General features: G+C 72.8%; 51 protein-coding genes (1 of these 51 cut by a window edge). 30 read left to right on the top strand and 21 right to left on the bottom strand.

The features are described 5' to 3' along the window. The 4 genes from ACIQ9P_RS15350 to sucD all read left to right on the top strand — a co-directional run. Positions 1-523 carry the 3' end of a DUF5682 family protein gene (locus ACIQ9P_RS15350; RefSeq protein ID WP_402355184.1) on the top strand. Its footprint begins 1,820 nt before the window's first position, so 523 of the gene's 2,343 nt are visible here — the last part of the coding sequence; its start codon lies beyond the left edge, outside the window; the stop codon is at positions 521-523. 81 nt (positions 524-604) lie between these two features. Beyond that, a complete protein-coding gene (locus tag ACIQ9P_RS15345; protein ID WP_402355182.1) occupies positions 605-1,795 on the top strand; it encodes a VWA domain-containing protein in 1,191 nt (396 codons plus the stop codon). A gap of 404 nt (positions 1,796-2,199) precedes the next feature. Next, the gene (gene sucC, locus ACIQ9P_RS15340; protein ID WP_402355180.1) at positions 2,200-3,372 is read left to right on the top strand and encodes an ADP-forming succinate--CoA ligase subunit beta; all 1,173 of its coding nucleotides are present in this window, start codon (positions 2,200-2,202) and stop codon (positions 3,370-3,372) included. 19 nt (positions 3,373-3,391) lie between these two features. Next, positions 3,392-4,276 carry a succinate--CoA ligase subunit alpha gene (sucD, locus tag ACIQ9P_RS15335; protein ID WP_402355178.1) on the top strand — a complete coding sequence of 295 codons (885 nt, stop codon included), beginning with the start codon at positions 3,392-3,394 and terminating at the stop codon, positions 4,274-4,276. An 83-nt stretch (positions 4,277-4,359) separates the two neighbouring features. On the opposite strand, the gene ACIQ9P_RS15330 is transcribed toward sucD, so the two are convergent. Beyond that, positions 4,360-6,474 carry a LuxR C-terminal-related transcriptional regulator gene (locus ACIQ9P_RS15330; RefSeq protein ID WP_402355176.1) on the bottom strand — a complete coding sequence of 705 codons (2,115 nt, stop codon included), beginning with the start codon at positions 6,472-6,474 and terminating at the stop codon, positions 4,360-4,362. A 135-nt stretch (positions 6,475-6,609) separates the two neighbouring features. Here ACIQ9P_RS15330 and ACIQ9P_RS15325 point away from each other — a divergent pair, with 135 nt between their 5' ends. After that, positions 6,610-8,052, top strand: coding sequence for a DUF6350 family protein (locus ACIQ9P_RS15325; RefSeq protein ID WP_402355174.1), 1,443 nt, complete (start codon positions 6,610-6,612; stop codon positions 8,050-8,052). Positions 8,053-8,058: 6 nt separating this feature from the next. On the opposite strand, the gene ACIQ9P_RS15320 is transcribed toward ACIQ9P_RS15325, so the two are convergent. Further along, positions 8,059-8,709 carry a hypothetical protein gene (locus tag ACIQ9P_RS15320; RefSeq protein WP_402355172.1) on the bottom strand — a complete coding sequence of 217 codons (651 nt, stop codon included), beginning with the start codon at positions 8,707-8,709 and terminating at the stop codon, positions 8,059-8,061. Positions 8,710-9,074: 365 nt separating this feature from the next. Between ACIQ9P_RS15320 and purN the strand changes: the two genes are divergently transcribed. Together purN and purH are read left to right on the top strand one after the other, a co-directional pair. After that, positions 9,075-9,740, top strand: a complete 666-nt coding sequence (purN, locus tag ACIQ9P_RS15315) for a phosphoribosylglycinamide formyltransferase (protein WP_402355170.1) — start codon at positions 9,075-9,077, stop codon at positions 9,738-9,740. A gap of 69 nt (positions 9,741-9,809) precedes the next feature. After that, on the top strand, positions 9,810-11,390 hold the full coding sequence (purH, locus tag ACIQ9P_RS15310) for a bifunctional phosphoribosylaminoimidazolecarboxamide formyltransferase/IMP cyclohydrolase (RefSeq protein WP_402355168.1): 1,581 nt from the start codon (positions 9,810-9,812) through the stop codon (positions 11,388-11,390). 105 nt (positions 11,391-11,495) lie between these two features. On the opposite strand, the gene ACIQ9P_RS15305 is transcribed toward purH, so the two are convergent. After that, entirely contained in the window at positions 11,496-12,245 is a 750-nt protein-coding gene (locus tag ACIQ9P_RS15305; protein ID WP_402355166.1) for an RDD family protein, read from the bottom strand. 609 nt (positions 12,246-12,854) lie between these two features. On the opposite strand from ACIQ9P_RS15305, the gene ACIQ9P_RS15300 reads away from it, so the two are divergent. From ACIQ9P_RS15300 to ACIQ9P_RS15275, 6 genes are all read left to right on the top strand, one after another. Then, entirely contained in the window at positions 12,855-13,709 is an 855-nt protein-coding gene (locus ACIQ9P_RS15300; RefSeq protein ID WP_402355165.1) for a bifunctional methylenetetrahydrofolate dehydrogenase/methenyltetrahydrofolate cyclohydrolase, read from the top strand. A 107-nt stretch (positions 13,710-13,816) separates the two neighbouring features. Beyond that, complete coding sequence (locus tag ACIQ9P_RS15295) at positions 13,817-14,236, top strand: DUF3017 domain-containing protein (RefSeq protein ID WP_402355163.1); 420 nt, start codon at positions 13,817-13,819, stop codon at positions 14,234-14,236. A gap of 202 nt (positions 14,237-14,438) precedes the next feature. Continuing rightward, the gene (locus ACIQ9P_RS15290; protein WP_402355161.1) at positions 14,439-15,431 is read left to right on the top strand and encodes a malate dehydrogenase; all 993 of its coding nucleotides are present in this window, start codon (positions 14,439-14,441) and stop codon (positions 15,429-15,431) included. A 78-nt stretch (positions 15,432-15,509) separates the two neighbouring features. After that, positions 15,510-16,835 (top strand): hemolysin family protein, encoded by a 1,326-nt coding sequence (locus ACIQ9P_RS15285; protein WP_402355159.1) that lies wholly within the window; start codon positions 15,510-15,512, stop codon positions 16,833-16,835. Positions 16,836-16,865: 30 nt separating this feature from the next. Beyond that, positions 16,866-17,906, top strand: coding sequence for a tryptophan--tRNA ligase (trpS, locus tag ACIQ9P_RS15280; RefSeq protein ID WP_402355157.1), 1,041 nt, complete (start codon positions 16,866-16,868; stop codon positions 17,904-17,906). Beyond that, on the top strand, positions 17,903-18,457 hold the full coding sequence (locus ACIQ9P_RS15275; protein WP_402355155.1) for a 2'-5' RNA ligase family protein: 555 nt from the start codon (positions 17,903-17,905) through the stop codon (positions 18,455-18,457). Before trpS ends, ACIQ9P_RS15275 begins: the two co-directional genes overlap by 4 nt. 39 nt (positions 18,458-18,496) lie before the next feature. On the opposite strand, the gene ACIQ9P_RS15270 is transcribed toward ACIQ9P_RS15275, so the two are convergent. Together ACIQ9P_RS15270 and ACIQ9P_RS15265 are read right to left on the bottom strand one after the other, a co-directional pair. Continuing rightward, complete coding sequence (locus ACIQ9P_RS15270) at positions 18,497-21,031, bottom strand: CDP-glycerol glycerophosphotransferase family protein (RefSeq protein WP_402355153.1); 2,535 nt, start codon at positions 21,029-21,031, stop codon at positions 18,497-18,499. A gap of 186 nt (positions 21,032-21,217) precedes the next feature. Further along, the gene (locus tag ACIQ9P_RS15265; RefSeq protein WP_402355151.1) at positions 21,218-24,793 is read right to left on the bottom strand and encodes a CDP-glycerol glycerophosphotransferase family protein; all 3,576 of its coding nucleotides are present in this window, start codon (positions 24,791-24,793) and stop codon (positions 21,218-21,220) included. A 170-nt stretch (positions 24,794-24,963) separates the two neighbouring features. Between ACIQ9P_RS15265 and ACIQ9P_RS15260 the strand changes: the two genes are divergently transcribed. Then, positions 24,964-25,962: a glycosyltransferase family 2 protein gene (locus tag ACIQ9P_RS15260; protein WP_402355149.1), complete on the top strand. Its 999-nt coding sequence runs from the start codon at positions 24,964-24,966 to the stop codon at positions 25,960-25,962. A gap of 133 nt (positions 25,963-26,095) precedes the next feature. Next, a complete protein-coding gene (locus ACIQ9P_RS15255) occupies positions 26,096-27,148 on the top strand; it encodes a YihY/virulence factor BrkB family protein (RefSeq protein ID WP_402355147.1) in 1,053 nt (350 codons plus the stop codon). Positions 27,149-27,161: 13 nt separating this feature from the next. Here ACIQ9P_RS15255 and ACIQ9P_RS15250 read toward each other — a convergent pair whose 3' ends face one another. Next, positions 27,162-28,382: a D-alanyl-D-alanine carboxypeptidase family protein gene (locus ACIQ9P_RS15250; RefSeq protein ID WP_402355145.1), complete on the bottom strand. Its 1,221-nt coding sequence runs from the start codon at positions 28,380-28,382 to the stop codon at positions 27,162-27,164. A 147-nt stretch (positions 28,383-28,529) separates the two neighbouring features. Here ACIQ9P_RS15250 and ACIQ9P_RS15245 point away from each other — a divergent pair, with 147 nt between their 5' ends. Continuing rightward, positions 28,530-28,787, top strand: coding sequence for an SCO4848 family membrane protein (locus tag ACIQ9P_RS15245; RefSeq protein ID WP_402355143.1), 258 nt, complete (start codon positions 28,530-28,532; stop codon positions 28,785-28,787). Positions 28,788-28,862: 75 nt separating this feature from the next. Here ACIQ9P_RS15245 and ACIQ9P_RS15240 read toward each other — a convergent pair whose 3' ends face one another. The 4 genes from ACIQ9P_RS15240 to sdhC are packed head-to-tail and all read right to left on the bottom strand — an operon-like array spanning position 28,863 to position 32,313. Next, positions 28,863-29,636 (bottom strand): succinate dehydrogenase iron-sulfur subunit, encoded by a 774-nt coding sequence (locus tag ACIQ9P_RS15240; protein WP_402355141.1) that lies wholly within the window; start codon positions 29,634-29,636, stop codon positions 28,863-28,865. Continuing rightward, positions 29,636-31,378: a succinate dehydrogenase flavoprotein subunit gene (gene sdhA, locus ACIQ9P_RS15235; RefSeq protein ID WP_402355139.1), complete on the bottom strand. Its 1,743-nt coding sequence runs from the start codon at positions 31,376-31,378 to the stop codon at positions 29,636-29,638. Before sdhA ends, ACIQ9P_RS15240 begins: the two co-directional genes overlap by 1 nt. Before the next feature lie 54 nt (positions 31,379-31,432). After that, the gene (locus tag ACIQ9P_RS15230) at positions 31,433-31,924 is read right to left on the bottom strand and encodes a succinate dehydrogenase hydrophobic membrane anchor subunit (protein WP_045937728.1); all 492 of its coding nucleotides are present in this window, start codon (positions 31,922-31,924) and stop codon (positions 31,433-31,435) included. Positions 31,925-31,932: 8 nt separating this feature from the next. Further along, on the bottom strand, positions 31,933-32,313 hold the full coding sequence (gene sdhC / locus ACIQ9P_RS15225; protein ID WP_037779669.1) for a succinate dehydrogenase, cytochrome b556 subunit: 381 nt from the start codon (positions 32,311-32,313) through the stop codon (positions 31,933-31,935). A 264-nt stretch (positions 32,314-32,577) separates the two neighbouring features. Here sdhC and ACIQ9P_RS15220 point away from each other — a divergent pair, with 264 nt between their 5' ends. Continuing rightward, on the top strand, positions 32,578-33,459 hold the full coding sequence (locus ACIQ9P_RS15220) for a hypothetical protein (protein WP_402355137.1): 882 nt from the start codon (positions 32,578-32,580) through the stop codon (positions 33,457-33,459). Positions 33,460-33,528: 69 nt separating this feature from the next. Here ACIQ9P_RS15220 and ACIQ9P_RS15215 read toward each other — a convergent pair whose 3' ends face one another. Further along, positions 33,529-34,074, bottom strand: a complete 546-nt coding sequence (locus tag ACIQ9P_RS15215) for a 2-oxo-4-hydroxy-4-carboxy-5-ureidoimidazoline decarboxylase (RefSeq protein ID WP_045937742.1) — start codon at positions 34,072-34,074, stop codon at positions 33,529-33,531. Positions 34,075-34,393: 319 nt separating this feature from the next. After that, on the bottom strand, positions 34,394-35,137 hold the full coding sequence (locus tag ACIQ9P_RS15210) for an SDR family oxidoreductase (protein WP_402355135.1): 744 nt from the start codon (positions 35,135-35,137) through the stop codon (positions 34,394-34,396). 360 nt (positions 35,138-35,497) lie between these two features. Between ACIQ9P_RS15210 and ACIQ9P_RS15205 the strand changes: the two genes are divergently transcribed. From ACIQ9P_RS15205 to ACIQ9P_RS15175, 7 genes are all read left to right on the top strand, one after another. Then, the gene (locus ACIQ9P_RS15205) at positions 35,498-36,751 is read left to right on the top strand and encodes an amidohydrolase (RefSeq protein ID WP_402355133.1); all 1,254 of its coding nucleotides are present in this window, start codon (positions 35,498-35,500) and stop codon (positions 36,749-36,751) included. A 368-nt stretch (positions 36,752-37,119) separates the two neighbouring features. Further along, complete coding sequence (locus ACIQ9P_RS15200; RefSeq protein ID WP_402355131.1) at positions 37,120-38,181, top strand: BMP family protein; 1,062 nt, start codon at positions 37,120-37,122, stop codon at positions 38,179-38,181. 361 nt (positions 38,182-38,542) lie between these two features. Beyond that, entirely contained in the window at positions 38,543-40,105 is a 1,563-nt protein-coding gene (locus tag ACIQ9P_RS15195; protein ID WP_402355824.1) for an ABC transporter ATP-binding protein, read from the top strand. Positions 40,106-40,109: 4 nt separating this feature from the next. Further along, positions 40,110-41,267, top strand: coding sequence for an ABC transporter permease (locus ACIQ9P_RS15190; RefSeq protein WP_402355129.1), 1,158 nt, complete (start codon positions 40,110-40,112; stop codon positions 41,265-41,267). After that, positions 41,264-42,529, top strand: a complete 1,266-nt coding sequence (locus ACIQ9P_RS15185) for an ABC transporter permease (RefSeq protein WP_402355127.1) — start codon at positions 41,264-41,266, stop codon at positions 42,527-42,529. The genes ACIQ9P_RS15190 and ACIQ9P_RS15185 overlap by 4 nt, the downstream gene beginning before the upstream one ends. Then, positions 42,526-42,942, top strand: coding sequence for a cytidine deaminase (locus ACIQ9P_RS15180; RefSeq protein ID WP_402355125.1), 417 nt, complete (start codon positions 42,526-42,528; stop codon positions 42,940-42,942). Before ACIQ9P_RS15185 ends, ACIQ9P_RS15180 begins: the two co-directional genes overlap by 4 nt. A 172-nt stretch (positions 42,943-43,114) precedes the next feature. Continuing rightward, positions 43,115-44,392, top strand: coding sequence for a thymidine phosphorylase (locus ACIQ9P_RS15175; RefSeq protein WP_402355124.1), 1,278 nt, complete (start codon positions 43,115-43,117; stop codon positions 44,390-44,392). Positions 44,393-44,427: 35 nt separating this feature from the next. Here ACIQ9P_RS15175 and ACIQ9P_RS15170 read toward each other — a convergent pair whose 3' ends face one another. The 3 genes from ACIQ9P_RS15170 to ACIQ9P_RS15160 form a co-directional block, all read right to left on the bottom strand. Continuing rightward, entirely contained in the window at positions 44,428-44,982 is a 555-nt protein-coding gene (locus ACIQ9P_RS15170) for a Uma2 family endonuclease (protein WP_402355122.1), read from the bottom strand. Between the two features lie 39 nt (positions 44,983-45,021). Then, positions 45,022-45,699: an alpha/beta fold hydrolase gene (locus ACIQ9P_RS15165; protein ID WP_402355120.1), complete on the bottom strand. Its 678-nt coding sequence runs from the start codon at positions 45,697-45,699 to the stop codon at positions 45,022-45,024. 212 nt (positions 45,700-45,911) lie between these two features. Continuing rightward, entirely contained in the window at positions 45,912-47,276 is a 1,365-nt protein-coding gene (locus tag ACIQ9P_RS15160) for an MFS transporter (protein ID WP_402355118.1), read from the bottom strand. A gap of 107 nt (positions 47,277-47,383) precedes the next feature. Here ACIQ9P_RS15160 and ACIQ9P_RS15155 point away from each other — a divergent pair, with 107 nt between their 5' ends. The 3 genes from ACIQ9P_RS15155 to ACIQ9P_RS15145 all read left to right on the top strand — a co-directional run bounded on the left by ACIQ9P_RS15155 (position 47,384) and on the right by ACIQ9P_RS15145 (position 50,268). After that, positions 47,384-48,337 carry a LysR family transcriptional regulator gene (locus ACIQ9P_RS15155; protein WP_402355116.1) on the top strand — a complete coding sequence of 318 codons (954 nt, stop codon included), beginning with the start codon at positions 47,384-47,386 and terminating at the stop codon, positions 48,335-48,337. 229 nt (positions 48,338-48,566) lie between these two features. Beyond that, positions 48,567-49,715 (top strand): adenosine deaminase, encoded by a 1,149-nt coding sequence (locus tag ACIQ9P_RS15150; RefSeq protein WP_402355114.1) that lies wholly within the window; start codon positions 48,567-48,569, stop codon positions 49,713-49,715. A 211-nt stretch (positions 49,716-49,926) separates the two neighbouring features. After that, complete coding sequence (locus ACIQ9P_RS15145) at positions 49,927-50,268, top strand: ATP-binding protein (protein ID WP_402355112.1); 342 nt, start codon at positions 49,927-49,929, stop codon at positions 50,266-50,268. Positions 50,269-50,398: 130 nt separating this feature from the next. On the opposite strand, the gene ACIQ9P_RS15140 is transcribed toward ACIQ9P_RS15145, so the two are convergent. The 3 genes from ACIQ9P_RS15140 to ACIQ9P_RS15130 form a co-directional block, all read right to left on the bottom strand. Then, the gene (locus ACIQ9P_RS15140) at positions 50,399-50,581 is read right to left on the bottom strand and encodes a PspC domain-containing protein (protein ID WP_030393399.1); all 183 of its coding nucleotides are present in this window, start codon (positions 50,579-50,581) and stop codon (positions 50,399-50,401) included. Between the two features lie 379 nt (positions 50,582-50,960). After that, entirely contained in the window at positions 50,961-51,392 is a 432-nt protein-coding gene (locus ACIQ9P_RS15135; protein ID WP_402355110.1) for a nucleoside deaminase, read from the bottom strand. Next, positions 51,389-52,255, bottom strand: a complete 867-nt coding sequence (locus tag ACIQ9P_RS15130) for an LLM class flavin-dependent oxidoreductase (RefSeq protein WP_402355108.1) — start codon at positions 52,253-52,255, stop codon at positions 51,389-51,391. The genes ACIQ9P_RS15135 and ACIQ9P_RS15130 overlap by 4 nt, the downstream gene beginning before the upstream one ends. 94 nt (positions 52,256-52,349) lie before the next feature. Here ACIQ9P_RS15130 and ACIQ9P_RS15125 point away from each other — a divergent pair, with 94 nt between their 5' ends. Beyond that, positions 52,350-52,823, top strand: a complete 474-nt coding sequence (locus ACIQ9P_RS15125) for an Lrp/AsnC family transcriptional regulator (protein WP_402355106.1) — start codon at positions 52,350-52,352, stop codon at positions 52,821-52,823. Positions 52,824-52,847: 24 nt separating this feature from the next. Here the strand turns inward: ACIQ9P_RS15125 and ACIQ9P_RS15120 are convergent, their stop codons facing one another. The 3 genes from ACIQ9P_RS15120 to ACIQ9P_RS15110 are packed head-to-tail and all read right to left on the bottom strand — an operon-like array spanning position 52,848 to position 53,568. Next, a complete protein-coding gene (locus ACIQ9P_RS15120; protein WP_402355104.1) occupies positions 52,848-52,973 on the bottom strand; it encodes a hypothetical protein in 126 nt (41 codons plus the stop codon). Next, a complete protein-coding gene (locus ACIQ9P_RS15115; RefSeq protein WP_402355102.1) occupies positions 52,970-53,206 on the bottom strand; it encodes a hypothetical protein in 237 nt (78 codons plus the stop codon). The genes ACIQ9P_RS15120 and ACIQ9P_RS15115 overlap by 4 nt, the downstream gene beginning before the upstream one ends. Continuing rightward, the gene (locus tag ACIQ9P_RS15110) at positions 53,203-53,568 is read right to left on the bottom strand and encodes an ATP-binding protein (protein WP_402355100.1); all 366 of its coding nucleotides are present in this window, start codon (positions 53,566-53,568) and stop codon (positions 53,203-53,205) included. Before ACIQ9P_RS15110 ends, ACIQ9P_RS15115 begins: the two co-directional genes overlap by 4 nt. A 221-nt stretch (positions 53,569-53,789) precedes the next feature. Between ACIQ9P_RS15110 and ACIQ9P_RS15105 the strand changes: the two genes are divergently transcribed. Continuing rightward, positions 53,790-54,683 (top strand): helix-turn-helix domain-containing protein, encoded by an 894-nt coding sequence (locus ACIQ9P_RS15105; protein WP_402355098.1) that lies wholly within the window; start codon positions 53,790-53,792, stop codon positions 54,681-54,683. Between the two features lie 10 nt (positions 54,684-54,693). After that, positions 54,694-54,900, top strand: a complete 207-nt coding sequence (locus ACIQ9P_RS15100) for a DUF397 domain-containing protein (protein WP_402355096.1) — start codon at positions 54,694-54,696, stop codon at positions 54,898-54,900. The last annotated feature ends 171 nt before the right edge of the window (positions 54,901-55,071 follow it).

Below are 55,071 nucleotides of genomic sequence, written 5' to 3'. Positions count from 1 at the left end.
GCCCACCGGCGGACCGGCCACCGGCGTGCCCGGACTGCTGCGCGGGCGGGCCGTCCGGCTGCTGCTGGACGACGGCCGACTGGACGCGGCGGACGCCGGGCGGCGGCTCGGCCTGGTGCTGTCCACCGCCAACAGCCCGGTGGACGCCGCCGGGTGGATCGAGGGTTTCCTGAGCGGCGGGGGCACGCTGCTGCTGCACGACCCCCGGCTGCTGGATCTGCTCGACGCCTGGCTGACCGCCGTGCCCGCGGCCGCCTTCACCGATCTGCTGCCGCTGCTGCGCCGCACCTTCGCGACCCTGGAGGCCGGGGTCCGGCACACCGTCGGCGGCCGGGTGGCGGCCGGTCCGCTCGACGGGGACGGCACCGAACCGTCGGCGGTGGCCGTCGAGCTGGACCTCGCCCGGGCCGGCGCCGCGCTGCCGGTGGTCGCCCTGCTGCTCGGCCTGCCGGTCGGCGCCGCGGCCGCCCCCGGCGCCGACCGCCCGAGGATCCCCCGGCAGGCCGGGGGCCGCGACACCTGACGGTCACCCGCCGATCGCCCACCGCGCACCGCGCACCGGCCACCCCGCCCGTCCCACTGACCGCACCCAGAGGAGCCCCCGATGGCCGCCGGCACCCCGCTGACCCCCACCACCCCGGACGACGAGCGACTGCGCCGCTGGCGGCTGGTCCTCGGCGGCGAGGCCGACGGCACCGGCCGCGCCCTGCACGGCCGGGACGCCGCGATGGACGGCGCGCTCGCCGCGCTCTACCGGGGCGCGCCCGAGGAGGGGCGGGCCGGGCAGCAGCGCTCCGGCCGCCGCGGCGCCGGCCTGGGCGGCTCGGCCCCGCAGGTGGCGCGCTGGCTGGGCGACATCCGCGAGTACTTCCCGGCCACCGTGGTCCAGGTGATGCAGCGGGACGCGATCACCCGGCTCGGGCTGGAGCAGCTGCTGCTGGAACCGGAGATGCTGGCGGCCGTCGAGCCGGACGTCCACCTGGTCGCCACCCTGCTCTCGCTCAAGCACGCGCTGCCCGAGACCACCCGGGAGACCGCCCGCGCGGTCGTCGGCACGGTGGTCGCCGAACTGGAACGCCGGCTGGCCGACCGGACCAGGGCCACCCTGGGCGGCGCGCTGGACCGCGGCGCCCGGGTCGGGCGCCCGCGCCACCGGGACATCGACTGGGACCGGACGGTCCGCGCCAATCTGCGCAACTACCTGCCCGAGCACGGCACCGTCGTCCCCGAGCGGCTGGTCGGCTGGGCCCGGGCCCGGCGCGCGGTGAAGAAGGACGTCGTGCTCTGCGTCGACCAGTCCGGCTCGATGGCCCCGTCCGTCGTGCACGCGGCGGTGTTCGGCGCCGTGCTCGCCTCGATGAAGAGCCTGGACACCCGGCTGGTGGTCTTCGACACCTCGGTGGTCGACCTCACCGAGCAACTCGCCGACCCGGTCGACGTGCTCTTCGCGACCCAGCTCGGCGGCGGCACCGACATCAACCGGGCGCTCGCCTACTGCCAGTCCCGGATCACCCGCCCGGCCGAGACGGTCGTCGTGCTGATCAGCGACCTCTACGAGGGCGGCGTCCGGGACGGGATGCTCAAGCGGGTGGCCGCGATGACGGCCGCGGGTGTCCAGGTCGTCGTCCTGCTGGCGCTCTCCGACGAGGGCGCGCCCGCCTACGACCACGCGCACGCCGCCGCGCTGGCCGCCCTCGGCGTCCCGGCCTTCGCCTGCACCCCCGACGCCTTCCCGGAGGTGATGGCGGCGGCGATCGCCAGGCGCCCGATCCCGGTCCCGGTCCACGGCGTGTGAGCGGGCGGCCCGCCCGGCGCCGGTGGGAGCGGACCCGAACGGCCGCCCGTCCGGCGGCCGCGCACGGCGCTCCGGGCCCGGCGCGCGCCGGTCTCACCCGTACGGGGGAACATGGAGCGTGGGCGAGCGAACCCGCTGGTCCGAGCGCCCGGCGCACGCTGTTCGGGCCTTCTGTGACGGTTCTCACCAAAGACGGGCAGGCCCCGGGCGAAACACGCCCGTCCGGCGGGGATAACCTGCCAGACGGACGTGACGCGCGTGTGAATTGACGTGTGCGCCCGTGGCTGTGTGGGCCGCAAGGCCGTACCTCTGCGTACCCGCACCGCCCCGACGACCCGCAGCGAAGATCCTGCCGTGGCACGCTCGTAGAGACACAATCCGCGACCACGAACAAGGACAAACACGTGGACCTGTTCGAGTACCAGGCGAGGGACATCTTCGCCAAGCACGGCGTGCCCGTGCTTGACGGCGATGTCATCGAGACCCCCGAAGCGGCTCGCGCCATCGCCGAGCGTTTCGGCGGCCGCGCCGTCGTCAAGGCTCAGGTGAAGGTGGGAGGCCGAGGCAAGGCCGGCGGCGTGAAGCTCGCCGCCGACCCGGCGGACGCCGTCGCCAAGGCCGAGCAGATCCTCGGCATGGACATCAAGGGCCACACCGTGCACAAGGTGATGCTGGCCCAGACCGCGGACATCAAGGACGAGTACTACGTCTCGTTCCTGCTGGACCGCACCAACCGCACCTTCCTGGCCATGGCCAGCGTCGAGGGCGGCGTGGAGATCGAGGTCGTCGCGGAGGAGAACCCCGACGCGCTCGCCAAGATCCCGGTCGACGCCAACGAGGGCTGCACCCCGGAGAAGGCCGCCGAGATCGTCGCCGCGGCGAAGTTCCCGGCCGAGGTCGCCGACCAGGTCGCCGACGTCCTGCAGAAGCTGTGGACCGTCTTCATCAAGGAGGACGCCCTCCTCGTCGAGGTCAACCCGCTGATCAAGTCCGGTGACGGCAAGATCATCGCGCTCGACGGCAAGGTCTCCCTGGACGAGAACGCCGAGTTCCGCCAGCCGGACCACGAGGCGCTCGAGGACAAGGCCGCGGCCAACCCGTTGGAGGCCGCCGCCAAGGCCAAGGGTCTCAACTACGTCAAGCTCGACGGCGCGGTCGGCATCATCGGCAACGGCGCGGGCCTCGTCATGAGCACCCTCGACGTGGTCGCGTACGCCGGTGAGAAGCACGGCAACGTCAAGCCCGCCAACTTCCTCGACATCGGCGGCGGCGCCTCCGCCGAGGTCATGGCGAACGGCCTGGAGATCATCCTCGGCGACCCCGACGTCAAGTCGGTCTTCGTCAACGTCTTCGGTGGCATCACCGCGTGCGACGCGGTCGCCAACGGCATCGTGCAGGCCCTCGCGCTGCTGGCGGAGAAGGGCGAGGCGGTCACCAAGCCGCTGGTCGTCCGTCTCGACGGCAACAACGCCGAGCTGGGCCGGCAGATCCTGACCGACGCCAACCACCCGCTCGTCGAGCAGGTGGACACCATGGACGGTGCGGCCGACCGCGCCGCCGAGCTGGCCAACAAGTAAGGAAGGGGACTTTCACACCATGGCTATCTTCCTTACCAAGGACAGCAAGGTCATCGTCCAGGGCATGACCGGCTCCGAGGGCATGAAGCACACCCGCCGCATGCTCGCCTCCGGCACCCAGATCGTCGGCGGTGTCAACCCGCGCAAGGCCGGTACCACCGTTGACGTCGACGGCACCGAGGTGCCCGTCTTCGGCACCGTCGCCGAGGCCATCGAGAAGACCGGTGCCGATGTCACCGTCATCTTCGTGCCGCCGAAGTTCACCAAGGACGCCGTCGTCGAGGCCATCGACGCCGAGATCGGCCTGGCCGTCGTCATCACCGAGGGCGTCCCGGTGCACGACACCGCCGCCTTCTGGGCCTACGCCGGCTCCAAGGGCAACGCGACCCGGATCATCGGCCCGAACTGCCCCGGCCTGATCAGCCCCGGCCAGTCGAACGCGGGCATCATCCCGGCCGACATCACCAAGGCCGGCAAGATCGGCCTGGTCTCGAAGTCGGGCACCCTGACCTACCAGCTCATGTACGAGCTGCGCGACATCGGCTTCTCCTCGGCCGTGGGCATCGGCGGTGACCCGGTCATCGGCACCACCCACATCGACGCCCTCAAGGCGTTCCAGGAGGACCCGGAGACCGAGCTCATCGTCATGATCGGTGAGATCGGTGGCGACGCCGAGGAGCGTGCCGCGGCCTACATCGCCGAGCACGTCACCAAGCCGGTCGTCGGCTACGTCGCGGGCTTCACCGCCCCCGAGGGCAAGACCATGGGCCACGCCGGCGCCATCGTCTCCGGCTCGTCCGGCACCGCCCAGGCCAAGAAGGAGGCCCTTGAGGCCGCCGGTGTCAAGGTCGGCAAGACGCCGTCCGAGACCGCCCGCCTGGCCCGTGAGCTGTTCAAGGGCTGACGCCCCCCGCTCGCGCACAGCGCCCCCGCCCGGCCTCGCCGGTGCGGGGGCGCTGTCGTTCCGGAACGGCCCCGGCACCCGGGTCAGCGCGGCCGCCGGTGCTCCGCCGGGCAGGGGAGCAGCACCCAGGACGCGCAGCCGGGCGGCTCCGGGGCCATCGCGGCCGGCGGGGGCAGCGCCACCCCGGCCCGCCCGCCCGCCGGCGGCCGGTACGGCCCGTCGGTCCGGGGCGGCGGCGGATCCACCACGACCGGCTCCAGCCCCGGCGTCGGCGAGCACCACAGGCTGAGGACACCGGACGGCGCCCCGTCCGGCAGCAGCGGCAGCAGTGCCTCAGGGTCGGTCGCGAGCGTGGGCACCGGCGCGCAGAGCGCGGGCGGCGGCGGATCCGGTGGCCGGAACAGCTCGCCCGGCCCGCCACCCGCCAGCGTCGCCGCCACCGCGCCCCCGACGGCCACCGTCAGCAGCGCCGCCGCCCCGGTCCGGCCCGCGTGCACCAGCCCCTGCCGGGCCCGCAGCAGCGGCACCGGCGGCCGGTGCGGCTCCGGCACCCCGCGCACCGCGGCCCGGTGCAGCAGCCCGCACAGCCGGTCCGCGAACCCGTCCGCCGCCGGATCCGGTCCCACCAGGTCCGGGACCCATCGCGCCAGGGCCGCCCGCGCCGCCCACACCCGCCCCTCGGCGGCCGCCACCGTGGACTCCACCTCGACCGCCACCGCGGCGGCCGGCAGCCCCAGGCCGTCGTGCAGGACCAGCGCCCGACGCTGCGGCCGGGAGAGCCGGCGCAGTGCCTTGAGCAGGGCCCGGTCCCGGTCGGTGAGGCGGTCGTGGTCCGGCAGTACCGCCTGGGCCTCGTCCGCCGGACGCACCTTGATCCGCCGGTGCGGCAGGCGCCACGCGTGGGCCCGCCGGGGCCCGCCCCGGTGCCACGGGGACAGTGCCAGTTCGAACGCCCGGGTCCGCACCCACCGTTCGGGCTCGGCCCCGGCGGCCGCCTCCGGCCAGTGCCGCCGCGCCTCGCCGAACGCCCGCGCGACGCAGTGCACGGCGCGGTGCCGGCACCCGGTGAGCAGGAACACCTGCTGCACCAACCGGGTGTGCGCCGCCTCGTACACCTCCTCGAACGCCGCTACCGGCTGTTCGGCGGCGCCGACGGGGGCGACGGGGTCGGTGGCGGCCGGGGTCGGGTCGGTGGGGGGGCTCTCGTCGGCCGGTGCCGGTGCCGGGCGGGCTCCGGTCCCGGCACCCCGGCCCGTGCGGCCGCTCCGGTCGGGGCGTCCGGCGGTGGCGGCGGCCGGGGCGGGCGTGGTCTTCCGGTCGGCCGCTGTCGGCCCGGACCGTGCTCCGGCCCCGGCGGGGCCGCCCGTGGGGCGGCGGGCCCCGGTACCCCGGTCCGGCCCGTCGACGGCCCGCCCGGCCCCGGCCGGTGCGCCCGCCCCGGCCTTCGGGGCCGCCGGGGTGGCCCTGCCGTGCCCGTCTGCCCCGCCCGGCCGGGGCCGCGCGGGCTTCGGATCCGTCACGGGCGTTCCCGACGCGGTGTCCTGGCGCGCCGTGGGCGCGGCGGTCGCGGGCCGGGCGGCCTTCGGGTCCGGGGCGCCCCCGGGCCCGGTCGGCCGCTGGCGGCCCCCGTCCGCGCCACCCCTCGCGGGAGCCGGAGCCGGAGCCGGAGCCGGAGCCGGAGCCGGAGCCGGAGCCGGAGCCGAAGCCGGACTCGGTGTCCGACCCCGGCTCTGAGCCCGGGTCATGTCCTGGGCCTGGGCCTGCGCCTGCGCCGACACGGCGTCCGCCCCCGCCCCCTGCGCCGTCGGCAGCAGCGCGGCGAGGGCGGCGATCTCCCCCTGGGTGCGGGTGCCGAGCTTGCGCAGGGCGCGGTGCTGGTAGCTGCGGGCGGTGGTGGGCGTGACACCCAGCGCGGTGGCCGTCTCGGCGAGGTCGCGGCCGGCCGCGAGGTGGACGAGGGCCTCCGCCTCACGGGCCGTCAGGCGGCGCAGCAGCGCCGCCGCGTCCGCGGGGGGCATCCCCCCACCCTGCCGCGCGGCCCCGTCCGCCCCGGTGGTGGCGCCGGTCCGGCCTCGGCCGCCCTTGCGCTTTCCGGGGCGTCCCTTCCCGCCGCGGTCGGTCGGGGCGGGCCCGGCGGCGGGTGCGGCGGGAGGCGCGGGCTGGGTGCCGGTGCGGGCGGCGGTCGGGGGCTTGGTCATCAGACGCTCCGGGCCGGATCGGTCGCGGCGGCGATAGGGCATGGTCTGAAAATGCGCATAAGCCAATAATCTGGGACACCCCGGCGGTTTGCCTCTTCACGGAGCATGGCGAGTCGCCTTGGCACGATGAGGCCCATGACGCAGCTGACGGGTCGTCCGATTCTGGAATCGCCGGGCGAACTGGGGGCCAGGCCCGTCCTGTCGGCCCTGCTCACCGGGGTTCGGACGGCCCTGCTCGGGCTGTCGGTGGTCACCGTTCCGGTGCTCGGACTCTGGGTGGTGACCCCGTTCGCGGACGACGGAGCGGCCGGGGCGCTGCGGCTGGCGTCCGCGTTGTGGCTGCTGGGACACGGCGCGCCGGTGCTGCGCGGGCCGGCCGGGACGCCGCTCTCGCTGGCTCCGCTGCTGCTGGGGCTGCTGACGGTGGGCCAGCTGTACCGGGCGGCGGGCCGGGTGGCGGCGCGCGCCGCGGGGCGGCCGGGGGGCCGCGGCGGGGTGCCGGCGGTCTGGGTGGGCTACTGCGCGGTGGCCTGCGCGGTGGTGGCGCAGTGCGCGGGGGCGGGGGAGTTCCGGGCCCGGGTGGTGGCCGATCTCGCGATGGTCGCGCTGGTGGCCGGGGCGGCGGTGGCGGCCGGGGCGCGACGGCCGGGGGCGGCCCCGGTCGGGGTGGAGACGCTGGAGCGGGCCCTGGCCGGTTTGCCGGAGGGGGTTCGGCCGACCGGCGGCGCGTCGGTGGTCCGGGTGGCCGCGCTGACGGCCGGGGCCGGACTGGTGGCGGCCGGCGGGCTGGTGGTCGCGGCGGCGGCGGTGCTGGCCGCCGTGGGCGGGGGCGTCGGGTCGGCGGTGTTCGGGGGCGGACCGGCGGCGGTGGCGGGGGTGCTGCTGCTGGCCCTGGTGCTGCTGCCGAACACGGTGCTGTGGGGCACGGCGTACGCGCTCGGGCCGGGTTTCGCGGTGGGCGCGGGGACGGTGGTGTCGCCGGTGCGGACGGTACTGGGCCCGGTGCCGGACTTCCCGCTGTTCGCGCTGCTCCCGGAGCCGGGGGCGGGTGGCTGGCGGCTGGCGGTGTGCGTGCTGCCCGCGCTGGCGGGCGTGCTGCCGGGGCTGCTGCTGGGGCGGGCGGCCGCGGTGGCCGCGGACCCGGTGCCGGGCGGGTCGCCGCGCCCGCCCGCCCCGTGGCCGGTGGCGGCGACGGTGGTGGCGGCGCTGGTGTCCGGGCTGCTGGTGGGCGCCGCGGCGGCGGGGCTGGGGTGGATCGTCGGCGGGGCGCTGGGAGCGGGCCGGATGGCGGAGCTGGGGCCGGTGCCGTGGTGGACGGCGCCGGCCGCGGCGGGCTGGGTCGCGGTGGTGTCCGCGCCGGTCGCGGTGCTGGCGCGGTCCCGGGCGCTGCGCCTGGCGGCGGGCGGTGCGGCCGGGTCGTGGTGGCCCGGCCTTCCCCTCGTCCCGGGGGCGTTCGTCGTGACCGCCCGCCGGGGTGCGCTCCTGCTGCGCGCTCGCGCGTACCGCCTGGTCACCCGCCTGTCGGGAGCCCCCGGCGCGTCCACCGCTCCCACCGCGCCCGGCGGTCCGGTGCGGTGATTCGGCTCAGTCGCTCTTCGTGGTGATGTCCACGTACCACTGCGGGGCGAGCCGGTCGCAGCCGTCCGCGCCGCTGGAGGTCAGGGAGTCCTGCACACAGGTCACGTAGTCGTTGTAGTAGAGCGCGAGGCCGAGGACGGAGGAGACGAAGACCACCGTCATCGCGCCGGTGAGGACGCCCGCGAGCGCGGCCGGGGTGAGCGGGTTCTGGGTGCCGGGGCCGGCGGGCGCCGGGGTGCCGCCGTCGGTGGCGGAGGGCCGGGGCGCGCGCATCGCGGAGACGCCCCAGACGATGGCGAGCGCGCCGACGAACAGGGCGACGTAGTGCAGCGCGGCGAACGCGCAGACCAGTGCGGCCATACCGGCCAGCGCGGCGTTGCGGGCCTTGCGCTGGGCGGGGTCGTTCGGGTCGAGCCGGGGCGGCTGCGGCGCGGACGGGCGGGGGTTCCAGCCGCCGCCCTGGTAGCCGGGGCTCCACGGGTGCGGCGGCGGGACGAGCGGGCGGTCGCCCGGGTCGCCCTCCTGGCCCTCCTGACCCTCGGGCCGGTCGGGGTCGCCGGTGGGGTGGGGAGCGCGCGGGCGCCACGGCTGCTCGGGGGCATCCGCCGGCGGCGGCGCGAAGGGGTTGCGCTCGCCGGTGTCGTCACCGCTGCTCATGGTTCGGCCATTCCTTCTCGGTCGGTGGGGCGGGTGCCCGCGCCACCCTATGTTCCCGCGGGCCCCTGTGGGGGGTCCGGGCACGTCCTGCGGCCCGGGAGTCGGCGGTCCGCCGGGGTCCGGGCCGGGGCCCGGACGGCCGGCGAGATCCCCGTCTCAGCTACGCGCGTAGCCCCGGACGGTGTTTCGGAGGCCGTCCGACCAGCCGTTATGGTGGTGACGGTCAGCAGCTCCCACGGGTTCCCCGGGGCCCGCGTCGCGGCGGGTTCTCCTGGAGTTCCTCCTCGCTCGACCTGCCGTTCGTAGTGGCCCCACCACCGGTGGACGTACCAGCGGGCGGCGCCCGACCTACGGAGAATCGCGCAGTGGCCGCCGCCCCCGCTCAGCTCTTCCCGCCCCGCACGCCCGGACCGGCCCGTCTGGTGGTGCTGGTCTCCGGCTCCGGCACCAACCTCCAGGCCCTGATCGACGCCGTCGCCGACGCCGCGTACGGCGCGGAGATCGTCGCCGTGGGCGCGGACCGGGACGGCATCGCCGGGCTGGAGCGCGCCGGGCGGGCCGGTCTGCCGGTCTTCGTGCACCGGGTGAAGGACCACGCGGACCGGGCGGACTGGGACCGCGCGCTGACCGCCTCCGTCGCCGGGTACGAGCCCGACCTGGTCGTCACGGCCGGGTTCATGAAGATCCTCGGCCCCGGGTTCGTCGAAGCCTTCGCCGGCCGGATCGTCAACACCCACCCCGCGCTGCTGCCCGCCTTCCCCGGCGCCCACGGCGTCACCGACGCGCTGGCGTACGGGGTGCGGGTCACCGGTTGCACCGTCCACCTGGTCGACGCCGGCGTCGACACCGGGCCGATCATCGCGCAGGGCGTCGTGGAGGTCCACGACGCCGACCACGCGGACGGTGGCGGGGCGCTGCACGAACGCATCAAGACTGTCGAGCGCAAGCTGCTCGTCGACGTCGTGGGCCGGCTGGCCCGCGAGGGTCACCGCATCGAGGACCGAAAGGTATGGATTCCGGCACATGAGTGAGCGGAGCGAACGAATCATCGAGAACGGTGCCTGGTGCGCAGCGCCCGCCGAGCGCGGCGAGGTGGCAGCATGAGCGCCGCTCCCACCACGCCCCCTGTCTCCGAGAACGTCCGGCCGATCCGCCGCGCGCTGATCAGCGTGTACGACAAGACCGGTCTGGAGGAGCTGGCCCAGGGCCTGCACGCCGCCGGGGTCGCCATCGTCTCCACCGGCTCGACCGCCGGCCGGATCGCCGCCGCCGGCGTCCCGGTGACCGAGGTCTCCGAGCTGACCGGCTTCCCGGAGTGCCTGGACGGACGGGTGAAGACCCTGCACCCGCGCGTGCACGCCGGTGTCCTCGCCGACCTGCGGCTGGAGTCGCACCGGGCGCAGCTGGCCGAGCTGGGTGTCGAGCCCTTCGACCTGGTCGTGGTGAACCTCTACCCGTTCAAGGCGACCGTCGCCTCCGGCGCCACCCCGGACGAGTGCGTCGAGCAGATCGACATCGGCGGCCCGAGCATGGTCCGCGCCGCCGCCAAGAACCACCCCTCGGTGGCCGTCGTGGTCGACCCGGCCCGCTACCAGGACGTGCTGACGGCCGTCCAGGGCGGCGGCTTCGACCTGCTGACCCGCAAGCGGCTGGCAGCCCAGGCGTTCGCCCACACCGCCGCCTACGACGTCGCGGTGGCCAACTGGTTCGAGGAGTCCGGCTACACGGAGTCCGAGGACGCTTTCCCGGTCTTCCTGGGTTCGGCCTTCGAGCGCCAGAACGTGCTGCGCTACGGCGAGAACCCGCACCAGGGCGCCGCGCTGTACACCGACGGCAGCGGCGGTCTGGCCGGCGCGCGGCAGCTGCACGGCAAGGAGATGTCGTACAACAACTACGTCGACACCGACGCCGCCCGCCGCGCCGCCTACGACCACGCCGAGCCGGCCGTCGCGATCATCAAGCACGCCAACCCGTGCGGCATCGGGACCGGCGCCGACGTGGCCGAGGCGCACCGCAAGGCGCACGAGTGCGACCCGGTGTCCGCGTACGGCGGCGTGATCGCGGTCAACCGCCCGGTCACGGTGGCGCTGGCCGAGCAGATCGCCCCGATCTTCACCGAGGTCGTGGTGGCCCCCGGTTACGAGGACGGCGCCGTCGAGGTGCTGGCCCGCAAGAAGAACCTGCGGGTGCTGCTCGCCCCCGGGGCCCCGGCCGACGCCCGGGAGGTGCGCCCGGTCTCCGGCGGCGTGCTGCTCCAGGACGCCGACCGGGTGCGCGCCGAGGGCGACGACCCGGCGACCTGGACGCTGGCCTCCGGCGCGGCGCTGTCCCCGGCCGAGCTGGCCGAGCTGGCGTTCGCCTGGCGGGCCTGCCGGGCCGTCAAGTCCAACGCGATCCTGCTGGCCAAGGACGGTGCCTCGGTGGGCGTCGGCATGGGCCAGGTCAACCGGGTCGACTCCTGCAAGCTCGCGGTGGAGCGGGCCGGCGAGCGGGCCAAGGGCTCGTACGCGGCCTCCGACGCCTTCTTCCCGTTCGCGGACGGCGCGGCGATCCTGATCGCGGCCGGTGTGCGGGCGATCGTCCAGCCCGGTGGCTCGATCCGGGACGAAGAGGTGGTCGCGGCCGCCGCCGAGGCCGGGGTGACCATGTACTTCACCGGCACCCGCCACTTCTTCCACTGACGCGGTCCGGGGCGGGGCGGCACGGCGCCGTCCGGCCCCGGACGACGGAACGGCCCGGCTCCCTCCACCGAGGGGCCGGGCCGTTCCGCTGTGCGCGGTACCGCGTTACTTCTTGATCACCAGGGTGCCGGCGGCACGGTCGTGCCAGCCCTGCAGCTTCCCGGAGTTGTCGAAGAACGGCGACAGGTAGACCAGCAGCGCGCCGATGTAGCAGAGGACCGCGCCGACGATCGGGATGATGAAGCGGATGAAGCCGCCGCCCAGGCCCGGGTTCTGGCCGGTGCTCTCCTTGACCACGCGCAGGCCCATGGCCATCTTGCCCAGGGTGGCGCCGGCGAAGGAGACCAGCAGCCACTCGTAGAGCAGGTTGAACACGGCCAGCACGCCGATCATGATCATCATGGTGGCGAGGAAGCCGCCCGCGGCGTCGCTCTGGTCCTGGAGGCAGTTGCTGTAGGCCGTGCTCGGGTAGGTGTACTGGCTGCAGTCGTCGGCCTTCTGGGCGATGCCGAGCGCGCCGGCCAGGCCGAGGGCCATGACCAGGGCGATGATCGCGCCGACGGCCAGACCGTCGATCAGCCGGGCCAGGAAGCGCTGGCCCATGGTCGCCAGCTTGACGGTGCCGATCTGGGCGATGTTGATGTAGCCGTTGTTCGCCTGGATGGTGCCCGGCACCGGCGCGTACCCGTACGCCTGCTGCTGCGGCGGCACGCCGTAGCCCGGCTGCTGCTGCGGGGGCTGCTGCGGGTAGCCGTAGCCGGCCGCCGGCGGGGCCTGCTGCGGGTAGCCGTAGCCGGGCTGCTGGGGCTGCTGGGGCTGGTTGTACGGGTTGTTGGGGTCGGGCGGGTAGCTCATCGATGCCTCCGGGCAGATGGGGACAAGTGGGGACGGGACGGCGGAGGCCCCGGAACGGGCCGGCTGGACGGGTAGCCGGTCGGACGGGACGTTAGCGGAGCACACTGACACCGGGGGCGTGAGCGACCCGGTGCGCGTCCTCGCTCAGGGCCGCGGGAAGAGTGCGAACGGGAGCCGGGACGGCCCGGTGGCGCGCGGCAACCCGCGTCGGCGGTCGGTCGTCGGCGCGGTGCGGTCTGGTCGGCTCACTTCGTTCTTCCCCCGAGTACGCCCCCGCCGGGTCTGTCCGTCGGCCCGTCACCGGGCCGGATGCGGCGGGGAATGCCTGCTTATCGTCGACCGGACGGCAGTACCGTGTCCAGCCGCGTTCGCGCCTCGGGCCGGACTGTGGCGCAACCGCAATAAGAGCCGAACGTTCCGCATCCGTCCGGCCCCCGTGCCGACCGCCCCCGCGGGCCCGCCGGGACCGGCCCCGCACCCCGTGCCGACCGCCTCGGCGGCCCCCGTCCGGGACCGGCCCGGGCCCGCCCCGCGACCCCCGACCGGAGGCTCCGCCGGAGCCCGGGACCGGTGGCACGGACGCCCGCCCCGATCCGGGAGAATGGGGTCATGACTGCGCAGATTCTCGATGGCAAGGCGACCGCGGCCGCGATCAAGTCCGAACTCGCCGCCCGCGTGGCGGCCCTCAGGGCCAAGGGCATCACGCCCGGCCTCGGCACGGTCCTGGTCGGCGACGACCCGGGCAGCCGCTGGTACGTCAACGGCAAGCACAAGGACTGCGCCGAGATCGGCATTTCCTCGATCCAGCGCGAGCTGCCCGCCACCGCCACCCAGGAGGACGTCGAGAACGTCGTCCGGGAGCTCAACGCCGACCCGACCTGCACCGGCTACATCGTCCAGCTGCCGCTGCCCAAGGGCCTCGACCAGAACCCGGTCCTGGAGCTGATGGACCCGGACAAGGACGCGGACGGCCTGCACCCGACCTCGCTCGGCCGCCTCGCCCTGGGCATCGAGGGCCCGCTGCCCTGCACCCCGCTCGGCATCGTCGAGCTGCTGCGCCGCCACGACGTGCCGATCGACGGCGCCGAGGTGGTCGTGGTCGGCCGCGGCGTGACCGTCGGCCGCTCGATCGGCCTGCTGCTCACCCGCCGCAGCGAGAACGCCACCGTCACCCTCTGCCACACCGGCACCCGCGACCTCGCCCAGCACCTGCGCCAGGCCGACATCATCGTCGCCGCCGCCGGTGTGCCGCACCTGGTCAAGCCGGAGGACGTCAAGCCCGGCGCGGCCGTGCTGGACGTCGGCGTCAGCCGCAGCGAGGGGAAGATCGTCGGCGACGTGCACCCCAACGTGGCCGAGGTGGCCGGCTGGATCTCCCCGAACCCCGGCGGCGTCGGCCCGATGACCCGCGCCATGCTGCTCAACAACATCGTGGTGGCGGCCGAGCGCCGCGCCGGCGCCTGACCGTCCCACCCGGCCGCCGGCCCACCGGGGCCGCCCGGCCGGACCGGCCCGGTGGGCTCCACCCGGCCCCGACCCATCCGATCGACGACCCCGAAGGACGGGAAGCCATGACCGAACCGCGGCGGACCCGGCGCAGGCCGGTGAAGACCACCGGCACCCTGCCCCCCGAGGGCTCGGCGGCCGCGCTCGGGCGCGACCACGCGCTGCCGGTCCGGCAGTGGCCGATAACGGTGGTCCTGCTGGTGGTCGCCGCCGGTCTCGCGGTCACCTGGTTCGCCGGCTTCCAGGACGGCTTCAAGTACGGGCTGCTGATCATCGGCGGCGGCGTGCTGCTCGGCGCGCTGCTCCGGCTGGTGCTGCCGGAGGTCGGCATGCTGGCGGTGCGCAGCCGCTTCACCGATGTGATCGTGCTGACGTTCCTGGGCCTGTCGATCGTGCTGCTGACCCTGATGGCCCAGCCCAATCCGTGGCTGGAGCTCCCGCTGCTGGACAACATCGGCCAGCTGATCGGCCGCCCGCGCCGCTGACCGGGGCCCGGTGCCCGGCCCCCCGCCCGACGTCCGGGCGGGGGGCCGTCATCGTGTGTGACCGGTCAGTCACGACCGTGCCCGAGGCGTACGCTTCGCTTTGCGATACCCTGACGCCGGTCTCTCGATGTCGAGAGACCGTCCTCGGCTCCGGCGCGCCGACGTGCCTGGGGCACCTGGCGATTTGCTGGAGAAGGTAGAAATGACCCGCACCCCTGTCAATGTCACCATCACCGGAGCCGCCGGCCAGATCGGCTACGCGCTGCTGTTCCGCATCGCCTCGGGCCACCTGCTCGGCGCCGATGTCCCGGTGAACCTGCGCCTCCTGGAGATCCCGCAGGGCCTCAAGGCCGCCGAGGGCACCGCCATGGAGCTCGTGGACTGCGCCTTCCCGCTGCTGCGTGACATCACCATCACCGACAAGCCGGCCGAGGCGTTCGACGGCGCCAACGTCGCGCTGCTGGTCGGCGCCCGTCCGCGCACCGCCGGCATGGAGCGCGGCGACCTGCTGCAGGCCAACGGCGGCATCTTCGGCCCGCAGGGCAAGGCCATCAACGACCACGCCGCGGACGACATCAAGGTCCTGGTGGTCGGCAACCCGGCCAACACCAACGCCCTGATCGCCCAGCGCAACGCCCCGGACGTCCCGGCCGAGCGCTTCACCGCGATGACCCGGCTGGACCACAACCGCGCCGTCGGCCAGCTCTCGCTGAAGACCGGCGTCCCGGTCTCCGAGATCAAGCGCCTCACCATCTGGGGCAACCACTCCGCCACCCAGTACCCGGACGTCTTCCAGGCCGAGGTCGCCGGCAAGCCGGCCTTCGAGGCCGTCGGCAGCGACCAGGCATGGCTGGAGAACGACTTCATCCCGACCGTCGCCAAGCGCGGCGCCGCCATCATCGACGCCCGCGGCGCCTCCTCGGCCGCCTCGGCCGCCAACGCCGCCATCGACCACGTCCACACCTGGGTCAACGGCACCGCCGAGGGCGACTGGACCTCGATGGGTGTCGTCTCCGACGGCTCCTACGGCGTCCCGGCCGGTCTGATCTCCTCCTTCCCGGTCACCACCAAGGACGGCGAGTTCTCGATCGTCCAGGGCCTGGAGATCTCCGACTTCTCGCGCGCCCGCATCGACGCCTCGGTGCGGGAGCTGACCGAGGAGCGCGACGCGGTCCAGGAGCTCGGCCTCATCTGAGCCGGCCCCGGCGCCTCCACGACGGCCCGTCGTCCCCTTCCACGGGGGCGGCGGGCCGTCGTCCTACACTGACCCGCTGTGAACGAAACCATCGAGGACGCCGCGCTCGTCCTCGTCTTCATCGTCCTGGGCGGCCTGTTCAACGTCGCCGAGATCTCGCTGATCTCGCTGCGCGAGGGACAGATCCGGACGCTGGAGGCACGCGGCACCCGGCGGGCGGCCCGGGCCGCGCACCTCGCCGCCGACCCGAACCGCTTCCTGGCGGCCGTCCAGGTCGGCGTGACCTGCATGGGCTTCCTCTCGGCCGCGTTCGGCGCCGACACCCTGGCCGGCAAGGCCGCCCCGCTGTTCGTCCGGGCCGGGCTGTCCGAGGGCGTCGCCGACGCCACCGCCCTGGTCGGACTGACCCTGGTGATCAGCTACGTCTCCCTGGTGCTCGGCGAGCTCACCCCGAAGCGGATCGGCCTCCAGCGGGCCGACTCCATCGCGCTGCTGGCGGCGCCGGTGGTGGACGTCATGTCGGTGGTGCTCCGCCCGGCGATCTGGCTGCTCGGCCGCTCCACCGACCTGATGGTCCGGCTGCTCGGCGGCGATCCGGCCGCGGGCCGGGGCTCGATGAGCTCGGAGGAGCTCCGCGGCCTGGTCGCCGCCAACACCGAACTCGGGAACGACGAGCGGACGCTGATCGCCGACGTGTTCGCCGCAGGGGAGCGCCAGCTGCGCGAGGTGATGGTCCCGCGCACCGAGGTGACCTTCCTGGACGCCGAGCGCCCGCTCGCCGAGGTCCGCGCCCAGGCCGACTCCTCGCCGCACTCCCGCTACCCCGTGATCGAGGGCAGCTACGACGCGGTGACCGGCTTCGTGCACGTCCGCGACCTGTACGGCGCGCGCGGCGAACGGGCCGCCAAGGTCCGCGACCTGGCCCGCCCGGTCAAGCTGCTGCCCGGCACCAAACGGGTGCTGGAGGCGATGGGGGAGATGCGCAGGGAGGGCCACCACCTGGCGATCGTGGTCGACGAGTACGGCGGCACCGCCGGCATCGTCACCCTGGAGGACCTGGTGGAGGAGGTGATCGGGGAGATCCGGGACGAGTACGACACCCCGGAGTCCTCCCCGACCCGGCGCCTGGCCGGCGGCGGCGTGGAACTCGACGGGCTGCTCAACCTGGCCGACTTCGTCGAGGAGACCGGCGTCACCCTCCCCGAGGGCCCGTACGAGACGGTGGCCGGCTGTCTGGTCGCCGCGCTCGGCCGGCTGCCCGCCGACGGCGACGGGGTACGGGTCCCGGCCGGTCCCGGCGAGGAGGTGCTGCTGACGGTGGCCAAGCTGGAGGGACGGCGGATCGCCCGGGTGAGGGTGAGTGCGGTCACACTGGCGGAACCGCCGGGGCAGGAGGTTTCCTGACCGGTCGGTGGAACTGGAACAATGGCCCGCATGGTCAACGCAGCGGTCACTGGTCCGGTCAAGGACCGTCCCCGGGTGCTCTCGGGCATCCAGCCCACCTCCGGTTCGTTCCACCTCGGCAACTACCTGGGCGCGGTGCGCCAGTGGGTCGATCTGCAGAAGGAGAACGACGCCTTCTACATGGTCGTCGACCTGCACGCGATCACCGTGCCGCAGGATCCGGCGACGCTGCGCCAGAACACCCGGATCTCCGCCGCGCAGCTGCTCGGCGCCGGCCTGGACCCGGAGCACTGCACCCTGTTCGTCCAGTCGCACGTGCCCGAGCACGCGCAGCTCGCCTGGGTGATGAACTGCCTCACCGGCTTCGGCGAGGCGTCCCGGATGACCCAGTTCAAGGACAAGTCCTCCCGGTACGGCGCCGACAGCACCACGGTCGGCCTGTTCACCTACCCGATCCTGCAGATCGCGGACATCCTGCTCTACCAGGCGGACGCCGTCCCGGTCGGCGAGGACCAGCGCCAGCACGTGGAGATCACCCGCGATCTCGCGGAGCGCTTCAACTCCCGCTACAGCCCGACCTTCACGGTCCCCAAGCCGTACATCCTCAAGGAGACGGCGAAGATCCAGGACCTCCAGGACCCGGCCGTCAAGATGAGCAAGTCCGCGTCCTCCCCCAAGGGCCTGGTCAGCCTGCTGGACGAGCCGAAGGCCAGCGCCAAGAAGTTCAGGAGCGCCGTCACCGACACCGGCACCGTCGTCACCTACGACGAGAAGGAGAAGGCCGGGGTCTCCAACCTGCTGCGGATCCACTCGGCGCTCAGCGGGCAGTCGATCGAGCAGCTGGTCGCGCACTTCGAGGGCAAGATGTACGGCGCCCTGAAGACCGAGCTGGCCGAGCTCTTCACCGAGTGGGTGCTGCCCTTCCAGGAGCGCACCCGGACCTTCCTGGACGACCCGGCCGAGCTGGACCGCGCGCTCGCGGTGGGTGCCGAGAAGGCCCGCGCGGTGGCGTCCGAGACGCTGGCCACGGTGTACGACCGGATCGGCTTCCTCCCGGCCTCCGCGCGGTGAATCCGCTGGCGAGCCTGCCCGGTGGTCAGGAGCTCCCCGAGTTCCTGACCATCGGCGTGTCCGTCACCGTCCCGGATCCGCACGGCACGGCGATCCAGGACGCGCGGGCCGGGCACGGCGATCCGCTGGCCCGGTCGATACCCACGCACGTCACCCTGCTGCCGCCGACCGAGGTGCCGGCCGAGGCGCTGCCGAAGATCGAGGATCACCTCGCGGCGGTGGCGGCCGCGCACCGGCCGTTCCGGATGGTGCTGCGCGGCGGCGGCAGCTTCCGCCCGGTCTCCCCGGTGGTCTTCGTCCGGGTGGAGGAGGGCGAGCGGGAGTGCCGGCTGCTGGAGGCGGACGTCCGCTCCGGCCCGCTGGCCAGGGAGCTGGCCTTCCCGTACCACCCGCACGTGACGGTGGCGCACGGCCTCGCGGAGGACGTGCTGGACCGGGCCCAGGAGCAGGCCAGGTCCTTCCACGCGGCGTTCCCGGTCCCCGGGTTCAGCCTCTCCCGCTTCGACCTGGACGAGGTCTGGCGGCCCTGGCGGTCGTACGGCTTCTGCTGACCCCGGGCGGCCCCGCGGCCGCCGCCGACCTCCGGGCGGTCACGGCCGTGCCCGACTTCCGGTCCGGCCGCCGAGTTCCAGCATCCGGTCGGCCACCCGGCGGGCCGCGTCGCCGTCGTCCAGCACGCAGTGGGTGTCCCGGAAGCGCCGGTAGCGTCCGGCGTATCCGTCCGGAACCCCGCCGCCGCCGTCGGCGAGTCCGCGCAGGGCGGTGACCAGTCCGGCCGAGTCGTCGAGCAGCGGTCCCGGGGCCTGGTCCTCGAAGTCGAACGCGAAGCCGCGCAGGCCGTCCCGGTAGTGCGCCAGGTCGTAGGTGAAGAACAGCACCGGCCGGCCGGTGACCGCGAAGTCGAACAGGATCGACGAGTAGTCCGTCACCAGGACGTCGGCGATCAGCAGCAGTTCCTGCACGTCCGGGTAGTCGGCGCAGTCGATCGCGAAGCCGTCCCCGGTGCCGGTCAGCGGCTCGCGGACGTGCGCGTGCGGCCGCAGCAGCAGGACGTGGTCCCCGCCCAGCGCCCGCCGGGCCCGGTCGAGGTCGAGCCGCAGGTCGAACCGGAAGCCGTCGCCGTCCGGGCGCGGCCGGTCCTCCCGCCAGGTCGGTGCGTAGAGCACCACCCGCTGGCCCGCCGGGATCCCCAGCCGGCGGCGGACGGCCTCCGCCCGGCGGGGGTCCGGGCGGGCCAGCACGTCGTTGCGCGGGTAGCCGGACTCCAGGATCTCGCCCCGGTAGCGGAAGGCCCGGCGCAGGATCGGGGTGGCGAAGGGGCTGGGGGAGAGCAGCAGACTCCAGTGCGGGGTCTCCCGGTCGAGGGCGGCGAGGTAGCCGTGGTCGGCGAGCCACGGGTTCTCGACGTCGTGGGCGATCCGCTTGAGCAGGGCGCCGTGCCAGGTCTGGACGACGACCTGGCCGGGGCGCCGGCGCAGGAAGTCGGGGAAGTGGGTGTTGCCGACCAGGTAGCGGCTGGTGGCCAGAGCCCGGTACCACTCGGGGCTCCACACCCGGACGGCGCGGACCCCGGGCGGCAGTTCGGCCTGGGCGTCGTCGACCACCCACAGGTGCTCCAGCGGCGCGCCCCGGCGGGCGAGTTCGGCGTGCACGGCGCGCGGTGAGTCGGCGTAGCCGCGGCCGCCGAAGACGTCGTAGAGCACGGTCTCGCGCAGCGGTTCGCGGCGGGCGGCCGGGTAGCCGGCGGTGCGCTGGCGGGCCTGGGTCCAGGCGCTGCGCTCGGTGGCGGTGAGCACGGGGGTGGAGTCCAGCAGCAGGGTGTCGTGCCAGCGGCGTTCCAGCAGGATCCGCTTGCCGCCGGCCCGGGTGGTGGCGGGCAGCGCGGCCAGGACGGCGGGCGAGGCGGTCAGCGGGCGGGCCGGTCCCGGTCGGCCGACGGGCTCCAGGGTGGCCTGCCACAGGCCCTTGCGCAGCGGCAGCGCGGTGCCGTCGGAGCCGGTCCGGGTGGCGGGCAGCCGGACCGTGAACCGCCGGCCCGGGCCGGTCTCGACCGGGTGGCGGACCTCGCCGCCGGTGCCGTCGTGCCGCAGGACGAGCTCCAGCGGGCCGTCGGCGGGGCAGTGGCCGGTGAGTTCGAAGCCGCCGGCCCCGGCGGTGAGCCGTTCGACCCAGCCGGTGGCGGGCCGGACGCAGAGCTGGAGCCGGCCGTCGGCGAGGTGCTTGAGGTACAGGGCCCGGTCCTCGGCGCCGGGCAGCGGGTGCTGGCCGGAGACCGGCCCGCCGCGCTCGTCCAGGACCAGCGGCTCGGTGGTGCCGTCGGGGCGGACCAACGCGGCGTCCCAGTGCTCCAGTTCGCCGGTGCCGCGCCCGTCGGCGGTGAACGGCGGGTACGGCAGCCGGACGCGGCGGGTCCGGCCGGTGCCGGTGGTGGGCCGCAGCAGGACGGTGCCGCTCTCGCGGTGGCGCAGCCGGAACGCGGTCCGGTCCGGGAGCGGCTCGGCGGTGGTGAGGTGCAGGTCGATCCCGTCGGGGACGGGGACGGCCCGGGAGAGGCGGGCGGCGGGCCGTTCGAGTCGCACCCCGAGCCGGCCGTCGGCGAAGTACGGCTGGAGCCGCACGTCGTGGTCGACCCAGCGGGCGGGCGGGTACTCGCCGGAGCCGCACCAGTGCGGGGCGAGGCCGCCGTACTGGCGGCGCAGCCGGGTGGGGCGGACGAGGGTGAACAGGGTGGCTTCGACGGTCCAGTCGCCGAGCAGCCAGCCGTCGGCGGCGCGCAGTCGGCGCGGCTCGACCAGGGCGGTGAAGCCGGCCCAGTCGTGGTTGTGCTCGGGCTGGGCGCTGTCGTCGGTGATCTCGGGGAGCCGGCGGGGCCTGGTGGGGAGGTGGAGGGGTGTGCCGCCGCCGTGCGGACGCAGGGTCAGCCAGGTCCAGGCCGAGCCGGGGCGGGCGGTGGACCGGTCGTCCGGGCGGGCGAAGCCGGTGAGCTCCAGGCCGCGCGAGGACCAGCGGGCGCGCAGCAGTCCGAAGGCGGCGTGCTCCTCCTCGTCCGGGAGCGGGCTGCCGAGGCGCGGGTCGCCGGACCGGGGAGCGGCGTGCGGGAGGACGAACCGGGTGAGGACAGCCATTTCCAGGGACCTTTCTCGGCGAGAATTCATATCTCACCCGGGAAAGTATCCGAGGTCAATTTGAGAATTGACTTTGAATTAGCTGGCGAGTTCGTTGTGGAAACGCCAGTTCGAGAGTCCGGGAATGCGAAGGGCGCCCGACGCGGAATACGCGTCGGGCGCCCGTCACCGGATGGGAATTCCCGGTCAGGCCCCGCGGCTCAGCATGGCGTCCACCGCCCGGGCGGCGGCGTGGCCGTCGTCCAGGTCGCAGTACTTGTCGCGGAACGCCGCGTACTTGTCGGCGTACTCGGCGGCGACCTCGTCCACCCGGCCGAGTGCGGCCACCAGCTCCTCGGAGGTGGCGAGCAGCGGGCCGGGCGCGTCCGCCTCGAAGTCCAGCGAGAAGCCGCGAAGGTTGTCGCGGTAGTGCGCCAGGTCGTAGGTGAAGAACAGGATCGGCTTGCCGGTGACGGCGAAGTCGAAGGTCGACGCCGCGTAGTCGGTGACCAGCACGTCGGCGGCCAGCAGCAGCTCGTTCATGTCCGGGTAGCTGCTGACGTCCCAGACGTAGCCGTTGCCGGCGCCCGGGATCTGCTCGCGGACGTTGGCGTGCCGGCGGACCAGCAGCACCTGGTCCTCGCCCAGCGCGGCCTGCGCCGCCTCCAGGTCCAGCTGGAGGTGCAGCTGGTAGCCGCCGTAGTGGCGGCGCCGGTCCTCGCGCCAGGTCGGCGCGTACAGCACGACCTTCTTGCCCTCGGGCAGGCCGAGCCGCTCGCGCACCCGCTCGGCGGACTTCTCCTTGTCGGCGGCGAAGAACACGTCGTTGCGCGGCAGGCCGCTCTCCAGGATCTCGCCCTTGAAGTCGAACGCGCGGCGCAGCACCGGGGCGGCCCAGGTGCTGCCGGCCAGCAGCAGACTCCAGTTCGGGACCTCCTTGGCGAGGCCCTTCAGGTAGTGCGAGTCGGTGAACCAGACCTTCTCGAAGTCGTGACCGACCTGCTTCAGCGGCGAGCCGTGCCAGGTCTGCAGCACGATCTGGCCCGGCCGGCGGACGAAGAAGTCCGGCAGGTGCGCGCTGGTGACGATGTACTTCGCGGTGGCCAGGGTCTCGAACCACTCCGGGCTCCAGAGCCGCACCGAGCCCGCCGACTGCGGCAGGTCGGCCTGGAGGTCGTCGGTGCCCCACAGGTGCTCCAGCGGCAGGTCGCGGCGCACCAGCTCCTCGTGGATCGCCCGCGGCGAGTCCGCGTAGAGACCGCCGAGCGCGACGTTGTAGAGCACCGTGTCGCGCAGCGGCAGCCGGCGGGCGGCCGGGTAGTCGACCGTCCGCAGCCGGCGCTGGCGCCAGCCGCTGCGCTCGTCCGCGTGCAGTATGTTCTCGGACTCCATCTGCAGCCCGTCGTGGTGGCGCCGCTCCAGCACGATCCGCTTGCCGCGGGCCTCCACCTCCAGTGGCAGCGAGTTCCAGCACTCGGGCGCGATCAGCGCGTACGAGGCCATGTCCGGGTGGAAGGTGACGCCGACCGGACGGAACGAGATGTTCCAGCCGCCCTGGGCCAGCGGCACGTTGCCCGCGAAGGTCGCGGTCGGCACGGCCGGCAGCGCGGTCCGGAACCGGCCGTCCGCGATCTCCACCGGGTAGACGTGCTGCTCCTCGCCCCAGTGGTGGCGCACGACCAGCTCCCAGCGATGGGTGCCGGGCAGCGGGAAGCTGCCGCTGAGCAGGAAGCCGTCCGCGCCGCGCGCGGTCACCTCGTCCACCACCGGCTGCAGCAGCTGGTCCAGGAACTGCAGGTAGCCGCCCGGGGAGGGCTTGGAGTAGAGGGCGCGCCGCAGCTCGGGCGCGGCGTCGGCGTTCAGCACCAGGTTGAGCTGCTCCGGCGCGTTCCGGTCGTCCCAGACGAGCGGCGTGGTGGTGCCGTCGGCCAGCTCCAGGGTGGTGTCCCAGCGGTCGCGGGCGCGCTCCACCGCGATCGGGTCCAGCTCGGCCCAGGACTCCCGGACCTCGGTCAGCTCGGCGATCCGCACGTCGGCGTGGAACTGCTGGAGGCTGCCGACCGAGGAGCCGGTGGTCACCGGGAAGGTCAGCTCGCGCTCGGACTCCACGTGGGTCATCCGCAGCCGGGCGCCGGCCAGCCGGACGCCGGAGCGGGCGGCGCCGGACACCTGGACCGTGCCGCCGTCCGCGGCGATCCCGGTCACCCGGACCTTCACGTTCTCCACCCGCAGGTAGACGCTGCCGTCGCGGACGAACGGGACGATCCGCACGTCCGGCTCGACCCAGTGCGAGGGCTGGTAGAGCGCGGTGTCCGCCCAGCCGGCCCAGATCCGGCCCTTGTAGACGCCGCCCTTGCCCGCGCCGGCGACCAGGAAGCGCCAGTTGCCGTCCTTCCACTGGCCGCGGTGCTTGAGCTTCTCCGGGTCGAGCGCGACCGTGAAGCCGGCCCAGTCGCAGTTGTAGAGGTCGTGGTGGTTGGTGGCGGTGGCCTCGGGGCTGAACCGGGTCTTCATCGGCACGGCGATGACCCGGCGGCCCTTGGCCTCGCGCAGCACCAGGGTGCGCACCATGTCGCGCTTGTTGGCCGCGCCCAGCTGCTCCGGGTACGCGTGGCCGGTCATCCGCAGCCGGCCGTCCTCCCAGCGCGCGTCGTAGAGCCGACTGCGGATGACGGTCGAGTTGCGCAGGCTGAGCAGGCCGGCCGGCACGCTCTTGCGGCCGCCGCGCAGGAACGGGTAGTCGGCGTACGGGCGCAGCAGGCCCTTGGCGACGACACCGCCGTTGCTCTCGCCCTCGTACTTGATCTGCTCGACGAACTCGTCGATCCGGCCCTGCAGGGTCAGGTGGTACTTCAGCCGCAGCGGCGCGCGCAGCTTCTTGACCTGCTCGGGGCCGATCGCCCGCAGCAGCCGGCTGACGCTGGTGATGTACGCGTCCCGGTACTCCTTGTCGCCGTCCACGACGGACCAGAAGAACATCGGGATCTCTTCGACGAGGGTGTTCTCGTCGTAGGTCTTCAGGTACTCGGCGAAGCGCGGCTCGGTCTGCTTCCGCAGCCAGGCGCGGACCAGCTCGACCGAGGCGACCCGGTCGACCAGGCCCTTGGGGTTGGTGCGCATCTGGGTGATCGACATCTCGCCGACCTCGCGCTCGCGCCAGTGGTAGATCGGCTCGGAGAGCACGTCCACGCTCTTGGCGAGGTAGTGGTGCGGCACGCTGACCGGGGCGTCCTCGTAGAGGATGCCCTCGGGGTAGATGATGCCGGCCGCGTCGAAGAAGGAGCGGCGGTACACCTTGTTCCACGCGGTGCGGTCGGTGACCAGCGAGGGGATCTCGGTGATGTGCGTCTTGAGCACGGTCTTGGCGAACGGCCGGCTGTGGCCGCCGGACTGGTAGTAGCCGATCGCGCGGAAGCGCAGCACGTTGCCGGTGGCGAAGTCGGAGCCGGTCTCGTCCAGCGTGTTGATCATCAGCTCGTACGCGCTGGGCGGCATCGAATCGTCGCTGTCGACGAAGCACAGGAACTCGGCGTCCGGGTCGATGTGCCGGATGCCGGTGTTGCGGGCCGCCCCGAGGCCCTTGTTGACCTGGCGGACCAGCCGGAACCGGGAGTCCTTGGCGGCGTACGCCTCGGCGAGGGCGGCGCTGTCGTCCTTCGAACCGTCGTCGACCATGACGCACTCGAAGTCCGTGAAGGTCTGGGCGGCGATCGAGTCGAGGCATTCGACGAGGTAGCGCTCGACGTTGTAGATCGGTACGACGATGGAGAGGCGGGGAGCCATCGGCTACGCAGGCCTTTCTCGGGAAGGAGCGTGGCAGCCCGGTTCGGGGTCTGACCGCACTTTGATTCGGTGCGTACGTGCGCGTCGATCCTACCCCCGGCCCATGACGCCTCCGGGGGCCCTCCCGGGGGCCGTCGAAGGGCTCCGGGCAGGCCCACTACCCTGGGGTCATGCCCCGCTTCAGTGTGATCGTCCCGGTCTACCGGGTCGAGGAGTACCTCGCCGAGTGCCTCGCCTCGGTGCTCGGCCAGGACGGTCCGGACATCGAGCTGATCGCGGTGGACGACCGCTCCCCGGACGGCTGCGGCGCGCTGCTCGACGCGGCCGCCGCCGAGGACGCCCGGGTGCGGGTACTGCACCTGCCGGAGAACGTCGGCCTCGGCCGGGCCCGCAACGCCGGCCTCGCCGTCGCCACCGGCGACTACGTGCTCTTCCTCGACAGCGACGACACCCTGACCCCCGGTCTGCTGACCGCCGTCGACGACCGGCTGCGGGCGGTCGGCGATCCGGACGTCCTGGTCTACGACTACGCCCGCACGTACGCGGACGGCCGGACCGTCCGGGCCGCCTCCGCCAAGGTCTTCGACGCCCCCTCCCGGGAGGTCTTCGACCTCGCCGAACGCCCCGAACTGCTCGAACTGCTCCAGGTGGTGTGGAACAAGGCGTACCGCCGCGACTTCGTCACCGCCCAGGGCCTGACCTTCCCGGCCGGGTACTACGAGGACACCCCCTGGACGTACCCGGCGCTGCTCGCCGCCCGCGGCATCACCCTGCTCGACCGGGTCGGCGTCCACTACCGGCAGCGCCAGGAGGGCGGCAACATCCTGGCCACCGCCAGCCGCAGGCACTTCGACGTCTTCGGCCAGTACGACCTGGTCTTCGCGTTCCTCGACGACCGTCCCGAACTCGACCGCTGGCGCCCGGTGGTCTACGGCCGGATGCTGCACCACCTCAACACCGTGGTCTCCCGGCCGGGCCGGATCCCGCCCGGCGACCGGCGGGAGTTCTTCCGCCGGGCCGCCGAGCACTGCGCCCGGTTGCGCCCGGCCGGCTACCGGGCGGGCGTCGGGGTCTCCGCGCTCCGCACCGAACTGCTCGGCCACGGCCGGTACACCGCCTACCAGGCGGTCCGCGCGCTGGCCCGGGCCCGCCGGATGGTCCGCCGCTGACGGCAGGCCGCCGTCGGGTGGCCGCCGGCGGCGGGTCGGCGGCGGCGGGTGACGGCCCGGCGGTCCGCGCGCCGGCCGGTTCTCCCCGCCGAGCCTGACGGCCGTTCGGGGGACAAGCCGGTATAACCGGACGGTGGACTTCTTGACCCGCCTCCCGGTGATCGGCCCGATCGTGACGCGGGTGCTGCGCAGCCGCCCCTACCGCGCCTACGAGCACTTCACCGCGCTGCGCGGCAACCGACTGGCCGGCGCCGTCACCTTCTTCGGCTTCCTCGCGCTCTTCCCGCTGCTGACGGTCGCGCTGGCGATCGCCGTCGCGACCCTCAGCGACAGCCGGGTCGACGACCTCCAGAAGCGGATCTCCGACCAGCTGCCGGGCATCTCCGACGCCCTCAACCTGCCCTCGCTGGCCGCCAACGCGGGCGCGGTCGGACTCGTCAGCGGCGTCCTGCTGGTGCTCTCCGGCCTCGGCTGGGTGGACACCATGCGGACCTCGATCCGGGACATCTGGCAGCTGCCCGACGAGGAGGGCAACCCGCTGCTGCGCAAGGGCTGGGACTTCGTGGTCCTCGGCGGCCTGGGCCTGGTCTCGCTGGTCTCGCTCGGCGCCTCCGCCGCCGGGACGACGCTGGCCGGCCGGATCGCCGACTGGGCCGGCCTCGGCTCGGGCGGCTACCTGCTCACCGCGGCCGGGCTGCTGATCGCCGTCGGCTGCGACATGCTGCTCTTCGCCTACCTGCTGGCGCCGTTCCCGAGGATCGGGCACCAGCACCGGGGGGACGTCCTGCGGGCCGCGCTGATCGGCGCGGTCGGCTTCGAGCTGCTGAAGATCCTGCTGTCCTCGTACCTCGGCTCGGTCGCCGGGAAGAGCCTCTACGGCGCCTTCGGGGTGCCGGTGGCGCTGCTGCTGTGGATCAACTTCGTCTGCCGGCTGCTGATGTACTGCGTGGCCTGGACGGCGACCGCCGATCCGGCGGCGGCCCGGGAGCGGGCGCGCGAGCGCGCCGCCGCGCTGGTCGCGGCCGCCGACAAGGAGCAGGCCGCCGACGAGGAGCAGGCGGCCGGGGAGCGGGCCGGGGCAGCGGCGGAGAAGGCGGGGACGGCGGGGACGGCCGGACCGCGGGCGGCGGACGGGACCCCTCCCCGCCCCCGTCCCCAGGACCGGGGCGGGGACGGGGAGGGCTGAGGCGGGACCGGACTCAGCGGGCCGCCGCGCGCCGCCGGTTCAGCACCAGCAGGGCGCCCGCGCCGCCCGCCGTCAGCACCACCCCGAGGACGACCCAGCCGACCGGCCCGAGGCCGTCCCCGGCGGAGTCCGCCGCCCGGGCCGCCGGGGCGGGGCGGTCGGTGGTGGCGGTGGCGGTCGGCGAGGGGTGCGGCGGCGGGGCGGGCGCCCCGGCGGCACCGCCCGCCTGACCGGTCGGCGTCGGCGCGGTGTTCTCGCCCTCCTCGACCAGCTTCCCGACCGGGGCCACCTTGCCGGCCGCGGCGAAGCCCCAGTCCAGCAGCGCCGCCGTCTCGTCGTACACCTTCTGATAGGTGGACGGGTGCATCACCGTCACCAGCAGCGTGCGACCGTCCCGTTCGGCGGCCCCGACGAAGGTGGAGCCGGCGTTGGTGGTGAAACCGTTCTTCACCCCGATCAGGCCGGGGTACTTGCCGAGCAGCCGGTCGGTGTTGGCGATCCCGAAACTGCCGCGCTGCCCGGTGTTCCGGTCCACGGCGCCCGGGAACATCGCGTCACGGGTCGCGCAGTAGCTCCGGAAGTCCGGGTTGCGCAGCCCCGCCCGGGCGAACAGCGTCAGGTCGTAGGCCGAGGACACCTGGCCGTCCGAGTCGTAGCCGTCCGGCGAGACCACCCGGGTGTCCAGCGCCCGCAGCGCCTCCGCCCGCGCCTGCATCTCGGCCACGGTCTGCTGCACGCCGCCGTTCATGTGCGCGAGCACGTGCACCGCGTCGTTCCCCGAGCTCAGGAACACCCCGCGCCAGAGGTCCTCGACCCGGTAGTCCAGGTCCTCCTTGATACCGACCAGGCTGCTCCCCGCGCCGATCCCCTGGATCTCGCTGTCCGCGACCCGGTGCACCGCGTTGCGGTCGAACTTGGGCAGCACGGTGTCCGCGAAGAGGATCTTCAGTGTGGAGGCCGGAGCGAGCCGCAGATGCGGGTTACTGGCCGCCAGCACCTCTCCCGACGTGGCGTCGGCCACTATCCAGGACTGGCCGGTGAGGTCCCCCGGCAGCGCCGGGGCGCCCGCCAGCGGATCCACCTGGACCCCCGGGAGCCCCAGCCGGTCGCCCCCGACCGAGGCCGGCGGCGGCGACCCGGGCGGGGCCGCGACGGCCACCGGGGCGGCGAACAGGAGCGGAAGGGCCGCGGCGGGCGCGGCGATCAGGCGTGCGAGCTTCGAGCTAGTGGGCACCTGCAGACGGTACCCAGTCCGGGCCCCCGCCGTCCGCCTCTCCGCCCCGGTCCGCCGCAGGAGGGGGCCGCCGTACGCCGAACGGACGCCCGCGCATACTGGGGAAGCACACCGCCTTCACCTCCCCGCCCCACCGAGGACCGCCCCATGAAGCTCAGCCGCCGCACCTCCTGGTTCCTGACCGCCTTCGGCGTCTGGTCCCTGGTCATCTGGACCACCTTCGTCAAGAACCTCTGGAAGGACTCCGGCGGCCAGGCGTTCACCGGCGGCGACCACTCCCAGCCCACCGCCTTCTTCTGGGTCCACCTCCTCCTCGCCCTCACCTCCCTCGCCCTCGGCCTCGCCATCGGCACCCTCGGCCTCCGCGGCCTCCGCGCCACCCGCCGCACCCCGACCACCGGCTGACCTCGGCCTCCTGCGCTGAGGGACGCGAAGGCCCCCGTCCGGTGCGGACGGGGGCCTTCGCGGGTGGTGCGGGGATCAGAAGCGGCGGGTGACCAGCGCGCGCTTCACTTCCTGGATCGCCTTGGTGACCTCGATGCCGCGGGGGCACGCCTCGGAGCAGTTGAAGGTGGTCCGGCAGCGCCAGACGCCCTCACGGTCGTTGAGGATCTCCAGCCGCTGCTCCGCGCCCTCGTCGCGCGAGTCGAAGATGAAGCGGTGGGCGTTGACGATCGCGGCCGGGCCGAAGTACTGGCCGTCGTTCCAGAACACCGGGCAGGACGACGTGCACGCGGCGCACAGGATGCACTTGGTGGTGTCGTCGAAGCGCTCGCGGTCCTCGGCGGACTGCAGGCGCTCGCGGGTCGGGTCGTTCCCCTTGGTGATGAGGAACGGCATGACGTCCTTGTACGCCTGGAAGAACGGGTCCATGTCCACGATCAGGTCCTTGAGGACCGTCAGGCCCTTGATGGCCTCGATCGTGATCGGCTTCTCCGGGTTGACGTCCTTGATCAGGGTCTTGCACGCCAGCCGGTTGCGGCCGTTGATCCGCATGGCGTCGGAGCCGCAGATGCCGTGGGCACAGGAACGGCGGTAGGTGAGGGTGCCGTCCTGCTCCCACTTGATCTTGTTGAGCGCGTCCAGGACGCGCTCCTTCGGGTCCAGGTCCAGCTGGTAGTCGACCCACACCGGGTCCGGGTGCTCCTCCGGGTTGAACCGGCGGATCCGGACGGTGACGGTGATCAGCTCGGTACCGCCGGCCTCGACCGCGTCGAGAGCGGCCGAGTGCTTCTCCATGGTCGGAGTGCTCATCAGTACTTACGCTCCATCGGCTGGTAGCGGGTCGTGACGACCGGCTTGTAGTCGAGGCGGATGGAGGTGCTGCCGTCGGCGGCGACCTCCTGGTACGCCATGGTGTGCTGCATGAACTTCACGTCGTCACGGGTCGGGAAGTCCTCGCGGTAGTGACCGCCGCGCGACTCCTCGCGGGCGAGCGCGGAGACCGCCAGGACCTCGGCCAGGTCGAGCAGGTTGCCCAGCTCGATGGCCTCCAGCAGGTCCGTGTTGTAACGGAAGCCCTTGTCCTGGATCGAGACGTTCTTGTAGCGCTCCTTCAGCGCGGCGATGTCCTCGACCGCCTGCTTCAGGGTGGCGCCGGTGCGGTACACCATCGCGTTGGCGTCCATGGACTCCTGCAGCTCCTTGCGGATCTGCGCCACGGACTCGGTGCCGGTGGACTCGCGGAGCGAGTCGACCAGGCTCTGGACCAGCTGCTCCGGGTTCTCCGGCAGTGGCACGAACTCGTTGGCGTCGGCGAAGCCCGCGGCGGCGAGGCCGGCGCGACGGCCGAAGACGTTGATGTCCAGCAGCGAGTTGGTGCCCAGGCGGTTGGCGCCGTGCACGGACACGCAGGCGACCTCGCCGGCCGCGTACAGGCCCGGGACGACGTCGGTGTTGTTGCGCAGCACCTCACCCTCGACGTTGGTCGGGATGCCGCCCATGGCGTAGTGCGCGGTGGGCTGGATCGGGATCGGGTCCGTGTAGGGCTCGATGCCGAGGTAGGTGCGGGCGAACTCGGTGATGTCCGGGAGCTTGGCGTCCAGCTGCTCCGGCGGCAGGTGGGTCAGGTCCAGGTAGACGTGGTCGCCGTCCGGACCGCAGCCGCGACCCTCGCGGATCTCGGTGTAGATCGCGCGGGAGCAGACGTCACGGGACGCGAGGTCCTTCATGACGGGGGCGTAGCGCTCCATGAAGCGCTCGCCGTCCTTGTTGCGCAGGATGCCGCCCTCGCCGCGGGCGCCCTCGGTGAGCAGGATGCCCATCCGCCAGATGCCCGTCGGGTGGAACTGGAAGAACTCCATGTCCTCCAGCGGCAGACCGCGGCGGTAGGCCACGGCCTGGCCGTCACCGGTGAGGGTGTGGGCGTTCGAGGAGACCTTGAACATCTTGCCGGTGCCGCCGGAGGCGAACACGACGGCCTTGGCCTGGAAGACGTGGATCTCGCCGGTGGCCAGCTCGTAGGCGACGACGCCGGCCGTGCGGCCCTCGTTGATCAGCAGGTCCAGGACGTAGAACTCGTTGAAGAACTCGACGCCGTGCTTGACGCAGTTCTGGAACAGCGTCTGGAGGATCATGTGGCCGGTGCGGTCGGCCGCGTAGCAGGAACGGCGGACCGGGGCCTCGCCGTGGTTGCGGGAGTGGCCGCCGAAGCGGCGCTGGTCGATCCGGCCCTGCTCGGTGCGGGAGAAGGGCAGACCCATCTTCTCCAGGTCGAGGACCGCGTCGATGGCCTCCTTGCACATGATCTCGGCGGCGTCCTGGTCGACCAGGTAGTCACCACCCTTGACCGTGTCGAAGGTGTGCCACTCCCAGTTGTCCTCCTCGACGTTGGCCAGGGCGGCGCACATGCCGCCCTGGGCCGCGCCGGTGTGGGACCGGGTCGGGTAGAGCTTGGTCAGGACCGCGGTGCGGCTGCGCTGCGTCGACTCGATGGCGGCGCGCATCCCGGCGCCGCCGGCGCCGACGATGACGGTGTCGTACTGGTGAATCTGCATGGGGGGTTAACTCGCCTCTGGCCTCTGCCGATGTCCGATGTGGATGCTGTCGGCTCAGATGTTGGGATCGAAGGTGAAGATCACCAGGGTGCCGAGCAGCACGGTGAAGACCGTGGCGGTACCCATGAGGCCCTTCAGCCAGAGCCGGGTGGAGTCCTTCTCGGCGTAGTCGTTGATGACCTGACGCATGCCGTTGGCGCCGTGGAGCATGGCGAGCCAGAGCATGGTGAGGTCCCAGACCTGCCAGAACGGCGAGGCCCAGCGGCCGGCCACGAAGGCGAAGCCGATCTTGGAGACGCCGCCGTCGAGCACCAGCATGATCAGCAGGTGGCCGAGGATCAGCACCACGAGGACGATGCCGGACAGGCGCATGAAGAGCCAGGCGAGCATCTCGAAGTTGGTCCGGGTGCGGCGCGGGGTCTTCTTCGACCGCTGCCTGGCGGGCTCGATCACGAACGCGTCGGCCGGGTTGCCGGTGCCGAGACCCTTGCCGGTGTGCGCCTGGGCGGAGGGGACCACCACAGCGTCGGAGATTTCCGTGGACATGTCTCAGATCACTTCCCGAACCAGGAGGTCAGCGTGTGCTGCAGGATCGGGTAGAAGGCGCCGGCCATCAGGACGACCCAGACCCCGACCACGGTCCAGAGCATCTGCTTCTGGTACTTCGGGCCCTTCGACCAGAAGTCGACGGCCACGACGCGCAGGCCGTTCAGGGCGTGGAACAGGATGGCGGCCACCAGGCCGTACTCCATCAGGTTCACGAGCGGCGTCTTGTACGTCTGAATGACGGTGTCGTACGCCTCGGGAGACACCCGCACCAGTGCGGTGTCCAGGACATGGGCGAACAGGAAGAAGAAGATGAGGACGCCGGTGACTCGATGAGCCACCCAGCTCCACATGCCTTCCCGGCCGCGGTACAGCGTTCCAGCCGGCACGGAAAAACCCTCCGGAAGCGATTGGGGGCTCGGCCGGCTTCGGTGTCGGTCAGCCCGGCCGGGTACGGTCCACCGGCCGCGAGCATCCTATCGACGCGTCGTCGGTAACCGCCTCCGGGGGTCCGAGGTGTGATCAATCAGGCACGACTGGCCTAGTCGGACGGGAACCCGGCCCCCGGTCGCGACGCAGGGTGACCGCTCGGGTGCTCCCGGTCGCGCTACGGTGGCCCACCCGTTCGCCGCCGACACCCCGCCGAGGCCCCCGTGCCGCACCGTGCTCCGCGTCCGTCCCTTCGCCCCGCCCCGCTGCCGCCCGTCCCGCTGCCGCCCGTCCCGCCGCCGCCCGTCCCGCCGGCGTCCTTCCCGCCGCCGTCCGCCCCGCGGCGGGCGGCCCCGCTGGTGGCCGGGGTGCTGCTGCTCGCCGCGGGCTGCGCCGCCCCGGCGGGCGGTTCGGCCGACCGGGCCGCCGCCCCGGCCCGGGAGCTGTCCGCCGCCGAACTGCGCGCCGCCGCGGTCACCGACGCCGAACTGGGGCCCGGCTTCACCGTCACCGTGATCGCCCCCGGCCACGGCGAGACCGGCCCGGACGGCGGCCGGGAGACCGCCGACAAGCCGGTCTGCCAGTCGCTGCTGGACGCGGTGGCACCGGCGGCGGGGCCGGCGAAGGCGGCCCGGGCCGCCGCCTCCCCGGCGCCGGTGTCGGCGGTGCCCTACGCGGAGACCGATCTGAGCGTGGCCCTGGCCGCCGACCCCTCGGGGAGCCTGTACGGCGGACTGCTCGGCTACCGGGGCGACCGGGCGGCCCGGCTGCAGGCGGAGCTGGAGGGGCTGTTCGGCCCGTGCGCGGAGTTCGGCTCGACGGCGCCGCCGCCCCCGGCGGACCGCGGCCGGGGGGTGACCCGGACGGATCACCGGCTGAGTCGGAACGACACGCCCACGCCCGAGGGAGCCGACGCGGCGACGGGTTTCACCCTGACGAATGAATCCGGTGCGGTGGTGCTCGCGCAGCGCGCCGTCCTGACGCGGGTCGGCCCGGCGCTGGTGGTGTTCAGCACGGTGGGCGTCGGTACCGAACCGGCCCCGGCCCCGGACGAGCGGGTCGTCCGCCGTCAGGTGGCCAAGCTGCGCGCGGCCCAGAAGGGCTGAGGGCGCGGAAGGACCGAGGGGGCGGAGAAAGACCGAGCCCCGGACGCCGTCGGCGTCCGGGGCGGGGACTCAGCGGGCCCCGGCCCCCGAATGGGTGGCGACCAGGTGCTCCAGCCGGGTGAGGGCGATCCGGCGCAGCTCGTCGGCGGCGACCAGGCGCTCCTCGTCGGGGTCGTTGGCGAGCCGGGTACGGATCGAGCTGAGCACGGCGTCGAGCATCTCCTCGGGGTCGATGCCCTCCAGGCAGACCACGAAGACATGGCCGAACCGTGCCTCGTAGGCCGCGTGGGCGGCCCGCAGCGCGGTGTGCGCGGCCTGGCTGCCGGGTGCGCGCATACCGAGGAGCGGCTGCGGCATCCAGCTCTCGTCCGCCAGTGCCTCGGCCAGGTCGGCCGGACGCAGGTCGTACGAAGCCTCGCTGGCGGCGGCGCGGAGGGACTCTATGTCGGGGTAGGGCCGGTGGGCGGTGAGCCGCAGGGCCCACCGGTGGCTGCCGCAGCAGGCGAGGAGGGCCTCCTCCGCGGCTCCGGCGTCGGCCTCGTTGAAACGGTGCAACCCGAGGAGGGTCGGTTCGTCCCTGGGGTCGAGCCTCGGTGACGGAATGTCGCTGGCCAGCGGGTCCTCCTCGTGAGGGCGGGAAGGGGCCGGTGAAGTGGCGGTGACGGCAGGTGAAGTATGAGGCTGCGGAGAGGCGTCCAGCGCCCGCCCGGCAGCGGCTCAACGGTAGTTGAGCCGTCATCAGTTGGGGAGGGCGCACGCGGATTTCATCCGAACGAGCTATCAAGTTGTGACGTTGACACCTCCGTGTCAGCGCCCTCCCCGTCTTCATCTGCTACGGCGCCCCGTCCCCGGCGCCGTTCCCGTCAGCCCGGCGCCGTTCCGGTCGCCCCGGTCCGCCCCCGCCCGGCCCGGGGGCGGAGGCCCGGTCCACGGCTCAGAGCTCGCGGTGGACCTTGTGGTTGGCGGCCTGGGCGCGGGGGCGGACCACCAGCAGGTCGATGTTGACGTGCGGGGGCCGGGTGACGGCCCAGGCGACGGTGTCGGCGATGTCCTCGGAGTCGAGGGGCTCGGCGACGCCGGCGTACACGGAGGCGGCCTTCGCCTCGTCGCCGCGGAAGCGGGTGACCGCGAAGCCCTCGGACTTCACCATGCCCGGGGCGATCTCGATCACCCGGATCGGTTCCCCGCACAGCTCCAGCCGGAGCGTCGCGGCGATGGTGTGCGCGGCGTGCTTGGCCGCGACGTAGCCGCCCCCGCCCTCGTACGCGGCGAGCGCGGCGGTGGACGACATGACCAGGACCGTGCCGTCGCCGCTCGCCCGCAGGGCCGGCAGCAGCGCCTGGGTCATGTGCAGCACGCCGAGCACGTTCACCTGGTACATGGCGAGCCAGTCGGCCGGGTCGCCGTGCTCCACGCTCTCCGCGCCGATCGCGCCGCCGGCGTTGTTCACCAGGACGTCCACCCGGCCGAGCCCGGCCGCGAAGGCGTCCACGGCGGCCCGGTCGGTGACGTCCAGGGTGTGGGCGCGGCCACCGATCTCCTTGGCGAGCGCCTCGATCCGATCGGTCCGGCGGGCGGTCAGCACCACCTCGAAGCCCTCGGCGGCGAGCCGGCGGGCGGTCGCCGCGCCGATCCCGCTACTGGCACCGGTGACCACGGCCACCTTCTGCTCGGTCATTGCCACTCCTGGGATAGGCCGGTCGGTTCAGCCGATCATCTCAAGGCCGACGCCGAGCGGCGGCGGAGCGGTGGGGTGGCGGGGCGGACGGACGGGCGCGGGGCCGCCGGTCCGGATCGAACGCTTTGAGCCAGGATTCGAACTGCAGGTCACGCGCTCCGCCTCCCGGAGCGTCCGCGAACCGCCCGTCCCGGAGCGGCGTTACCCGGATCCGTGACGGTCGTTGCACAGGGCAGGCACCATGGGGAAGGCGGCTGAAACGAGATGTCATACCCACCAGCGCGGCCGGTATGCGCCCATCCGGGGACTTCTTTTCGGGAACTCGGGCCAAATCCCCCCAACGGGCCTACCCTTGTTGAGATGAACCGTCGTGAGTCCGCCCAGTCGGCCGTCACCCTCACCGCTGCACGCCCCGCCGCCGGTCTCCGTGACCGGGTCCGCGAGCTGGAGCCCGAGCTGATCGCCTTCCGGCGGGACCTGCACCGGCACCCGGAGCTGGGCCGCCAGGAATTCCGTACCACCGGCCGACTGCGCGACCGTCTGGTCGCGGCCGGCCTCACCCCCCGGATCCTCCCGGGCGGCACCGGAATGCTCGTCGACATCGTTCCCGAGTCCGCCGCGCGCGGGGCCGAGTTCCTCGCCTTCCGCGCCGACATCGACGCCCTGCCGATCGACGACGCCAAGACCGAGGTGCCCTACCGGTCGAGCGTCCCCGGCCGGGCCCATGCCTGCGGCCACGACGTGCACACCTCGGTGCTGCTCGGAACCGCGCTGCTCCTCGCCGGGGCGGCCCGGACCGGTGAACTGCGCCGCCCGGTCCGGCTGGTGTTCCAGCCCGCCGAGGAGGTCATGCCCGGCGGCGCGCTGGACGTGATCGCGGCCGGTGGCATGGAAGGGGTCGGCCGGATCTTCGCCGTGCACTGCGACCCCAAGGTGGAGGTGGGCCGGATCGGCCTGCGGGTCGGGGCGATCACCTCGGCCTGCGACCGCCTGGTCCTGCACCTGGACGGTCCCGGCGGCCACACCGCGCGGCCGCACCTGACCACCGACCTGGTCACGGCGATCGCCCGGACCGCCGCCGAGCTGCCGGCCGCGCTGGCCCGCCGGATGGACCCGCGCTGGGGCGTCTCGCTGGTCTGGGGCCGGATCGCCGCCGGCTCCGCGCCCAATGTCATCCCGCAGCACGGCGAACTGGAGGGCACCGTCCGCTGCCTGGAGCTGGCGGGCTGGCGGGAGGCCCCGGACCTGCTGCACGAGCTGATCGCCCGGTTCGCCGAGACCCACCGCGCCAAGTGGTCGCTGGACTACCACCGGGGCGTGCCGCCGGTGGTCAACGAGGCGGGCTCGGTGGGCCTGTTGGACGCCGCGATGACCGCGCGCTTCGGCCGGCCCGGGGCGACCGTGGTCGAGGACACCGAGCAGTCGCTCGGCGGGGAGGACTTCTCCTGGTACCTGGAGCACGCTCCGGGCGCGCTGGCCCGGCTCGGTGTCCGCACCCCCGGCGACACCGCCGTCCGGGACCTGCACCAGGGCCGCTTCGACGTGGACGAGCGGGCGATCGCGGTCGGGGTGGAGCTGTTCGCCGCACTGGCGCTGGAGCCCGGGACCTCCTGACCGCCTGACCGCCTGATCTCTTGGCGGCCGCAGGCCCCCTCGGCGGAACGCCCCGCCCCCGGAACGCCCGCCCCCGGAAGGCCCGCCCCCGGAAGGCCCTGACACACTCCCTCGTACCGACCTGAACCGGACACCCGTACAGGGTGTCCGGTTTGTCGCAATCCTGCCTTTATTTCGGGTTACGTACACTGGGCTGAGCCAGTTCCAATCACCCTGAGTGAAGGGGAAAGGGGTGTCGGGTGGACCGTGAGACCACGGTTTGGTAACAACCCGAATGCTCCGGCGGCCTGTGACCCAACCGTGTTCTACGCGCGTTACGGTGGCGTCCGACCACGCTCAACGGGTGCGTGTGAGAAGGAGATATTCCCTTGCGCCGTTCTACTAAGCTCGCCGCGGTTGTGCTCTCGGGTTCCCTGGGCATCGCCTCGCTCGCCGCTTGCGGCGCAAAGAGCAATGACACTTCCGCCTCCTCCGGCGCCTCCGACGGTGCGCTGAAGGTCGGTATGGCCTACGACATCGGCGGCCGTGGCGACCAGTCCTTCAACGACTCCGCCGCCCGTGGTCTCGACCAGGCCAAGTCCCAGCTCGGTGTCGCCGTCACCGAGGCCGACGCCAAGACCGGCGAGGCCGAGGCCGACAAGGAGACCCGTCTCAAGAACCTGGTGACCGCCGGTTACAACCCGGTCATCGCGGTCGGCTTCGTCTACCAGGCCGCCGTCGAGAAGGTCGCCAAGGAGAACCCGAACACCAAGTTCGCGATCATCGACTCGGCGTCCGACACCCAGCCGAGCAACGTCACCTCGCTGACGTTCTCCGAGCAGGAGGGCTCGTACCTCGCCGGTGTCGCCGCCGCCCTGAAGACGAAGACCAAGCACGTCGGCTTCATCGGTGGTGTGCAGACCGAGCTGATCAAGAAGTTCGAGGCCGGCTACCGCGCGGGCGTCAAGTCCGTCGACCCGGCCATGCCGGTCGAGGTCACCTACCTGACCACCCCGCCGGACTTCTCCGGCTTCGCCGCCCCCGACAAGGGCAAGGAAGCCGCGCAGGGCCAGCTCGACAAGAAGGCCGACGTCATCTACACCGCCGCCGGCTCCTCCGGCAACGGTGCGATCGAGGCGGCCGCCGGCGCCAACGCCCTGGCCATCGGTGTCGACTCCGACCAGGCCGCTCAGCCCGCCCTGGCGAAGTACAAGAACAGCATCATGACCTCGATGGTCAAGAACGTCGACAAGGCCGTTTTCGCCTACATCGAGTCCGCCAAGAAGGGCCAGGTCTTCACCGGTGTGAAGAACTTCGACCTCAAGGCCGACGGTGTCTCGCTCGCCACCACCGGCGGCAAGATCGACGACATCAAGACCAAGCTCGACGAGGCCGCCAACGGCATCAAGAACGGCACCATCACCGTCCCGACCGACCCGTCCAAGCTGTAAGGCCCACGGTTCGACCGGACGTCGTTGCGGCTGCCGCCTGCCCGGCAGCGCGATGATGGACGCAACATCAGGGAGGGGCCCGGAAGGGTGCGCTCAGTGCGTACCCCCGGGCCCCGTCCCGTCCCCGAAGCCTTTCCCCCAGGCTCTTCCGCTTTTGGCCCTCCAGCGCAACGACGCGCCTCCAGACCACCAGGAGACCGCCATCACCGCATCCGACCCCGCCCCGAACACGGGCGGTAACCCCAGCGCGGGGACGGCGACACCGGCCGTCGAACTGCGCGGCATCACCAAGCGCTTCCCCGGCGTCGTGGCCAATCACGACATCAACCTCACCGTCCGCACCGGCACCGTGCACGCCCTCATGGGCGAGAACGGCGCCGGCAAGTCGACGCTGATGAAGATCCTCTACGGCATGCAGAAGCCGGACGAGGGCACCATCGCGATCAACGGCGAGCAGTGCGAGTTCAACACCCCCGGCGAGGCCATCGCCCGCGGCATCGGCATGGTGCACCAGCACTTCATGCTGGCCGACAACCTCACCGTGTGGGAGAACGTCGTCCTCGGCGGCGAGCACCTGTACGGCATCGGCGCCAAGGCCAAGGCGAAGATCAAGGAGATCTCCGACCAGTACGGCCTGGGCGTGCGCCCGGACGCCCTGGTCGAGGACCTCGGCGTGGCCGACCGCCAGCGGGTCGAGATCCTCAAGGTGCTCTACCGCGGCGCCAAGATCCTGATCCTCGACGAGCCCACCGCGGTGCTCGTCCCGCAGGAGGTCGACGCCCTGTTCGACAACCTGCGGGAGCTGAAGGCCGAGGGCGTCACTGTCATCTTCATCTCGCACAAGCTGCACGAGGTGCTCTCGGTGGCCGACGCGATCAGCGTCATCCGCCGCGGCACCACCGTCGGCGACGCGGACCCCAGGAGCGTCACCGCCCGCCAGCTCGCCGAGCTGATGGTCGGCGCCGAGCTGCCCTCCCCGGAGAGCCGCGAGTCCACCGTCACCACCGACGAGATGCTGCGCGTCGAGGGCCTGCGGATCGCCAAGACCGACGCCGAGGGCATCGAGCGCGTCGTCCTGGACGACATCTCGCTGCGCATCCACAAGGGCGAGATCCTCGGCATCGCCGGCGTCGAGGGCAACGGCCAGGCCGAACTGGTCGAGGCCGTGATGGGAATGCTCCCGCTGGACGGCGGCACCGTCACCCTGGACGGCAAGGACCTCTCCGGCACCCTCACCCGGGCCCGCCGCGAGGCCGGCATCGGTTACATCCCCGAGGACCGCCACCGGCACGGCCTGCTGCTGGAGGCCCCGCTCTGGGAGAACCGGATCCTCGGCCACGTCACCGAGTCCCCCAACTCCAAGGGCGTGCTGCTCGACCCGGCCGGTGCCCGCAAGGACACCCAGCGGATCGTCGAGGAGTACGACGTCCGCACCCCCGGTATCGAGGTCACCGCGGCCTCCCTCTCCGGCGGCAACCAGCAGAAGCTGATCATCGGCCGCGAGATGAGCCACCGGCCCAAGCTGCTCATCGCCGCCCACCCCACCCGCGGTGTGGACGTCGGCGCCCAGGCGCAGATCTGGGAGCACATCCGGGTCGCCCAGCGGGCCGGCCTCGCCGTGCTGCTGATCTCGGCCGACCTGGACGAGCTGATCGGCCTCTCCGACACCATCCGGGTGATCTACCGCGGCCGGCTGGTCGCCGACGCGGACCCGGCCACCGTGACCGCCGAGGACCTCGGCACCGCGATGACCGGTGCCGCCCAGGGCCACATCGAGTCCGCGCCGGAGGCCGTCGCCGAGGCGCAGGCCCTGGCGGCCGAGGGCACCGAGGCGCAGGCCGCGGCCCCCGCCGACGAGGTTCCCCTCGACACCGCCCCCACCGCCCCCACTGACACCGCCGATGACCAGCAGGCGGGGGAGTAGCCACATGACCAGTCCCAACCCCGCCGCCGCGCCCGCGCGGGCGAAGCGGTTCGACGGCGAGAAGATCGTTCTCGCCCTCGCAGCGCCGGTGCTCGCCGTGCTGCTGTCCGTCGTGATCTGTTCCGTCCTGCTGGCGACCTCGGGCAAGAACCCGTTCGACGCCTGGAACGTGATGATCACGTACGCGACCAAGTCGGACGGCCAGGTGGCCATCCTCAACCGCTCCACCACGTACTACCTGGCCGCCGCGGCCGCCGCCTTCGGCTTCCGGATGAACCTCTTCAACATCGGTGTCGAGGGCCAGTACAAGGTCGCCGCGCTGTTCGCGGCCTACGTCGGCAGCCAGCTCGACCTGCCGTCGTTCATCCAGATCCCGCTGCTGCTGATCACCGCCATGCTGGTCGGTGGCCTGTACGCGAGCATCGCCGGTCTGCTGAAGGTCTTCCGCGGCGTCAGCGAGGTCATCTCGACCATCATGCTGAACGCCATCGCGGTCGCCATCGTCGGCCTGCTGCTCGTTCCCGGCATCTTCGCGCCGGAGAAGAGCGGCACCAGCAACTCGATCCAGACCGCCCCGGTCTCGGAGTCCAGCCACTTCTTCGCGATCAACACCGAGGGCGGCCCGCTCTACGGCTTCCTCTTCGTCGCGATCCTGGTCGGCGTCGCCTTCCAGTTCACCCTGACCCGCACCCGCTTCGGCTTCGACCTGCGCGCCACCGGCCGCTCGGAGACCGCGGCCACCGCGTCCGGCGTGAACGTCAAGCGCATGGTCGTCGTCTCGATGGTGGTCTCCGGCGCGCTGGCCGGTCTGATCGGCCTGCCCGAGCTGCTGCAGAACTCCTACAACTTCGGCCAGAGCTTCCAGCAGAATCTCGGCTTCCTCGGCATCTCGGTCGCCCTGCTCGGCCGCAACAGCCCGATCGGCATGGCCTTCGCGGCGGTGCTGTTCGCCTTCCTCGACGCCACCGGCGCCCAGCTGCCGCTCCAGGGCGGTTTCCCGTTCGAGATCGTCCCGGTCATGCAGGGCACCATCGTCATCTGTGTCGTCGTCGCCTACGAGCTGGTGCGCCGCTACGGCCTCAAGCGCCAGCAGCAGAAGGTCGGCGCGGAGCTCGCCGCCCAGGCCGCCGCGGCCGCCGAGAAGAAGGAGGTGTCCGCATGAGCACGGCCACCGCTGCCCGCGCCAAGGCGCCGGGCGCTCCCGCCAAGAAGCGCAAGATGTCCTGGCCGGTGGTGCTGCTGCTGATCGCGGGCGCCCTGGTCCTCTTCTCGGTCGTCGGTGTGATCACCGGCAACCACTCGCTGACCTCCTCCGGTCAGGTCACCGCCGCGCTCAGCGCCGCGGTGCCGATCGGCATGGCCGGTCTGGGCGGTCTCTGGTCCGAGCGGGCCGGCGTGGTCAACATCGGCCTCGAAGGCATGATGGTCGCCGGCACCTTCTGCGGCGCCTGGGGCGGCTACCTGGTCAACCCGTGGTTCGGCCTGGTGGCCGGCATGCTCGGCGGCGCGCTGGGCGGTCTGCTGCACGCCGTCATCACGGTGACCTTCGGCGTCGACCACATCGTCTCCGGTGTCGGCGTCAACCTACTGATCCCCGGCATCTGCGCCTACGTCAACCGGATCTACTACAAGGACTACATCTCCGTCGGCGCCGGCGCGAACCAGTCCCCGCCGGCCGATCCACTGCCGTACATCACGATCCCCGGCCTCTCCTCGGGGCTGAAGGACATCGAGGCGCACCACTGGTTCGTGGTCTCCGACGTCGCCGGTGTGCTCGGCGGCCTGGTCACCAACATCTCGGTGGTCGTGCTGCTGGCCGGCGCGCTGATCGTGGCGAGCTACTTCGCCCTCTGGCGCACCGTGTTCGGTCTGCGGCTGCGCTCCTGCGGCGAGAACCCGACCGCGGCCGAGTCGCTGGGCGTCAACGTCTACAAGTACAAGTACCTCGCGGTCATCATGTCCGGCGCCTTCGCGGGCCTCGCCGGCTCGTACCTCTCGCTGGTCGCGGCGCACTTCTACAAGGACGGCCAGACCAACGGCCGTGGCTTCATCGGCCTCGCGGCGATGATCTTCGGCAACTGGATGCCCGGTGGCCTCGCCATGGGCGCCGGCCTGTTCGGCTTCACCGACAGCCTCCAGCTGCGCGACCCCGAGTCGGTGCACGCGCTGATCCTGGTGGTCGCCATCGCGATGGCGCTGCTGGCCGGCTGGCACCTGTACCGTCGCAAGCACACCGCGGCCGTGATCACCGCGGTGGTCTCCGGCGGACTGTTCGCCTGGTACTTCACCACCGACGAGGTGCAGCGCCCGCTGATCGTCGCCACGCCGTACGTGATCACCCTGGTGGTGCTCGCCCTGGCCTCGCAGCGGCTGCGCCCGCCGAAGGCGGACGGTCAGATCTACCGCAAGGGCCAGGGCAAGTGACGCCCGCGGTCGAGGCGGCCGGAGCGGCCGCGGCGGTCGACTGGGACGCGCTGCGGGCGGCGGCGCGCGAGGCGATGAGCCACGCGTACGCGCCCTACAGCAAGTTCCCGGTCGGCGCCGCCGCCCTGGTGGACGACGGTCGGACGGTCACCGGCTGCAATGTGGAGAACGCCTCGTACGGCCTGGCGCTGTGCGCCGAGTGCGGACTGGTCTCGATGCTGCACGCGACCGGTGGCGGTCGGCTGACCGCGTTCACCTGCGTGGACGGGGCCGGCGACCTGCTGATGCCGTGCGGCCGCTGCCGTCAGCTGCTGTACGAGCACGGCGGCCCGGACCTGCTGGTCGAGCTGCCCTCCGGGGTGCTGCCGATGAGTGAGGTCCTGCCCGACGCGTTCGGGCCGGAGCGCCTGTAGGCGCGGCTCTGGCACTGCCGTTTGTTACGCGCGTAGAGTGTCGCGAGTGGAGCCCTTCCGGGCCGGCTCGCGGCACTCTTCGCCTTTTCCACCTCGTTTTTTCCACCTCGCATGCCGCACCTCGCACGGTGCACCTCTCTTGTTGAACCTCTCTTGGAGCAATGGAGCATCCATGGACGCCATCTCCGTCATCAGGACCAAGCGCGACCGCGGAGAGCTGAGCCATGCTCAGATCGACTGGGTCATCGACGCCTACACCCGCGGGGAGGTCGCCGACGAGCAGATGTCCGCCCTGGCCATGGCGATCCTGCTGAACGGGATGAACCCGGGCGAGATCAGCCGCTGGACGGACGCGATGATCCGCTCCGGCGTCCGGATGGACTTCTCCTCGCTGGCGCGGCCCACCAGTGACAAGCACTCCACCGGCGGCGTCGGCGACAAGATCACCCTGCCGCTCGCCCCGCTGGTCGCCGCCTGCGGCGCCTCGGTGCCGCAGCTGTCCGGCCGCGGCCTCGGCCACACCGGCGGCACCCTCGACAAGCTGGAGTCCATCCCCGGCTGGCGAGCCCTGCTCTCCAACGAGGAGATGCTCCAGGTGCTGCACGACGCGGGTGCGGTCATCTGCGCGGCCGGCGACGGCCTCGCCCCGGCGGACAAGAAGCTCTACGCCCTGCGCGACGTCACCGGCACCGTCGAGGCGATCCCGCTGATCGCCTCCTCGATCATGTCCAAGAAGATCGCCGAGGGCACCGGCGCGCTCGTCCTGGACGTCAAGGTCGGCTCCGGCGCGTTCATGAAGAACCTCGACGACGCCCGCGAGCTGGCCCGCACCATGGTCGGCCTCGGCACCACCGCCGGCGTCAACACGGTGGCCCTGCTCACCGACATGTCCACCCCGCTCGGCCTCACCGCGGGCAACGCGCTGGAGGTCCGCGAGTCGGTCGAGGTGCTGGCCGGCGGCGGCCCCGCCGACGTCGTCGAGCTGACCCTCGCGCTGGCCCGCGAGATGCTCGCGGCCGCGGGCGTGTACGGCAAGGACCCGGCCGACGCGCTCCGGGACGGCTCCGCGATGGACCACTGGCGCCGCATGATCGCCGCCCAGGGCGGCGACGTGGACGCCCCGCTGCCGGTCGCCCGCGAGCAGCACGTCATCCCCGCCCCGGCCTCCGGTGTGCTCACCGCCCTGGACGCCTACGCCGTGGGCGTCAGCGCCTGGCGCCTCGGCGCGGGCCGTGCCCGCAAGGAGGACCCGGTGCAGGCCGGCGCCGGCGTCGAGATGCACGCCAAGCCGGGCGACACCGTGGTGGCCGGCCAGCCGCTGCTGACCCTGCACACCGACACCCCGGAGCGCTTCGAGTACGCGATCGAGGCCCTCTCCGGCGGCATCGAGGTCTCCCCGGCCGGCACCGCGTTCACCCCGAACCCGATCGTGCTGGACCGCATCGCCTGACCACCGGTCCGGCCGGTCCTGCGCACGTACGCCGCTCAGGCGTACGTGCGCAGGACCCCGGTGTCGAGCGTCCACGGGCCCACGGTGATCGTGTCCCCGAAGGCGAAGTCCTTGCGGGAGGTGTAGCCGGGCTCGTCGTGGACGATGCCGGTGCCCTTGCGGGGGTCGACCAGCAGGTAGAGCGGGATGCCCATGGTCGCGTAGTCGCGGACCTTGTCGCGGTAGTCGTTCTCGGGATTGGACTTCGAGACGATCTCCACGACCAGCAGCACCTCGTGGGGGAGGAGCGCGGGCTGCTCGTCGTCGAGCGCCGTGAGGGGGAACACCATCAGGTCGGGATTCCGCAGCTTGCCCATCCCGGCGTCCTCCAGGTCCGCGCCGCCGTGAGCGATGTAGCCCGGATGCGTCTGTGGAAGCTGGGCGTTGAGCTGCTGGGCGATGCGGATGACGGCGAGCTCGTGGCGCTTCACCGGCGACATCGTCATGACGATCCCGCCGTCGGCGATCTCGATCTTCCCGATCCCGGGAATCTGCGGCAGCTGATCGGCGATCTCGCGCAACCGGGCGTACACAGCAGGATCGATGCTCATGTTCCGGAGCCTAGCGACGGCCGACGACGGCCGTGCCGGTCAGCCGACAGCGGTGAGGGCGAGCTTCAGGAACTCCTCCGGGGCCTCGCGGACCAGGTCGTGGCCGACCGGGAGGGTGTGGACGGTCCAGGCCGGGTCGGTGCGCAGGCGGGCGACGGTGTCGAGGAAGGGCGTGTCCTCGAAGCGCTCCGCGTGCAGGTAGACCCGGGGGACGTCCAGGGCGTCGGCGGCGCCGGTGAGCCGGACCGGCTGGAGCAGCGTGGCGAACGGGTGCACCGTGGCGCGCGGGTCCAGGGCCGGGTTCAGTCCGGTAAGGGTGCGCCCGCCGCCCGCCGCGGCGCCGGCCAGGTACCGCCGCTTCCAGACGTCGTTGACGATCGCGTAGGCCGACTCCCCGTCGCGCGGCACGAAGGCGTCCGCGTACACCAGCCCGGCGATCCGCTCCGGGGCCCGGTCGGCGACGCCGGAGGCGACCAGACCGCCGTAGCTGTGCGGCACGAGGACGGCGTCGGTGATCCGCTCGGCCTCCAGCAGGCCGAGTACGTCCTGGATGTGCGTCTCCAGGTCGACGGCCAGGTTGTTGAGGTGGCCGCGCTCGCTCACCCCGGTCAGCGTCACCGGGTACACCTCGTGGCCGGCGGCCCGCAGCCCCTCGGTGATCGGCCGGTACCACCAACCGCCGTGCAGGACACCGGGGATGAGGACGAAGGTGGCCATGGTGGGTTCCTTTGCTCGCGCTGCGCCGGGTGGGACGTGGACAAAGCTACGGCGGATACCTGACAGGGAGCGTCAGGTATCCGCCGGGCGCGCACGGGACGGAGCCCGCAGGGGCGGCCGAAGGTGTCGTGGGTGCCGATCCGACGCCGCACGACGTGGGGCTCGCCCTCGTGGGGGCGACGAAGGCGTTCGAGGTCGGCCGCCGGGAGGGCTTAACGGGCGGAGAGCCGGCCGGGCAGACCGTCGGCCCGGTGGGTGGCGTGGGCCCGGTGGGTGGCGTAGAGGGTGACCCCCGCGGCCAGGGCCATCGCGGTCAGGCCGATGGTGGCGGCGCCGGGCCAGCCGGTCGCGTGGTAGGCGTCGGCGCCGATCGTGCCGCCGAGGCTGTTGCCCAGGTAGTAGGCGATCAGATAGAGCGCGGACGCCTGGGCGCGGCCCTCGGTGGCGGTGCGTCCGACGGCGGAGGAGGCGGTCGCGTGCCCGGCGAAGAACCCGGCGGTGATCAGCACCAGTCCGAGCAGTGCCAGGAGCAGCGAGTCGGCGAGGGAGAGCAGCAGCCCGAGGGTGGTGGTGCCGATCGCGACGTACAGCGCGCCGCGGCGGCCGAGCCGTCCGGCGAGGCGCCCGGCCGCGGCCGAGGTGGCGGTGCCGACCAGGTAGACCACGAAGATCGAGGCGGCGACGGACTCCGGCAGGTGGAAGGGCGCGGCGATCAGCCGGTACCCGACGGTGTTGTAGACGGCGCCGAAGACGGCCATGAACAGCAGCCCCAGCGCGTACAGCCGCAGCAGCAGCGGGTTGCGCAGATGGTGGCCGACGGTGCGGGCCAGGGCGCGGGCGTCCACCGGGGCCGGGGTGAAGTGGCGGGCGGCGGGGATCAGCAGCCGGAACGCCAGCACGGCCAGCAGGGCCAGCACGGCGGAGGCGGCCAGCCCCCAGCGCCAGCCGAAGCCGGCCGCGACCCAGCCGGAGAGCAGCCGTCCGCCCATGCCGCCGATGCTGTTGCCCGCCACGTACAGCCCCATCGCGGAGGCCAGCGCGGAGGGGTGGACCTCCTCGGCGAGGTAGGCCATCGCGGTGGCCGGCAGTCCGGCGAGCGCGACGCCCTGGAGGGCGCGCAGCACGACCAGGGTGGTGAGGTCCGGAGCGAACGGCAGGGCGAGGGCGAGGGCGGCGGCGGCCAGGGTGGAGGCCGTCATCACGGCGGTGCGGCCGTAGCGGTCGGAGAGCGCGCTCGCGGGGAGCAGGCCGAGGGCGAGGCCGAGGGTGGCGACGGAGGCCGTCCAGCTTGCCTGCCCGGGGGTGAGGCCGAGGTCGCCGGAGAGGACCGGCAGCAGGCCCTGGGTGGAGTAGAGGAGGACAAAGGTCGCGACACCGGCCGCGAACAGGGCGAGGTTGGCGCGGCGGAAGGCGCGCTGGCCGGGGCGGTGGCGGTCGTCCGCGAAGCGGGGGCCGGCCGGGAGGCGGTCGCCCGCGCGGTGGCGGTCGTCCGGAAGGTGGCGTCCCTCCGGACGGAGGATCGGCTGGGCGAGGGCGTCCGGGGTGGCCACGGACGCCCCGGTACTGGAGGGCTGCATGACGTCGAAGGTAGAACTGTCGCACTGATGCGTCCAATGCATGATTGGGCAATAATCCATACCTGGACGCATGAGTACAGCTCATGGACGAGGGACGGGGCGCTGTGATGACCGGTGTGACCGAGCCGACCCTCCCGGCGGAGCTGGGGCCCGACCGGCCGGCTGTCCAACTGGCCCCGAGGCTGGCCCAGTTCGCGGCCGTCGCGCGGCTGGAGCACGTGACGCAGGCAGCCGAGCTGCTGGGCGTGCCGCAGCCCACGCTGTCCCGGGCGGTGTCCCGGCTGGAGGCCGAGCTGGGCGTCGACCTGCTGGCCCGTCAGGGCCGGACGGTCCGGCTGACCAGGGCGGGGCGGCTGCTGCTGGCCTCGGTGGAACGGGCGCTGGCCGAGGTCGAGCGCGGCGCCGAGGCGGCGCGGGCGGAGGCCGACCCGCAGACCGGCCGGGTGGCGTTCGGCTTCCTGCACACCATGGGGACGGACGCGGTGCCGGCCCTGCTGCGGGACTTCCGGCGGGCGTATCCGCAGGTCAGGTTCCAGCTGGTGCAGGACTACGTGGGCGCGATGCTGGACCGGCTGCGCGCGGGGGAGCTGGACCTCTGTCTGGTCTCGCCGCTGCCGGACGGCGATCCGGCGCTGGCCGCCCGCCGGCTGGACGAGCAACGGCTCTTCCTGGCCGTCCCGGCGGACCACCGGCTGGCCGGGCGGCGCCGGATCCGGTTGGCGGAGGTGGCCGAGGAGCCGTTCGTCGGGCTGGAGCGCGGGTACGGGATGCGGGCGATCACCGACGGGTTCTGCGCGGAGGCCGGCTTCGCGCCGAGGATCGCCTTCGAGGGGGAGGAGACGGAGACCCTGCGCGGGCTGGTCGCGGCCGGGCTGGGGGTGGCGCTGCTGCCGCCGGCGCTGGTGCCGAGGCCGGGAGTGGTGGAGCTGGAGGTGACGGCGCCGCGCACCCGGCGGGTGATCGGGCTGGCCTGGGCGCCGGGGCGGCCGGTGACCCCGCCGGTGGCGGCGTTCCGGGACTTCGTGCTGTCGCGGCGCGGGCGGCTGCTGGCGCACGACTGAGGGGCGGGCACCGACGGCCGACGGGCGGTCGCCGACACCCGGCGCGCGGGCGGGCGGGCTCCGGCGCGCGGCCGAGGGGCGGGCCGGCGGCGGCGTCGGAGGGGTGGTGGCGGACAGTCTGCGCGCAGATGGACCGAATCGTCCGTTCGGTGGAATTCCCGGTGGACATTGGACGATTCGGCCCTGTGAACGGTGGCCTGTCTACGCGCGTAGGGGCTACACTCCCGCAATGGAGAAGCAGATCCCCGCCACCACCGCGGGCACCGGCCCCCGGATTCCCACCCCCGACCAGATCGCCCGCGCCCCGAAGGTGCTCCTGCACGACCACCTCGACGGCGGACTGCGCCCCGAGACCGTGGTCGAGCTGGCCGCCGCCGTCGGCTACGAGGGTCTCCCCACCACCGACGCCAAGGAACTCGGCGAGTGGTTCCGCGAGGCCGCGGACTCCGGCTCGCTGGTCCGCTACCTGGAGACCTTCGCCCACACCTGCGCCGTGATGCAGACCCGTGAGGCGCTGATCAAGGTCGCCGCCGACTGCGCCGAGGACCTCGCAGCCGACGGCGTCGTCTACGCCGAGGTGCGCTACGCCCCCGAGCAGCACCTGGAGCGCGGCCTCTCCCTCGACGAGGTCGTCGAGGCGGTCCAGGAGGGCTTCCGCCTCGGCGAGGCCAACGCCCGCGCGGCCGGTCACCGGATCCGGATCGGCACCCTGATCACCGCGATGCGGCACGCCGCCCGCTCGCAGGAGATCGCCGAGCTGGCCAACCGCCACCGCGACGGCGGCGTGGTCGGCTTCGACATCGCCGGTGCCGAGGCGGGGTACCCCCCCACCCGCCACCAGGCCGCCTTCGACTACCTCAAGGGCGAGAACAACCACTTCACCATCCACGCGGGCGAGGCGTTCGGCCTCCCGTCGATCTGGGAGGCCCTGCAGTGCTGCGGCGCCGACCGCCTCGGCCACGGCGTGCGGATCGTCGACGACATCACCGTCCGGGAGGACGGTTCGGTCGAGCTGGGCCGCCTCGCCGCGTACGTGCGCGACAAGCGCGTCCCGCTGGAGATGTGCCCCACCTCCAACCTCCAGACGGCCGCCGCGGCCTCGTACGCCGAGCACCCGATCGGGCTGCTCAGCCGGCTGAAGTTCCGGGTCACCGTGAACACCGACAACCGGCTGATGAGCGGCACCAGCATGAGCCGCGAGTTCGGGCACCTGGTGGACGCCTTCGGCTACACGCTGGGCGACATGGAGTGGTTCACCGTGAACGCGATGAAGTCGGCGTTCCTGCCGTTCGACGAGCGGCTCGCGATGATCAACGACGTGATCAAGCCGGGTTACGCCGAACTCAAGGCGGAGTGGCTGTTCAGCAACGGCAGCTGAACCGGTCGTCGGTGGTCGGATGAACGCCCTTTTCCGTCAAGGGAATCGGCGTTCATCCGACTACTCCCTCGGGTGGGTGAACCGCCGTTGATCCTCACGCGATCCAATCACTACGGTGTGCCAGTCATTGCTGACCGGCTGTGGTGGACGGGCTCCCGTCACGCCAGTCGCGCGGGTCGGCCACCGACGAGGACCCAAGGGGACTAACCAGATGAAGCAGGCCACTCTCAAGGCCGCCGGCACCGCCGCGCTCGGCATCGCCATCGCCGCGGTCGGCGCCGGCAGCGCGTCCGCCGCTCCCGCCGCCACCGGTGGCCTAGGGCTCCCGACCTCCCTGCTGACCAACCCGGCCGCCACCAGCGCCGTCACCGACGCCGCGGGCAAGCTGCCGGTCGCCGACAAGGTCAGCGGCACGCTCGGCACCCTCGCCCCCAGCGCGGGCCAGGCCGCCGCCCCGGCCGCCGGCAACCGGGCCGGCGTGCCCAGCGTCCCGGGTCTCGACAAGACCCCGATCGGCGGGCTCACCGGCATGCTCCCGGGCCTCGGCGGCTGATTCCGCCCCGGCTCCGTACGGCCGGAAGGGGCCGCCCACTCCTCGACGGGAGCGGGCGGCCCCTTCCGGCCGTTCTGCGCGGTCCGCGGGTGCTGCGGCGCCCGAGGCGGGCCCGCCTCGGGCCCGGGCGTCACGCCTCCTGGGGGAGCAGCAGCCAGAGCGCCAGGTAGATCAGGAACTGCGGTCCGGGCAGCAGGCAGGACACCAGGAAGATGATCCGGACGGTCCACGGGGTGAGTCCGAAGCGCTCCGCGATCCCGGCGCAGACGCCGGCGATGACGCGGTTGTGGCGGGGGCGGGCGAGGCGGCTCATGGTGAACTCCGTTGCTCTGGTGGCGCCGGTGACCGGTCCCTCCGGCTGGCGTACCTCCATGCTCCGCCATCGGCCCGCCCGAATCCTCAGCCCGCAAGCCGATCCTGTCCCTGACCTGGGTCGTCGTCGGGCAGGAGTCGCTCTCGGGGTTCCGCTCAGGGTCGCCCCGGAGATTGACGGGGGAGGGGAACGGGAACCGGCGCGCGGGGTGCTCACCGCCCGAGGCGGCGGAACGGGACTGCGACGTCCGGGACGTGCGCGTGCGGCTCGGTCGCCGCGAAGCTCGGGCGGGCGTCGGCAATCCCTGCCGGTGCTTTGCAAAGCGCACTCTGCAAAGCACCAGCAGGTGTTTGCAAAGTGACCTCCCCGGCCCGCCGGGTCAGCGGTAGTACGGCTCGACGGCGGCCCGGACCTCGTCGAACAGCGCCGGGCCCTCCTGCGGCACGGGCGGCAGGCCGCTCGCGGGCCTGATCCCCAGCAACTGTTCGCCGGAGAGGGCGAACACGACCCGGCCGAGGCCGGCCTGCCGGAGCGCGGCCGCGCACATCGGACAGGGCTCGCAGCTGGTGTAGAGGGTGGTCCGCGCGGCGGTGGCGAGGTCCAGCTCCCGTCCGGCCCAGCGGGCGAGCTTCAGTTCGGGGTGCGCGGTGAGGTCCCGGTCGGTGCGGGTGGTGTTGCGCTCCTCGGCCAGCACGGTGCCGTCCGGGGCGGCCAGCAGCGAGCCGAACGGCGGGTCGCCGTGGGTGCGGGCCTCGGCGGCGAGGGCGATGGCGCGGCGGAGGAGGTCGTGGTCGGCGGGGGTGAGCGTCATGAGGGCTGTTCCGTTCGGGTCGGTGCGAGGCGCAGCAGGTCGGCGACGGCGGCGAGGGCCTCCCGGGCCGGTCCGGGGTCGCGGGTCTGCTCGGGGTCGCCGTGGTAGGGGTCGAGGACGACGGTGTCGGCGCCCAGCAGTCGGAGCCTGGCGAGGTCGGCGGAGATCTGCTCGATGCTGCCCTCGCCGGCGAGGCGGGTCGGTCCGGCGACCGGTGCGGACGTGAGTCGGAGGGCGATCCGGGGCGCGAACGCCGGTACGGGGAGGGCGTGTTCGTCCGCGTATGCCCGCAGCCGGGGTGCGGCCTCGCAGAGCCATGGCGTGGTCGGGCGCAGCGGGTGCCAGGCGTCGCCGAGGTGGACGGCACGGCGCAGGCCCGCGTCGCTGTTGCCGCCGACCCAGAGCGGAATGCGGCGGGTGCCGTAGTCGGCGGTGTCCGCCCAGGCGGTGCGCAGGCGGCGCAGGTGGTCGTCGGTGAGGCGGCCACGCTGTTCGAAGGGGACGCCGAGGGCGGCGAACTCCTGTTGCGCCCAGCCGATTCCGACGCCGAGGACGAGGCGGTGCCCGCTCAGCGCGTCGAGGTTGGCGGCCATCCGGGCGGTGAGGAGCGGGTGCCGGTAGGGGGCGATGAGGACGGTGGTGCCGAGCCGCACCCGCTCGGTGCGGGCGGCGAGCCAGGCGAGGGTGGTGAACGGCTCGTAGAACGGGGCGGGGTAGCGCACGGCGACGTCGGGGGTGATGGCGAGGTGGTCCGAGAGCATCAGCAGGTCGAAGCCCAGGCCCTCGACGGTCCGGGCCCAGGTGAGCAGGGCCGCCGGGTCGGTGCCGGGGCCGAAATTGGGGACGTTGACTCCGATCTTCACGTCCGAAAGCCTAGGGACGGAAGGTGGGTTGATTGAAGAGGCATCCACCGGTTCAGGGGTTGATCGGCCGTGGAATCACCGGCAATCTGGGCACATGACCGAGATTCTTGACGCGACGGACTGGGCGATCCTGGCCGAGCTCCAGGAGGACGGGCGGATCGCGTTCGCCGAGCTGGCGCGCCGGGTGAACCTGAGCGCGTCGGCCACGACGGAGCGGGTGCGGAGGCTGGAGACGGCGGGGGTGATCACGGGGTACCGGGCCGAGGTGGACCTGGAGCGGACCGGCTATCCGGTGATGGCGGTCGTCCGGCTCAAGTACCCCGGGCCGGCGGCACGGCACGAGCCGTTGCGGCGCCTGCTGGAGGAGCGCTCGGAGATCCTGGAGTGCCTGCGCACGACCGGCGACGACTGCTACTCCATGAAGATCGCCACCACGTCGATGGGGCATCTTGAGGAGATCGTCGACGAGCTGGCGCAGTTCGGGAGCACGACGACGAATCTGGTCCTGAGTCGCCCCCTGGCCTTCCGCGGCCCGGCGGTGCCCCGCGCGATGGCGGCGGAGCAGTAGCAAGGATGCAATGGGTGGAGTGAGTCAGTGGCCGTGGCGGTCCTCCTCGTCCTCGCCGTGCACTTTCAGGGCGGCGATGACGCCCGTGACGACAGTGGCGAAGGCGAGGGTGAGGAGGACGACGAAGGCGGCGCCGACGAGGAAGTTCACGCGGGTCGGCCCGTTTCGCGGAGCAGGGCGAGAAGGTTGAGGAGAGTGGCGACGGAGGTGTCGCCGAAGTCGACGAGGAGGCGGCCGTCGATGGTGGCGCCGTTCACCGCGGCGGAACCCCACAGGATGCCGAAGGGCTTGCCCCGCTCGTGGAGTTCGCGGAGGAGGGCGGTGACCTCGGGTTCGGTGTAGGTGCGCAGGTAGGGGTCGTGCGATTCGAGTGGAGTGTTCACGCGGCGGCGTCCAGCTCGAACCATACGACCTTGCCGTTCTTGCGGGGATCGGTGCCGAAGCGGTGGGTGAGGGCGCGAACGAGGTGGAGTCCTCGGCCCGACACCGCATAGGGGTCGGTGAAGTCGCGCGGCTCGGGCAGATCGGGGCTGTCGTCGCAGACCGAGACCCGCAGCATGTGGGGGCGCAGAGCGACGATGACCTGCGGAGCCTGGCAGCCGGCGTGCTTCCAGGCGTTCACGAACAGCTCGTGGAGAGCGAGTTCGGCGTCGGCGACGATGTCCGGCGGCCAGTCCGAGGCGGCGAGAAGGGCTTGCAGCTCACGCCGGACGACGGACCAGTCGGGCGGAACGAGGGTGCACATGGGGACCTCCGGAGCGTGGGGAGGGAGTGGCAGGGAGCGTCTACATGCTTGAAAACATGCGACCTTGACGCCTCGTCATGTGATCGGTGCAACACTGAGGTTAGGCTGACGGGTCATATCGTTGCAACCAAAAGGGCAATGTTGACCCGTGTGAGTGATGCGCGGCCGGTAGTGGCGACGCCAGCCGATGCGGAACACTGTGGGGAGAGGGAAGGAACGCCGTGGGGCTCAGGGGAGAGATCAGTCAGCGGCAACGCCGCTTCGGCGAGGAGTTGCAGCGTCTCCGAATGGCGGCGGGCCTGTCGGCACCGGAGGCGGGCGCGTTGGTGGGCATGAGAAGCCCGGCCGTCAGCCACACGGAGGCGGGGCGAACCGGCCTCAATCCGGAGCGACTGGGGATCTGGCTCGATGCCTACGGCTGCGAGGATCCTGTCTACCGGGTCAAGCTCGCCGACATGGGGCGGCGAACAGGCAAGGGATGGTGGTCGGACTTCGCCGACCGAGTGCCGTTGCTCGCGCTCGACCTGGCCGAGACGGAGGACAGCGCGGCGCTGATCGACAACTACGAGACGTTCTACCTGCCCGGCCTCTTGCAGTTGCCCGTATATGCCGAAGCGATCTACGAAGGCGCTCATCGGGACGGGAAGTTCGATGCGGAGGCAGAGATCGAGTTCCGTATGAATCGGCAGCGCATCCTGAATGATCTGCCGCGGCGGCAGTTCCGATTCGTCATTCACGAAACGGCTCTGCGCCTGCGCTTCCCCGGGGACGCGGTGATGAGGGCGCAGCTGGCGCACCTGCTGGAGGTGGCCGAGCTGCCCAATGTGACCATCCAGGTCCTGCCGTTCGCGGCATTGAAGAAGCCCCCGCACACAGGCCAGTTCTTGCTACTGGACCCGGGGTCGGAGGATCTCTCCACCGTTGTTGTGGATCACCCGGGCCGCGCCGAGTATCTTGGCGACCGGTACTCGATCGTCACGTACCGCAGGACGTTCGCTCAGCTGAGCGACCTTGCGCTGCCTCCGGTTGACACCGGTCGCTCGTCCCTCGCGCTCTCGTCTTCGCGCGACTCGTGCGGGCTCATCCGACATCTTCTCTACCTGCTCCAGACGTGAAGGGCGCCCGATGGCAGAAATCCGTTGGCAGAAGTCATCGTTCAGCGGCTCGAATGAGGGCGGTAGCTGCGTTGAACTTGCCACCGGTGGGGCGGGGGCGGGGCTCCGTCATCTGAGAGAGTCCGACGACCCGGGTGTCGTCCTGGCCCTCGATGCCGAGAAGCTCCGTTCCCTTCTGCTGGCCGTCAAGGCCGGCGAGTTCGACCACCTCGCCTGATCGGCCCGGCTCCGGGAAGCCCTCTGGTCGCACCATGAAGTGGGGGGGGGGGGGGCGCCCCCCCCCCCCCCCCCCCCCAAATTGGAAGCCCGGGGTTGGCCGGCCCCCGGCCGGCGGGGGGCGCGCGCCCGGGGTGGTGGTGGGGGGGGCCGGGCGGGGGGCCGCCGACAG

Source organism: Kitasatospora sp. NPDC094019 (assembly GCF_044764505.1).
Classification (GTDB): domain Bacteria; phylum Actinomycetota; class Actinomycetes; order Streptomycetales; family Streptomycetaceae; genus Kitasatospora.
This window is presented reverse-complemented; position numbering and strand designations above follow the sequence as displayed.

What these genes read in the sequence shown, in the direction of transcription:
- ACIQ9P_RS15345 (WP_402355182.1), top strand. Translation starts at nt 605, where the DNA reads ATGGCCGCCGGCACCCCGCTGACCCCCACCACCCCGGACGACGAGCGA.
- sucD (WP_402355178.1), top strand. Translation starts at nt 3,392, where the DNA reads ATGGCTATCTTCCTTACCAAGGACAGCAAGGTCATCGTCCAGGGCATG.
- ACIQ9P_RS15330 (WP_402355176.1), bottom strand. Translation starts at nt 6,474, where the DNA reads ATGACCAAGCCCCCGACCGCCGCCCGCACCGGCACCCAGCCCGCGCCT.
- ACIQ9P_RS15325 (WP_402355174.1), top strand. Translation starts at nt 6,610, where the DNA reads ATGACGCAGCTGACGGGTCGTCCGATTCTGGAATCGCCGGGCGAACTG.
- ACIQ9P_RS15320 (WP_402355172.1), bottom strand. Translation starts at nt 8,709, where the DNA reads ATGAGCAGCGGTGACGACACCGGCGAGCGCAACCCCTTCGCGCCGCCG.
- purH (WP_402355168.1), top strand. Translation starts at nt 9,810, where the DNA reads ATGAGCGCCGCTCCCACCACGCCCCCTGTCTCCGAGAACGTCCGGCCG.
- ACIQ9P_RS15305 (WP_402355166.1), bottom strand. Translation starts at nt 12,245, where the DNA reads ATGAGCTACCCGCCCGACCCCAACAACCCGTACAACCAGCCCCAGCAG.
- ACIQ9P_RS15300 (WP_402355165.1), top strand. Translation starts at nt 12,855, where the DNA reads ATGACTGCGCAGATTCTCGATGGCAAGGCGACCGCGGCCGCGATCAAG.
- ACIQ9P_RS15295 (WP_402355163.1), top strand. Translation starts at nt 13,817, where the DNA reads ATGACCGAACCGCGGCGGACCCGGCGCAGGCCGGTGAAGACCACCGGC.
- ACIQ9P_RS15290 (WP_402355161.1), top strand. Translation starts at nt 14,439, where the DNA reads ATGACCCGCACCCCTGTCAATGTCACCATCACCGGAGCCGCCGGCCAG.
- trpS (WP_402355157.1), top strand. Translation starts at nt 16,866, where the DNA reads ATGGTCAACGCAGCGGTCACTGGTCCGGTCAAGGACCGTCCCCGGGTG.
- ACIQ9P_RS15270 (WP_402355153.1), bottom strand. Translation starts at nt 21,031, where the DNA reads ATGGCTGTCCTCACCCGGTTCGTCCTCCCGCACGCCGCTCCCCGGTCC.
- ACIQ9P_RS15265 (WP_402355151.1), bottom strand. Translation starts at nt 24,793, where the DNA reads ATGGCTCCCCGCCTCTCCATCGTCGTACCGATCTACAACGTCGAGCGC.
- ACIQ9P_RS15260 (WP_402355149.1), top strand. Translation starts at nt 24,964, where the DNA reads ATGCCCCGCTTCAGTGTGATCGTCCCGGTCTACCGGGTCGAGGAGTAC.
- ACIQ9P_RS15245 (WP_402355143.1), top strand. Translation starts at nt 28,530, where the DNA reads ATGAAGCTCAGCCGCCGCACCTCCTGGTTCCTGACCGCCTTCGGCGTC.
- ACIQ9P_RS15240 (WP_402355141.1), bottom strand. Translation starts at nt 29,636, where the DNA reads ATGAGCACTCCGACCATGGAGAAGCACTCGGCCGCTCTCGACGCGGTC.
- sdhA (WP_402355139.1), bottom strand. Translation starts at nt 31,378, where the DNA reads ATGCAGATTCACCAGTACGACACCGTCATCGTCGGCGCCGGCGGCGCC.
- ACIQ9P_RS15230 (WP_045937728.1), bottom strand. Translation starts at nt 31,924, where the DNA reads ATGTCCACGGAAATCTCCGACGCTGTGGTGGTCCCCTCCGCCCAGGCG.
- ACIQ9P_RS15210 (WP_402355135.1), bottom strand. Translation starts at nt 35,137, where the DNA reads ATGACCGAGCAGAAGGTGGCCGTGGTCACCGGTGCCAGTAGCGGGATC.
- ACIQ9P_RS15205 (WP_402355133.1), top strand. Translation starts at nt 35,498, where the DNA reads ATGAACCGTCGTGAGTCCGCCCAGTCGGCCGTCACCCTCACCGCTGCA.
- ACIQ9P_RS15195 (WP_402355824.1), top strand. Translation starts at nt 38,543, where the DNA reads ATGGGCGAGAACGGCGCCGGCAAGTCGACGCTGATGAAGATCCTCTAC.
- ACIQ9P_RS15190 (WP_402355129.1), top strand. Translation starts at nt 40,110, where the DNA reads ATGACCAGTCCCAACCCCGCCGCCGCGCCCGCGCGGGCGAAGCGGTTC.
- ACIQ9P_RS15185 (WP_402355127.1), top strand. Translation starts at nt 41,264, where the DNA reads ATGAGCACGGCCACCGCTGCCCGCGCCAAGGCGCCGGGCGCTCCCGCC.
- ACIQ9P_RS15175 (WP_402355124.1), top strand. Translation starts at nt 43,115, where the DNA reads ATGGACGCCATCTCCGTCATCAGGACCAAGCGCGACCGCGGAGAGCTG.
- ACIQ9P_RS15170 (WP_402355122.1), bottom strand. Translation starts at nt 44,982, where the DNA reads ATGAGCATCGATCCTGCTGTGTACGCCCGGTTGCGCGAGATCGCCGAT.
- ACIQ9P_RS15165 (WP_402355120.1), bottom strand. Translation starts at nt 45,699, where the DNA reads ATGGCCACCTTCGTCCTCATCCCCGGTGTCCTGCACGGCGGTTGGTGG.
- ACIQ9P_RS15160 (WP_402355118.1), bottom strand. Translation starts at nt 47,276, where the DNA reads ATGCAGCCCTCCAGTACCGGGGCGTCCGTGGCCACCCCGGACGCCCTC.
- ACIQ9P_RS15155 (WP_402355116.1), top strand. Translation starts at nt 47,384, where the DNA reads ATGACCGGTGTGACCGAGCCGACCCTCCCGGCGGAGCTGGGGCCCGAC.
- ACIQ9P_RS15150 (WP_402355114.1), top strand. Translation starts at nt 48,567, where the DNA reads ATGGAGAAGCAGATCCCCGCCACCACCGCGGGCACCGGCCCCCGGATT.
- ACIQ9P_RS15145 (WP_402355112.1), top strand. Translation starts at nt 49,927, where the DNA reads ATGAAGCAGGCCACTCTCAAGGCCGCCGGCACCGCCGCGCTCGGCATC.
- ACIQ9P_RS15140 (WP_030393399.1), bottom strand. Translation starts at nt 50,581, where the DNA reads ATGAGCCGCCTCGCCCGCCCCCGCCACAACCGCGTCATCGCCGGCGTC.
- ACIQ9P_RS15135 (WP_402355110.1), bottom strand. Translation starts at nt 51,392, where the DNA reads ATGACGCTCACCCCCGCCGACCACGACCTCCTCCGCCGCGCCATCGCC.
- ACIQ9P_RS15125 (WP_402355106.1), top strand. Translation starts at nt 52,350, where the DNA reads ATGACCGAGATTCTTGACGCGACGGACTGGGCGATCCTGGCCGAGCTC.
- ACIQ9P_RS15110 (WP_402355100.1), bottom strand. Translation starts at nt 53,568, where the DNA reads ATGTGCACCCTCGTTCCGCCCGACTGGTCCGTCGTCCGGCGTGAGCTG.
- ACIQ9P_RS15100 (WP_402355096.1), top strand. Translation starts at nt 54,694, where the DNA reads ATGGCAGAAATCCGTTGGCAGAAGTCATCGTTCAGCGGCTCGAATGAG.